Below are 56,306 nucleotides of genomic sequence, written 5' to 3' on the forward strand. Positions count from 1 at the left end.
GGGCACGCCTCCGTCACGACGACGCAGGTCTACACCCTCGTCACCGTGCAGCAGTTGCGCGAGGTCTACGCACAAAGCCATCCGCGTGCGCGCTGATAAGGTCGTCCCGATCAGCGGGACGCTGACCGCCTGCACGCCAGTTCCGGGAGAGAGATGGATTCGTCGAACATCGAGGCCGTGGTGAACCCTGTGTCTGACACCAACACAGCGGATGAGCCCACCCAGACCGCGAGCCCCAACGGACACCTGCCCGGAACCGAGGACGCTGGCCGTGGCCAGATGGGCCCGACCGGGCGCCCGATGCCCGTCTTCCCCGAGCCGCCGCCGCTGGCCAACCATGGGCCGGCGCGGGTCATCGCCATGTGCAACCAGAAGGGTGGCGTCGGCAAGACGACGACCACCATCAACCTCGGGGCGACGCTCGCTGAGTACGGCCGCAAGGTCCTCCTCGTCGACTTCGACCCGCAGGGGGCCCTGTCCGTCGGACTCGGCATCCCGGCCCACCAGCTCGACGTCACCGTCTACAACCTGCTCACCGAGCGCGGTCACGACGTGCGCGACGTCATCGTCAAGACCAAGGTCGAGAACCTCGACGTCATCCCGGCCAACATCGACCTGTCGGCCGCCGAGGTCCAGCTCGTCGGCGAGGTCGCCCGCGAACAGATCCTCGCCCGGGTGCTGCGCCCGATCCTCGACGACTACGACGTCATCCTCATCGACTGCCAGCCCTCGCTCGGCCTGCTCACGGTCAACGCCCTCACGGCGGCCCACGGTGTGCTCATCCCGCTCGAGTGCGAGTTCTTCGCCATGCGCGGTGTGGCGCTGCTCATCGAGACGATCGAGAAGATCTGCGACCGCCTCAACCCGCGTCTCGAGGTCGACGGCATCCTCGCGACGATGTACGACAGCCGCACCCTCCACTCCAAGGAGGTCGTGGCGAGCGTCGTCGAGCACTTCGACGACCGCGTCTTCCACACGGTCATCAGCCGCACGGTGAAGTTCCCCGACGCGTCGCTGGCTGCCGAGCCCATCACGACCTACGACTCCACCCACAAGGGTGCAGGCGCCTACCGCCAGCTGGCCAGAGAGCTCATCGCCCGTGGCGGAGCAGCCTGACACCATGACCGAGGCCCCCGGCGGAGTCATCACCCGACGGGCAGCCACGACGGCCTTCGAGGTTCACCTCGACGTCTTTTCCGGGCCGTTCGACCTCCTCCTCGGTCTCATCTCCAAGCACAAGCTCGACATCACCGAGATCGCGTTGTCCAAGGTCACCGACGAGTTCATCTCGCACATCAAGGCCGAGCAGGCCAAGGGCGGCGACGTCTGGGACCTGTCGCAGGCCTCGGACTTCCTCCTCGTCGCGGCGACCCTGCTCGACATCAAGGCTGCCCGCCTGCTGCCTCAGACCGGACCCGAGGACGAGGAGGACCTCGCGCTCATCGAAGCGCGGGACCTGCTCTTCGCCCGCCTGCTGCAGTACCGCGCCTTCAAGGACATCGCCCGCACCTTCGACGAGCGGATGACGACGGCGGGTCGGATGACGGCGCGCCAGGCCGGCATCGAGCCGCAGTTCGCCAAGCTCCTGCCCGAGCTGATCATGACGATCACTCCGGAAGCCCTCGCCATGATCGCGGCACAGGCCCTGACCCCCAAGATTCCCGACACGGTCGGCCTCGGACACCTGCACGCGCCCGCGGTCAGCGTGCGCGAGCAGGCGAGCATCATCGGTGAACGACTGCGGCGCGAGGGCGTCTCGTCGTTCCGCAGCCTCGTGCGCGACGCCGACAACACGCTCGTCATCGTGGCCCGGTTCCTGGCCCTGCTCGAGCTCTTCCGGGAGTCGTCCATCTCCTTCGAGCAGGCCGAAGCGCTCGGCGAGCTCACGGTCCGCTGGACCGGGCCGATGGAGGGCGACATCGAGGTGGACGACGAGTTCGACGAGAGCGCGACCGACGAATTGCCACCGGTCCAGGGCGCCCTGCCGGAGCTGGCGACGCCCGAGGACGCAGCGCAGACCACCGATCAGCGAGAGGCTGACCATGAGTGACACACCCGTGACCGAGATCGTCGATGGTGTCGACGCCGACAGCGTCGACGCAGACATCGTCGAGACCGACGCCGTCGAAGCCGCCGACGAGGGCATCCTCGAGGAGGCCCCCCAGGATCAGCTGGCGTTCGACGTCAACGACTTCCCCGGCGGCCTCAAGAGCGCCATCGAGGCCGTCCTCATGGTCGTCGACGAACCGGTCACCGAGCTCGACATCGCGTCGGCCCTCGAGATCCCCGTGCCCGACGTCGAGTCGGCCCTCACCGAACTCGAAGCGGAGTATGCCGCGCAGCTGCGCGGTTTCACCCTGCGCCAGGTGGGTGGCGGCTGGCGAATCTACAGCCGGTCCGACTACGCGGCCGTCGTCAGCAAGTTCATTCTTGCCGGACAGCAGGCCAGGCTGACCCAGGCCTCGCTCGAAACCCTCGCCGTCATCGCCTACCGCCAACCTGTGTCACGCTCACGCGTATCAGCGGTGCGCGGCGTCAACGTCGACGGCGTCATCCGCACCCTTCTCACGCGAGGTCTGATCGAGGAGGTGGGCACCGACGAGGAGTCGACCGCCACCTTCTACGGAACGACCTCCTACTTCCTCGAGCGCCTCGGACTGCAGACGCTCGATGACCTACCTGCCCTAGCCCCTTACCTTCCGGAGGTCGACGTGCTCGACGAGATCGCAGAAAGCGGCCGGGCATGACCCCGCCGCAAAGCCGACGCGGCGGACCCGCGAAAAAGCCTGGCAGTGGTGGCCGTGGCCCCGCCTCTGGTGGTCGCCCCGGTGCTGGTGGCAACGCTGGTGCCGGACGTCCCCGTGGGGTCGGCACGACGAAGAAGAGCCAGCCGACGAACCTGCCCGAGCGACCCAAGGTCCCCAAGATCGACGTCCACGACCCGGACGGCATCCGCCTGCAGAAGCTCCTCGCCTCGGCAGGAGTGGGTTCGCGTCGCGTCTGCGAGAACATGATCACGGAGGGACGCGTCGAGGTCGACGGGCAGATCGTCACCGAGCTCGGGGTGCGCATCAACTCCGAGCAGGTCGTCCACGTCGACGGCGTGCGCGTGACCCTGGACGAGACCCGGGTCTACCTCGCGTTCAACAAGCCGCTCAACGTCGTGACGTCGATGAACGACGACCTCGGTCGCATCGACATCGGTGACTACTTCGGTGACCGCAAGGAACGCCTCTTCCACGTGGGCCGTCTCGACTCCGACACCGAGGGTCTGCTGCTCCTCACCAACGACGGCGACCTGGCTCACCGTCTGCAGCACCCGAAGTACGGCGTCCTCAAGACCTACCTCGCCCAGATCCGCGGGCCCGTCCCGCGCGACCTCGGCAAGAAGCTGCGCGAGGGCATCGAGCTCGAGGACGGCCCCGTCAAGGTCGACTCGTTCCGCGTCGTCGACAGCCAGCCGGGCAAGGCGATCGTCGAGGTGATCCTGCACGAGGGTCGCAAGCACATCGTGCGTCGCATGCTCGCCGAGGCCGGACACCCCGTCCTCTCGCTCGTGCGCACGCAGATCGGACCGATCCGCCTCGGCGACACCAAGCCGGGCAAGTTCCGTCGCCTCACCAAGGGTGAGGTCGGAGACCTGCACACCGCGGCGGGGATGTGACGCGGGCGCAGACCGGCCACGACCCTGCACGGGTGCACATCATCGGCACCGGGCTCATCGGGACCAGTCTCGGACTCGCGCTGTCGTCGGCCGGTCGCGCCGTGACGCTCGAGGACATCTCGAGCACCAACGCCGCACTGGCCCGTGACCTCGGTGCGGGGGAGGCGTCCACGGACGTCGACCCCGACCTCGTCGTCGTCGCCACCCCGCCGGACGTGACGGCGTCGTGCGTGGCCGCAGCCCTCGAGCGCTGGCCACGCGCGTTCGTCACCGACGTGGCCTCGGTCAAGGGAGTCGTGATCGACGGATTGCGTTCTCGCGGGGCCGATCTCGCGCGCTTCTGCGGCTCGCACCCCATGGCGGGTCGCGAGCGCAGCGGCGCCGTCGCCGGTCGTCAGGACCTGTTCCATGGCCGCGCCTGGGTGCTCACTCCCACCGAGGAGACGCAGGATGCGGCCCGTCAGGTGGTCGCCGACGTCGCCCGGTCCGTCGGTGCCGAAGTGCTCACCCTCGAGCCGGCCGAGCACGACGCTGCGGTCGCCTCGGTGTCACACGTGCCCCAACTCATGGCGAGCCTGGTCGCTGCTCGCCTCGAGCACCTGGCCGAGTCGTCGGTTGCCCTCTCCGGACAGGGGATTCGTGACGTGACCCGGATCGCCGCCAGCGATCCACACCTCTGGACCCAGATCCTCTCCGGCAACGCGAGCGCTGTCCGTGACGTCCTCGGCTCGCTCGCCACCGACCTCGACGGAGTCATCGCCGCCCTCGACGCGCTGGGCTCCGACGACGACGCACCCGGCGCCCGCGGCACCCTGGCCAAGGCCATCGCCGCAGGCAACGCCGGCCACGCACGGATCCCCGGCAAGCACGGAGCGGCGCCCACGGCATACACGACTGTTCGGGTACTCATCCCGGACGAGCCCGGACAGCTCGGGCGCCTCTTCGCCGACGTCGGCGCGACCGGGACCAACATCGAGGAGTTCCACCTCGACCACGGTCTCGGGCAGGCCTTCGGGCTAGCCGAGATCGACGTCGTCCCCGGCGCAGCCGCAGCTCTCGCCGACGGCCTTGAGGAGCGCGGGTGGCGGCTCCACGGCTGAGGACTGCCGCGGCCTACGGACTGCGTGGGGCCGGCATCGTCTGGGGGCTGCATCGTGAGGCCCAGATCCGCAGGGTTCCGCGCGAGCTGCGCAGCCTCAACCTGCGTCGGCCACTGCCGATGTGGCACGCGTCCCTGGCGCCCGTCATCCGTCACCTCACGGATGTCCCCACCCCGGTCGTGGACGGTGTCGAGGTGCGCGAGGTCATGGCCGGCTCGGTGCGCGTCCTCGTCTACGAACCCGTGGGGCGGCAACGACCCAGCGGTGCTGTCGTGTGGATGCACGGCGGCGGTCTCATGCTCGGTCGAGCCGAGAACGCCCATGAACGGTGCTCGACCCTCGCCCGCGACCTGGGCGTCCTGGCCGTGAGCGTCGACTATCGCGTCGCTCCCGAGGCTGCGTTCCCCGCCGCCATCGACGACTGCATGACGGTCCTGCGCTGGGTGCACGAGCAGGCAGCAGAACTCGGCGTCGACCCGGACCGCATCGCCGTGGGGGGAGACAGTGCCGGCGGTGGGCTGGCGGCCTGCCTGGCCCAACGGGCATTCGACGCGGGGCTTCCCGTCGCTCTGCAGGTGCTCTTCTATCCCATGCTGGACGACCGCACCGGGCTCGGCCGCGACCGGCGCGGCATCCGCGGCCCGCTCACGTGGACGCCGACCTCGAACCGCTCCGGGTGGTCGGCCTACCTCGGACATGCCGCGGGTGAAGACGAACAGCGGGCGTATGCCGTGGCCGCCCGTCGCGCGGACCTCTCCGGTCTCGCTCCGGCCTGGATCGGTGTGGGCGAGTTCGACCTCTTCCACGACGAGGACGTCGAGTACGCCCGGCGGCTCCGGGAGGGCGGCGTGGAGTGCGAGCTCGTCACCGTGCCGGGCATGTATCACGGCGCCGACTCGGTGCAGCCGTCACCGCCGAGCATGGTGGCCTTCCTGGGTTCGGCGTCCGCGGCTCTGGCCCGGGCGATCGGGTCACCCGTCAGCGCCTAGGCTGACCGCCATGTCGCGCGACCAGACCCCCCTCACCATCGCCATCGACGGACCCTCGGGCTCGGGCAAGTCGAGCGTCTCCAAGGCCGTGGCCGGGCGGCTCGGCGTCGGCTACCTCGACACCGGCGCGATGTATCGCGCCCTCACCTGGTGGTGCCTCGACCAGGGTGTCGCGCTCACCGATGAAGCGGCCGTCGTGGTGGCCGCCGAGGCCATCCCGCTCGAGCTGTCGACCGATCCCGAGGACCAGCGGGTCGTCGTCAACGGCACGGACATCACCGCCGACATTCGCACGACGGCCATCAGCGCCGAGGTCTCCAAGGTCGCCACCAACACCGGAGTCCGTCCGATCCTGCAGCAGGCCCAGCGCGACCGGATGGTCGCCATCGCCGACGCCACCGGGGGAGTCGTCGCGGAAGGCCGCGACATCACGACCGTCGTCGCGCCCGAGGCACTGGTCCGCATCCTGCTCACCGCGAGCGAGGACGCGCGCCTGCGCCGTCGTTCTGCCGAGGTGCACGGCTCCGCCGACGAGGAAGCCATCGCCGCGACCCGTGACCAGGTGCTGCGGCGCGACCGCGACGACTCCGCGGTCTCACAGTTCACGGTCGCGGCTGACGGCGTGGTCACGGTGGACACGTCCGACCTGGACTTCGACGAGAGCGTCGAGGCCGTCCTCGCCGTCGTGGCTTCGATTGCGGGGCACGCCCAACCAGATGCGCCGTGACCGGGGCGCCACCACCTGAGTGGCGGGCGACTCTGGGTCGTCACGTCGGCGGTGCGCTGGTGCGTTTCCTGTATGCCGCCGGGGCCCACGGCACTGAGAACGTTCCCGTCTCGGGGCCGGTCATCCTCGCGGCCAACCACACCGGCTACCTCGACGGGGCCGTCGTCTTCGGGCTGGCTCCGCGGCCGGCGCACTTCCTTGTGCTCGCCTCGACGTTCGAGCTCGGGATCGGACCGTTGCTGCACCTCAGCGGCCAGATCCCGCTCGAGCAGGGCACGGGCGACCGTCGCGCGCTGGCGTCGGCGCTGGGGGTGCTGCAGCGTGGGGGAGTCGTGGGCATCTTCCCCGAGGGTGGCCGAGGCCGAGGTGACCTCGAGAAGGCCGAGAAGGGCGTGGCCTGGCTCGCGCTCCAGGGTTCGGCTCCCGTCGTGCCCGTCGCCTGCCTCGGGACCCGGGCCACCGGGGACCTCGCGGCGTCCTGGCCGAGGCTGCGCAGCAGACTCGTGGTCGACTTCGGTGAGCCGGTGTCGGTGACACAGGCGCACGGCATACCCGGCCGGGTTCGTCTGGAGCGGGCAGCGGAGGAGATCCGCGCGGCCTTGGCCGAACACGTCGCAGCCGCGAGTAACCGCCACAGGATCGAGCTGCCCACGGACGTGCCACCGGACCTCTGGGACTGACCCGCGTCGGGTGTCAGGCCCTCGGCGCGCCTGCCGGGATGCCGAGAAGTTCGTCCACCGTGGCGAAGTCGTAGCCGTCCGCCCGCAACGCGTCGATGACGACCCGGACCGCCTCGACGGTGCGACCGCGGAAGCCGCCCCTGCCGTCGAACCCGTCGTGGAAGATGAGGATCTGGCCCGGCGAGGACCTGGCCACCGCGGTTCGGGCAATCCGCGCGGCCGCGGGCTGCATCACCTCCAGGGGGTGACAGAACTGCCCCGAGACCGCCCTGAGCCCGTGCCGGTCGAGCACGGGGAACAGGCCCGGGGTCCGCAGCAGCCACGGCGGTCGATAGAGGCTCGGGGCGGCACCGGTGATGTCGCCCAGGATCTGTTGGGTCTGCGTGATCTCGTCAGCGATGGCCGAGGTCCGCAGACAGGTGCTGAAGGTGTGGGTCAGGCTGTGGTTGCCGATGACGTGACCGTCCGCGACGAGCCTGCGAGTGACATCCGGGGCGCGTGCGGCGGCCATGCCCACCTGGAAGAACGTCGCCCGAACGTCGCGCTCGGCCAGCACATCGGCCAAGGCCGACGTGAAGGGTTCGTTCGGACCATCGTCGAACGTCAGCGCCACTCGTCGGTCCTGCGGGGCTGCACGGTGGGGAAAGGGGCCGAGGAACTGTGACGTCGGGGACATCAGGGCCCGGTATGTCGCGCCCGCGACCGTTGCGCTTCCGGCCGCGGCCAAAGCTGCGCTGCGGGCGTACCTCACGCGGCTGGCTTCCCGACGTCCCGATGGTGGCGCGCTGGGAGGAGCGTGGCAGCGGGCACGCGGACCTCGGCGCCGTGAGGTGTCGTCACGACCTCGCCATCGGCGGTGTCCCTGAACGCCGGTGCCATCCCGAGCACCTGGCGGCGGAAGACGCGATTGAGGACGTAACCCCCGATGTAGTAGTAACCAGCCGTGACGACGAGGTTGTAGCCGAGGCCGGCTCGCAGGCGACGAGACGATGTGAGGGTCCTGTTGTCGGGGTCCCACGCCATCGGCCCCTCGGAGCGCAGACGCCGAAGGAGATCGAGCTCGTCACCGCCCTGGGTCAACGTGGTGTCGTAGCCGTGCCACTTCACCTTGCGGAAGGCGATGTTGGTCGCCGAGGCGTAGACGATATTGCCGGTGATCCGAAAGAGCAGCCCGACGCTGCGAAAGAGCAGGCGCTCATAGGCTCGCCCCCACCACGGCGCGTCGACCCAGTGACAGGGCCCGGCCACGGCGACAAGGGCGGGATCGCTGCGCAGGCGCGCGTCGATCCGGCTCAGCCAGGCGCGGTCGAACACGGTGTCGGCATCAGTGGAGACGACCACGTCACCGACTGCCGCGTCGGCACCAGCCTGTCGCGCCGCACAGACGCCCTGTTCGCCCTCGAAGACGACTCTCGCGCCGTGCGCGCGTGCGACCTCTGCCGTCGAGTCGGTGCTGTTGTTGTCCACGACGACCACCTCGACCGACCCGCTGTAGTCCTGGGAGGCGATCGAGTCCAGGCACGCGCCCAGACACGCCTCCTCATTCCAGGCGGGAACGACCACGCTGAACCGGGTGAGTGGGCCCATGAAGGAACTCCAGGTGCTCGGTGTTCAATTTCCGGATGGCTTGACCGGAGGTTTGGCCAACGTAGATCGGGTGTGCTGAAGGGTTCCTGAGCGCGCATCGGGGGCGGGTGCTGCCGTGTCCGCGTCACCTCTGCGGTAGCGCTCGGTGAGCCGATCACGGACACCGGACCGGACGGCATACCCCATCGGAAGCCTCCGGGACCGAGCATCCGGTGATCTGAGGGAGAATGGACCCCATGAACACCCCCGAGACTGACGAGACCGTGACCGACGACGGGTCGCTGGACGAGTCCGTCACGCATGCCCTGCGTGCTGGCCTGGAAGACTTCGACCTGAGCGACGAGGACCTCGCGCTCGTCGACCGTGGCGATGCGGACATCGACGACAACCCCTTCGAGGGTGCTGTCCCGGTCGTCGCCGTCGTCGGCCGCCCCAACGTGGGCAAGTCGACCCTGGTCAACCGCATCATCGGACGCCGCGAGGCCGTCGTCGAGGACGTGCCGGGTGTGACCCGTGACCGCGTGGCCTACGACGCCGAGTGGACCGGAACCAACTTCACCCTCGTCGACACGGGCGGCTGGTCGGTCGACGCCAAGGGCATTCACCTGCGTGTGGCCGAGCAGGCCGAGATCGCCGTCGAGCTCGCCGACGCCGTCCTCTTCGTCGTCGACGCCGTTGTGGGCGCGACCGACGATGACCAGAACGTCGTCAAGCTGCTCCGCCGCTCGGGCAAGCCCGTCATCCTCGTGGCCAACAAGGTCGATGACCAGCGCACCGAAGCCGATGCTGCCGCCCTGTGGAACCTGGGGCTCGGACAGCCGTGGCCGGTGTCCGCCCTGCACGGTCGCGGCAGCGGTGACGTCCTCGACGCCATCCTCGCCGTCCTGCCGGACAAGTCCGCCGTGAGCGCCTACCAGCGTGGTGGCCCCCGTCGCGTGGCCCTGCTCGGTCGCCCCAACGTGGGCAAGTCGTCGATGCTCAACAAGCTCGCCGGCTCCGAGCGCGTCGTCGTCGATGACGTCGCCGGCACCACCCGCGACCCGGTCGACGAGTTCATCGAGCTCGGCGGCAAGACCTGGCGCTTCGTCGACACCGCGGGCATCCGCCGCCGTGTCCACCAGACCCGCGGCGCCGACTTCTACGCCTCGCTGCGCACGCAGACCGCCCTCGAGAAGGCCGAGGTCGCCGTCGTTCTCGTCGACGCCTCCGAGGCGATCACCGAGCAGGACGTCCGCGTCATCCAGCAGGTCGTCGACTCCGGTCGCGCGCTCGTCATTGCCTACAACAAGTGGGACCTGACCGACGAGGAGCGTCGCCATTACCTCGCTCGTGAGATCGAGCGCGACCTCGTGCAGATCCCGTGGGCCCCTCACGTCAACGTGTCGGCCGCGACCGGTCGCCACATGGACCGCCTCGTGCCCGCCCTCGAGACCTCGCTGGAGTCGTGGGACTACCGCGTCCCCACGGGTCGTCTCAACGCGTTCCTCGGCGAGATCGTCGCCGGCCACCCGCACCCCGTGCGCGGCGGCAAGCAGCCCCGCATCCTCTTCGCGACGCAGGCCTCGACGCGCCCGCCGCGGTTCGTGCTCTTCGCGTCCGGCTTCATCGAGGCCGGCTACCGGCGCTTCGTCGAGCGTCGCCTGCGTGAGGAGTTCGGCTTCGAGGGCACGCCGATCGAGGTCTCGGTCCGCGTGCGCGAGAAGCGCTCTCGCCGCTCCTGACGCACCGAACCCTTCCGGCTTCCTTCTCGGTTTCGGCGTTGTCGAGCGATAACTAGTCAGTGGCTATACGCTGATGACCCATAGAGAGGGGGGTCATGCAGCAATCGACAGTGGTGAACGTGGTCGTGGCCGACGACGATGCCGACATCCGGGACCTGGTGGAACTCAAGCTGAGCCAGTCGGGCTACGCCGTCCGCTCTTGCTCCAACGGCGTGGACGCACTCGCAGAGATCCGTCGGGACCCTCCGGCCCTGGCCGTGCTCGACGTGATGATGCCCGGGCTCTCGGGCATTGACGTCCTTCGCGAGATTCGCGCCGACGACGCCCTGGGGGGCGTGCGTGTCGTCCTGCTGACCGCGCGTTCTCGCGACACCGATGTGGACATGGGCTTCTCGACCGGGGCCGATGACTACCTCATCAAGCCCTTCAGCCCCCGCGAGCTCGTGCACCGCATTGCGGGGCTCATCGCCCGACCCCGGTGATCGATCAGCAGCCAGTGACCCAAGGAGTGCTGGACGAGGTCCTCGTGGCCGTCCTCGCCCTCATCGGCCTTCTTGCCCTGGTCGTCGTCGTGAGTCGTATCAGGATTCGCCGCAACGCGGTGCGGACTCTCGAACGCCTTGCTCCCCTCCGTCCCGACCTGCTTGCCGTCGCGGCGGGGGAGGACGAGCAAGGCGACGCGCGCAGACGTCTGGCCGGCGACAGATCCGCAGGTCCGGCTCTCGACCGAGCTGTCGTCGACCTCTTGACCAAGGTCCGTGGCGCGCCCGCTGACGCCCTGGTGACCGTGCTGCGTGAACGCAACGGAGTGGCCAGGGCACTTGACTCACTGGAGGCGAGGTCCAGCGTGCGACGAGCACGCGCCACCCGAACACTCGGGCTGCTGCGTGATCCCGCGCAGGTCACCGACCTCGTCCGCATGCTCGACGACCGCTCCGGCGAGGTCCGCATCGTGGCTGCCCGAGCAGTGGGCGCCCTGGGACCTCGAGCAGGGGCGTCCGCGGCCAGTGCGGTCCTGAGAGCAGTGCGCAGTCGTCGCTCGGCTCCGGGAGTGCCCGCAACCGTCGCCATGGGGACCCTCACGCAGCTCGGCGTCGAGGCAGAGGCGGCGGTCGCGGTCGGGCTCGAGGACGCTGACCCCGGCGTCCGCAACGTCGCTGCAGCGGTCGCTGGCCACAGCCTGTTCCTGAGCTGCGCGCCCAGACTTGCCATCCTCGCGGCCACCGACCCCGACCGCACGGTGCGCGTCAGCGCCACGGAGGCTCTTGGAACGGTGGGCCGTCCCGGTGATGTGCGGGCGATCGCACGCTTGCTCGCGCCGGACGAGCCTGCGTCCGTGCGTGGTGCCGCTGCTCGAGCTCTCGGTGAGATGGGCGGGATCCACGCCGTCGAGGCCCTCCTCGAGGTTCTGGCCGACGATGACCGCTTCCTCGCGGTCACGGCGGCGAACGCCCTGGCCCAGTCCGGCGATGGACGTGGTGCGCTGGTCCTCGCCGCTGCCGATCCCGACACTCCAGAGTCCGCGAGATCGGCCGTGACAGGAGTCCTTCAGGTGTTGGAGCTGCGTGACGCGACGCGAGGAGCGGGATGAGCCCTGACGAGATCGTCTCCGGGCTTCGCGACGTCGTCATCACCATGTTGGCCCTTGCGCAGTGGCCCGTCCTGGTCTACTTCGTGCTGATCAACACGTCATATCTCATCTTCGTCACCCTGGCGGCCTGGGACTTCGTCCATCACCTGCGCCGGGTCGAACAGACCGGTCGGCAGGAGCGGGTCGCCAGCGAGTTCGTCCCGTCCGTCACCGTCGTCGTCCCGATGTACAACGAGGCCGCCGGGATCGTGCAGTCGATTCAGTCCCTGCTCTCGCTGCGCTACCCCCAACACGACGTCGTGGGGGTCGATGACGGAAGCACGGACGAGACGTTCGCCGTTCTCGAGGCGGCCTTCGACCTGGTCGAGGTCCACCGCGAGATCCCGCGAGACGTCGAGGTGCGTGCCGAGGTGCTGTCGGTCCACGTGCCCCGCAACGGGCGCACACCGCTGACGATCATTCGCAAGACCAACTCGGGTCGGTCCGACGCCGTCAACCTCGGGATCAATGCCGCCCCGGGTGAGCTGGTCGTCTTCGTGGACGCGGACTCCATCCTGGATCCGGACGCCCTGATGACGGTCACGGTCCCCTTCGCCGACGACCCGACACGGATGGTGGCCACCGGCGGCGTCATCCGCGCCGCCAACGGCAGCCGGGTGGTGGCAGGGCGACTGGTCGAACCCCGGATGCCGACCCAGCTGCTGCCTCGCATCCAGGTGGTCGAGTACCTCCGCGCCTTCCTCATCGGACGGGCGGGGTGGTCTCGCCTGGGCGCACTCGTGCTCATCTCCGGGGCCTTCGGAGTCTTCCGGCGAGACGTGCTCGTGGAGGTCGGGGGGCTCGACACCGACAGCATCGGCGAGGACTTCGAGGTCCTCATGAGGGTGCACCAGCACCTGAGGAGGGAGGGGCGCGACTACCGGGTGAAGTTTGTCGGGGAGCCGGTCTGTTGGACCGAGGTCCCGTCCACGATGGCAGTGCTCCAGAAGCAGCGGGCCCGTTGGCACCGCGGACTCTGGGAGACCCTGTGGAAGTACAAGCACATGATGCTCAACCCTCGCTACGGGCGCGTGGGGATGCTGGCCGTGCCGTACTACTGGCTCTTCGAGCTCATCGCCCCCTTGCTCGAGTTCGTCGGTCTCGTGCTCGTCATCCTCGGACTGGCCCTTGACGTCATCAACGTTCCGTTCGCGATCCTGTTCATGTTGGTCGCCTATGGCTACGCCATCCTCGTCACCCTCGCGGCGATGACCCTGGAGGAGCTGACGTTCCACAAGTACGCACGCTGGCGAGATCTCGGCGTCATGTTGGTGGCCGCCGTCGCTGAGAACCTCGGCTACCGCCAGCTCACGGCCTGGTGGAGATTGCAGGGGTGGTGGGCCAGTCTGCGGGGACGCGAGCAGGTCTGGGGCACGATGACGCGGGTGGGCCTCGGCGAGAAGAGCAAGTCATGACGCTGACCCGGGACCTCACCGTCACTGAGAGCCTTCGCCGACTCGTCTTCTTCCTCGTCGGACTCATGGTGGTCGCGCTGCTCGCAGGGACGGTGGCCGTCGTCGGTGCCTCCCAGCAGGTCGACCGGCTCGTCACCCTCCTCGGACCGGCCAACGACGCGAACACCTCCCTCTTGCAGACGCTGACTGACGCCGAAACCGGCCTCCGCGCCTACGACGCGACCTCGAACACCACGCTTTTGGAGCCCTTCAACGGGGCCCAGAAACGTGCGGCGGCACAGCAGGAGGCGCTGCGCACCGCGTTGGGAACCGACCTTCCTCAATGGTCCGGGCGACTCAAGGCCCAGGACGACGCGATCGCCGCCTGGTGGGCCTACGCCAACCAGGCGCGCGCGCGACTGGCGGTCGAAGGCAACCTCGACCTCCTCACCGGCAAGCAGTTGTTCGACGATGTGCGCCGGACCAACGGGCAGGTCGGCAAGGACCTCCAGGCCCAGCGCGTCGAGGCACGTGCGGCCTCGACCGACGAGCTCCGCACCGCCCTGCTCCTGCTCGTCGGCGGGACCCTGCTTGCCTCTGTGCTGGCCCTGTGGGCCGGCTGGCGGATCGCTCGGTCGCTGAGCGCGTCCATCGAGGCTTTGCGACACGTCGTCCACCTGCAGCGGCTCGGAGACCGCGACGTTCGCGCCGACGAGCACGAGGGTCCGCTCGACGTCCGCGGACTCGCCGCCGACTTCAACCACCTCACCGAGACCACACGCATGCTGGAGGAAGACCAGCGTGAAGCCCTCCGTATGGGCGAGGTCACCCTTGGTCTTGCGACCCGGCTGCGCGGTCGAGTGGCGGCTCATGAGGCTCTCGCGCTCACGGCCAGCACATTGGGTGAGGCGACCGGCACGACGGCGGCGATCTTCACGACTCCGATCTCCGACCATGACGGCACCACCTGGCGCCTGGCTGCGTCCTGGCCCGAGGATGCCCTGGACGAGTCCAAGGTGGTCCTGCAGCCACCCGTGTCCCGAGAGAGCATCGCCAAGGGCCTGTGGCTGTCCGGGAGACTGCTCGAGTCCGCCGACGTGGCGAACGACGAGCTGCGTCACCAGCCCCTCATCCGCAGCCTGGCCGACCAACTGCCGATCGGCGCCCTGCTCGGAACCCCGTTCGGTGTGGGTGACGGGGTCATCGGCGCCATGATGCTCATCGCACCGGAGCCTCGCACGTGGACGACGCACGAGCGCACTGCTCTCCAGCAGGTCACGGCCCACACGGCGCGTGCCTTCCTTGCCGAGGAGCGGCAGGCCCAGCAGGTCGAGCACGTGGCTCGGCTGGAGGCGCTGGACCGGCAGAAGGACGAGTTCGTCGGCACCGTCAGCCACGAGCTGCGCACACCGTTGACCTCGATCGCCGGCTACCTGGAGATGCTCGCCGACGGTGACCTCGGCGAACTCTCGCCCGCCCAGCTGAAGGCCATGGCGGTCATCGAACGCAACACCTTCCGACTGCGAGGGCTCATCGAGGATGTCCTCGTCCTCAACCGCATCGAGACTCGGGGTCTGGATCCGAGCTTCGTCCCGGTGGACCTCGCCCAGCTCGTGCGCGACGTGGTGCAGGACCTGCAGCCCCAGGCGCGGGACAACGAGGTGACCCTCGATGTGTCCGACCTGCCCCAGACCTGCGTTGTCGAGGGGGACGCCCTCCAGCTGGGGCGAGCCCTCACGAACGTGGTCGGCAACGCCGTGAAGTTCTCGAAGTCTGGTGGGCTCGTCGTCGTGTCGGTCGTCGTGGAGCTCGACGCCGTCCGGATCCGGTGTCGCGACAGCGGAATCGGCATCCCCGCGGCGGACATGGAGCAGATGTTCTCGCGCTTCTTTCGCGCCAGCAACGCCACGTCAGGTGCGATCCCGGGCACTGGCCTCGGCCTGGCCATCGTCAAGGCCATCATCGAGGCTCACCACGGCGAGCTCGAGCTCCACTCGGTTGAAGGCGAGGGAACGACGGTCTCCCTCACGTTGCCGCTCAGCACCCGCACCTGACCACCCCGGTGAGGGCCGGACCAGATCGGTGGGCCGGAGAGGCAGGGGCTGGCAAGCGGAGAGGGTGCCTCCGGTTTCCCGGGGACACCCTCTGACCTGCATTTTCTTCGGTCGGGCTGACAGGATTTGAACCTGCGACCCCTTGACCCCCAGTCAAGTGCGCTACCAAGCTGCGCCACAGCCCGTGGCTTGCTCACACGTTGCCGGGCGAGCGAACGAAACCATATCCCATGGGTGTAGTCCCGACCGAATCGGTTCCGTGCTGGCGGCCGCCGTGCTCCGGTCCTCACCAACGTGGCTCATTTCCCACCTCTGTGGGGACCGGGATGTGGGTCAGAAGGATCCACCCTTGCGGAGCTTGCGAGGACGCCCGTCCGGGTCGCCGAGCAGCCGCTGCGGGACCTCGAGGGCGCGCTTGGTCCACCGCCCGATCTCGGGCGCCGTGAGCCCCCGCAACCGTCCGGCGGGGCGCGTCCCAGCCTTCCCGCCGTCGTGCCAGGCCTGCAGGTCGGCGGCCGAAGCGGCATACGCCTCGAAGAGGCCACGCCCCGACACGCAGTCGGTCATCGCCTCGTCGTGCGCGGCGCCTGACAGCGGACGGTCGAGGTGCTCGGCAGCCAGCCGCAGGCGCAGTGAACGCGCATAGGGAGAGTGGTCGACCCCGGCTTCGTCGATGACCAGCGCGGCCAGCTCGGAATCGTGCGTCCACGAGCGTCGGTTGATGTTGTCCGAGCCGATCGTGGCGTACCAGTCGTCGACGACGATGACCTTGGCGTGGACATAGACCGGCCAGCCGGAGTGGTTCTCGATCCCGTATGCCGCGAAACGTCCCGGCGCTGCGGCCGCGAGTTGGCGCATGGCCTCGAGGCGTCCCTCGAGCTGCATCTGGGCCCCGATGCCCTCAAGGTCGGGTCGATGGGGGAGCACCGCCACCAGGTGGAGGTCGGGGTTGGCCGACAGCGCGTCGACGAACGCCGCCGTGATGCTCGAGGACCAGAGGTACTGGTCCTCGACATAGATGAAGTTCCGTGCCTGGGCGATGGCCTTGAGGTGGGCTCGGGCGATCGACCGCTCACCGGCCGGCGCGAACGGATAGGCCCGACCCCTGTGCAGGTGTGGATAGGTGCGGAGGAGCTGCACGACATGGGTGCCGCCCTCGATCGCAGGCGGTGGGGAGGCCTGTGGCGGAAGGGGAGTCGCCTCGTCCTTCACCTTGCTGAACTGGTCGCGGATGCGTGAGTGCATCGCTGGGGAGAGCGGGCTCGGGTCCTCCCACCGCTCGCGAAAGACGGTCTCGACGTCGGCGACGGCTGGGCCGGTGATGGCGCAGTGGACGTCGTGCCACCCCGGTCGAGGTCCGAACTCGGGCGCCAGGCCCTGCTGCTGCGGATCGCCGTGATGCGTGGAGTCGTCCCGCCGGGAGTGGGCCACGTCGATGCCACCGACGAACGCCACGTCGCGCGTTGCGTCATCACGGTGCCGGATGACGACGAACTTCTGGTGGTGGGCACCGCCACGGCGCACGCGCATGTCGAGCAGCACCTCCGCGTGCTCGTCGTCCTCGTCGGCTAGCTCCTCGGCCACCTTGCGGTTGTCCTCGGCGGAGAAGTCCATCTGCTCCGTGTGTGAGCGCCAGACGAGAGCGCGCACCTGCACGCGACGGTTCTCGGCGCGGTCGAGGACCTTGATGATCGCGCTGGCGGGGTCGTCCGTGAGCAGCTGGTCGCCGTCGATGCGCCAGCCGGCGTACATGATGACGTCGCCCGCGGTCGTCGCCTCGAGGACTCGGTACAGCTCCGCGAAGTACGTGGCGCCATCCACGAGCGGAGTGACGACGTTGCCCGTCGACCAGGCCGTCTCGCCGGGGTGTGCGTCGTCGATGCGCGTGTGGGCGTTGTCGCGCTCGGTCGAGGTCAGGAGCCAACGGCTCACATCAGGATTCACGCGTTGATCTCACCATGCGCTCGACGGCCTCCGTGACGATCCCCGGAGAAGTCGCGAGGTTGAACCGCACGAACCCGCGCCCCGCGTCGCCGAAGGACAACCCGGGCGAGAGTGCGACCCGGCCCCGCTCCCGCAGGACTGCGGCCGGATCGTCACCCCACCCGAGCGCCCGGCAGTCGAGCCAGGCCAAGTAGGTCGCGGCCGGGGCGGCATACCCGATCTGCGGCAGGTCCTGCGCGAGAAGGCGACCCAGCAGCGCGCGGTTGGCGTCGATCTCCGCAGTGACCCGGGCAAGCCACTCGCGCCCGTCGGTCCACGCCGCCACCGCTGCGATCTGACCGAGGTGGCTGGCGCCGTGAGTGTGGACCTCGTGGAGCGTCAGGTCATCACGGGCCTCGGCACCGGTCACCGTCACGGCCGCCTTGAGGCCAGCGAGGTTCCAGGCCTTCGACGCGGACATGAGACTCACGCCGCGCTCACCGCCGGGCACGGACACGAACGGCGTGAAGGCCCCCTCGTGGACGATCGGGGCGTGGATCTCATCGGCGATCACCACGACCCCGTGTCGGTTGGCGATCTCGGCGAGAGCCTCGAGCTCGGCCGCAGTGTGGACGGTGCCCGTGGGGTTCTGCGGGTTGCACAGCAGGTATGCCGCCCGCTCACCTCCCGCGGTCACCTCACCGAACGTCCGGTCAAGGACCGCGAGGTCCAGGCGGTGTTCCGCGTCCAGGGCAGCGTCCACGACGCGCCGCCCGGTCATGTCGATGAAGTCGAAGAAGGCGTTGTAGACGGGGGGCGAGACCACGACCGGCCCTCCGGGATCGGTGACCAGGCGGACGAGTTCGCTCAGCCCGACCATGACGTCCGTGACGGGAGTGACCCGCGAGGGTTCGATGGTCCACGACCAGGTCTGGGCGGCATACGCAACGGCCGCGTCGACGAAATCGTGACCGAGCGGATAGCCCGTGTCTCCGCGACGCAGCGCTGCGCTCACGGCCTCCACGACGGGTTCGCAAGGTGCAGCGTCCATCTCTGCCACCCACAGCGGAAGGACGTCCGGTGGGTGGTGACCCCACTTCACCCCCGTGCGCTTCGAGCGCCAGCCTGCGGCATCGCCATCGAGGATGCGGGAAGTCATGAACCGACTCTAGACAGGAGCACATAGGCTGCTGCCATGACTGCCGGTGAGAGCGTTCGGGGGACCGACAGCGACCCCGTCGACCGCGTCCTCACGCTGCCCAATGCCCTGTCGGCCCTGCGGCTGGTCGGCGTCCCCGCATTCATCTGGGCGATCGCGACCGAACACGACGCGATCGCGCTCATCCTCCTCGTGCTGTCGGGCATCACCGACTACCTCGACGGCAAGATTGCGCGCCACTACGGCCTGGTGTCGCGCGTCGGCCAGCTGCTCGATCCCATCGCGGATCGCCTCTACATCGTCACGACCCTCGTCGGTCTGGCGTGGCGCGACATCATCCCGTGGTGGCTCGTCATCGTGCTCTTCGCGCGCGAAGCGTTCATGGGTGTCGTCGTGCTCATCGCCAAGCGCCATGGCTGGACGGGTCTGCCGGTCCATTTCATCGGCAAGGCCGCGACCTTCAACCTGCTCTATGCCTTCCCAGCGCTGCTCATGGCCGACGGTGACGGCTGGCTCGCGGCCTTCATGCGGCCCGTGGGCTGGGGCTTTGCGTGGTGGGGCACGGTCCTCTATTGGGTTGCGGGGATCCTGTATGCCGTTCAGCTGCGTCAGCTCATCGCTCGCCGTGGTGCCCCATGAGTCCGCAGGTGACGACACCTCCGCGTCGACCGGACGCCTCGATGACGCTGATCACGTCGATGCTGGAGCGGCCACTCGACCCCGGATACGCGGCAGCAGCGGACCTGCGTGAGAAGGCCGGCCTGCCTCGTGCCACGGGTCTGCGCTCTCCTGCCCTGATCATCTTTGCCCTCATCATCGGCACCCTTGTCGGAATAGCTGCCATCCAGTTGCGCGGGGGAGACACCACCAAGCAGCGCACGAGGACCAGCCTCATCGACCGCATCGAGAAGCAGCAGGAAGTCGCTGACGCACGTGCGGTCCAGGCCAGTGCCCTGCGTGCCCAGATCTCCGGCCTGGACGCCGAGACCCTGCGCGATGTCAGCGAGGAGCTCGCGCAGAGCGTCGAGCGGTTGTCCCTCGTGGCCGGTGCCGTGCCGGTGCGCGGTCCCGGCTTCGTCGTCACCCTGGATGACGCCCCGCGGGCTGACAGCGACGGAAACAACTTCGAACCGCGCGCCAACACCGAGGATGCTGACGGCACGGTCTTCGCCCGCGACCTGCAGATCCTCACCAACAGCCTCTGGGAGGCCGGCGCCGAAGCGGTGTCGGTCAACGGCCAACGTCTGACGTCGACGGCGTCCATCCGGTTTGCCGGCCAGGCGATCCTCGTCGACTACCGGCCGCTCAAGCGTCCCTATGTCGTGACGGCCATCGGAGACCCCGGCAAGATGCCGGCCACCTTTGCCGATGGCAACGGCGGCACCTACCTGTCGACGCTCAAGAGCTCGTTCGGCATCCGGGTCGAAACGGCGGTCCGCAAAGAGGTCACGATTCCGGCCTCGGCAACGCTGGGGACCCGGGTGGCCCAGCCCGCCGATAAGGTCAAGGACGCAGCAACGCCCTCACCCGAAGGAGACTCGTCGTGATCCCCGCACTGGGACTGGTCTTCGGCATCGTCGCCGGTGTCCTCCTGCAGCCCGAGGTTCCCCTGTGGCTGCAGCCCTACCTGCCCATCGCCGTCATCGCGGCACTCGACGCCGTCTTCGGCGCTGTCCGGGCCGTGCTCGACGGGATCTTCAACGACAAGGTCTTCGTGATCTCGTTCCTGTCCAACGTCGTCGTCGCTGCGTTCATCGTCTTCCTCGGTGACCAGCTCGGTGTGGGCAGTCAGCTCTCGACCGGCGTCGTCGTCGTTCTCGGGGTGCGGATCTTCTCCAACGTGGCCTCGATCCGCCGCCACCTCTTCAACGCGTGATCGGCTCGGCATGACGGACCAGGACCCGACAGCGGACGAGACGCAGCCCGTGAAGGCTGTCTCGGACGACAAGGCTGCCTCCACCACCGCTGCGCAGCAGGACGCTTCGCGCAAGGCCTGGCACCGGCTGGGACTGGCGGGCCGACCTCGCCTCACCAAGGCCAATGTCCTGGCCACGGTGCTCGCTCTCGGACTCGGGTTCGCGATCGCCGCCCAGGTGCACCAGACCTCGATCGAGGGTCTCGAGAACCTGCGCGCCGACGAGCTGATCCGCATCCTCGACACCGTCGACCAGGACGGCAACCGCCTGGCCCAGGAGATCCAGACGCTCCAGCTCTCACGCGACCGACTGCAGAGCAGCACCACCAGCCTCACCGAGGCACAGCGGGCCGCCCAGCAGCGACTCGACTCGCTGGCGATCATGGCCGGCACCGCCCCGGCCCGCGGTCCCGGCATCGTCCTCACGATCCGCGACCCTGCCCACGGAGTCACGGCGCCCTTGTTGCTGGACACGTTGCAGGAGCTGCGGGACGCCGGTGCCGAGGCCATCGAGATCAACAACGTGCGCGTCGTGGCCAACACGTACTTCACCGATGGTGAAGGTGGCATCTCGATCTCCGGCACGCCTGTGAGCGCGCCCTACATCGTCACCGCCATCGGTGACGGCTCCACTCTGGCGTCTGCCATGGAGATTCCCGGAGGTGTCACCGAGACGGTTCGCACCGTCAAGGGCGAGGCTGGAGTGGAGACCAAGGACGAGGTCACGGTGTCCGCGTTGCAGTCCGTTTCCGAGCCTCAGTACGCTCGACCCGTACCCAGTCCCAAGACGTCCTGACCGGACCTGAAGGAGCTTTCCCGATGAGCGACCTCGAGTACCCGAGCGACCTGCGCTACACCGCCGAGCACGAGTGGGTGCGCGCATCCGAGGACGGCGCCGTCCGGATCGGCATCACCTCCTTTGCCCAGGACGCCCTCGGTGACGTGGTGTACGTCAGCCTTCCCGCTGTCGGCGACACGGTGGCTGTGGGTGACGCCTGTGGGGAGGTCGAGTCGACCAAGTCGGTCAGCGACCTGTACGCGCCGCTCGCCGGTGAGGTCACGGCTGTGAACGCCGCTCTCGACGCGTCTCCCGAGCTCGTGAACTCCGACCCCTACGGCGAGGGCTGGATGTACGAGCTCAAGCCGAGCGACTCCGCAGCGGTCGAGGGCCTGCTCGATCTCGAGGCCTATCAGCAACAGCTCAGCTGATTCGCAGGTCCGCCCACGGCCAATGTCCTGTTCATCCCTTGAGTGGTCATCTAGGGTGAGTGCTTCAGACGAGAGCCGCGTTGAACGACACCCGCACACGAGGAGCCGCACAGATGAGTGACGACAGTCGCGAGACCCCCGAGCGCGAGCCGGAGGCGACGCCCCCGTCGGTTCCCGAACGTGCACCGGAGTCGTCGACGACGATGCGCTTCCAGGCGGTGGAAGGACTCGAGAAGTCCGACATCGTCCATGAGAGCGAGCATGTCCTCACTCGCGCCGACCAGGCCACCGTCGAGGCGCTTCGCCCCGGCACCGCCCTGCTCGTCGTGCTGCGTGGACCCAACACCGGGGCCAGGTTCCTGCTCGATGACGACGTGGTGTCCTCCGGGCGCCACCCCGACAGCGACATCTTCCTGGACGACGTGACGGTGTCGAGGCAGCACGCGACCTTCGAGCGAGTGCAGGACCAGTTCGTCGTCAAGGACGTCGGCTCGCTCAACGGGACCTACGTCAACCGCGAGCGGATCGACGAGTCGGTGCTCCAGACTGGCGACGAGGTGCAGATCGGTAAGTACCGCCTCGTCTTCTATGCCGCCAAGCAGGCCTGAGCGGCCACTGACCATCGGGAAGGTCCTCGACGCCCTGCGTGAGGAGTTTCCCGAGGTCAGCATCTCCAAGCTCAGGTTCCTCGAGGTCGAGGGCCTGGTCGAGCCCGCCCGGACGGCAGCGGGCTATCGCACGTACTCCTCGTCCGACGTCGAGCGCCTGCGCTACGTCCTGCGCGCCCAACGAGACCGGTTCTGGCCGCTCAAGGTCATCCGCGAGTCGCTCGATGCGCTCGACCGCGGCCTGCAGCCGGCCGCAGACGATGATGCTCGACCGCGTCCGCCCGGTCCCGAGGTTGACCCCGATGTGCCCGATGCCGAGAGCCTGGTGCCGGGGCGAGCGGTTCGGCTGACCCGCGACGAGCTGACGGCCGCCACCGGACTCGATCCGGCGACCATCGCGTCGCTCGAGGGTTTCGGCGTTCTGCGTGCCGATGACGAGGGCCATTTCTCGGGCGCCGACCTGCAGGCCGCGCACGCGGCCGCCGGCCTCGCGGCATACGGAATCGAAGCCCGTCACCTGCGTGCGTTCCGCACCGCGGCCGATCGTGAAGTCGGCCTCGTCGAGCAGGCCATGAGCACCCGACGAAGCGGCGGGCGGGCCCAGGACCAGGCCAATGTGGCGCGACTGTGCCTCCAGTTGCACGCCGCGCTGGTCAAGGGTGGTCTGGCCCGACCCTGACGACGTACGGTGGAACGGTGAAGTCACTGGACGTCCTCGGGGTTCGCGTCGAGATGCCGACGAATCAGCCCATCGTTCTGCTCCGCGAGCGGGACGGTAGTCGCTACCTGCCCATCTGGGTGGGTGCCGCCGAGGCTGCCGCGATCGCCTACGCCCAACAGGGCGTGGTGCCGCCGCGACCGCTCACTCACGACCTCATCAAGAACCTCCTCGACGACCTGGGACACACGCTTGTCCGGGTGCGCATCACGAGCCTCGAGGACGGCGTCTTCCACGCCGAGCTCGACATCGACGGAGGTGCCGACGGGGGAGGGCAGAGCATCGACTCCCGCTCCTCGGACGCCATCGCCCTGGCCCTGCGCTTCGGCGTCGACATCGTCACGACCGAGGATCTCCTCGACCGGGCCGGCGTCGCCATGGCGGAGGAGGAGCAGGAGGAGAACGAGGTCGAGAAGTTCAAGGAGTTCCTTGACCACGTGTCCGCCGACGACTTCGACACCGGAGACCAACCCTCCAGTTGACGGTGAGTGTTACTGATGTTACTCACGACACGCATGAGGTTAGGGTCCAGTGGTAGTTGACCCCGGGTGTTCCGCGCCATACCGTCACCTCAGAGAACGACGTCCATGTAGTTACATCGCACCGTGTTGCAGCAGGAGGTTGGCGTGAACGCCATCGAAGAACACCCCAAGGCTCATGTGCCCGTCGCGGCGCAGGGTCTGCTGTTCACGGACGACCTGCCCGACCTCGACGAGGAGACCGGCTACCGCGGCCCGACCGCGTGCAAGGCCGCCGGCATCACCTACCGCCAGCTCGACTACTGGGCGCGCACGGCGCTTGTCGAGCCCTCCGTGCGCGGCGCCGCTGGCTCGGGTTCGCAGCGCCTCTACGGCTTCCGCGACATCCTCGCCCTCAAGATCGTCAAGCGACTGCTCGACACCGGCGTCTCGCTGCAGCAGATCCGCGGTGCCGTCCAGGTGCTGCGTGACCACGGTGTGGACGACCTCGCCCAGATCACCCTCATGAGCGACGGCGCCTCGGTCTACGAGTGCACCTCGAACGAAGAGGTCATCGACCTCCTCCAGGGCGGCCAGGGCGTGTTCGGCATCGCCGTCGGCAAGGTCTGGCGCGAGGTCGAGGGCGACCTGTCGCACCTGCCCAGTGAGCGTCTGTCCGACGAGACCCCTGCGGCGCACCCCGATGACGAGCTCAGTGCCCGTCGGGCCGCGCGACTCGCCTGACACCCAACCCTTTCGCATGACGGCGCGTGCCCTTCGGGGTGCGCGCCGTTTGTTACGCTGACGGCGCCGCAAACACCGTGCGGGAGAGTCCCCGGTCCGAAGTGGAGCCGGGGCGCCGAAGGGGCAAACTCCCCGGAACCTCTCAGGCGCAAAGGACTGCACGGATCAGGCACCTCTGAGACGGCTCATGCCGCGACAGAAGGGGAGGCCCGTGCCCGCCCGTGTGCCAGGAGCCTCACCTTCATGACCGACACCACGATCCACGCCAGCGACCTGCCCGCCTTCGCCGAGCGCCACATCGGCCCGAGCGAGGCCGAGGTCGCGCAGATGCTCGCCGCGATCGGCCGAGCCAGCCTTGACGAGCTCACCGCGACGGCCGTGCCAGACGCCATCCGCGCGACCCAGGCCATGGACATCGTCCCGGCCGAGTCCGAGCTCGCCGTCGTCAAGGAACTGCGCGGCCTCGCGGCCCGCAACCAGGTGCTCACCTCGATGATCGGCCTGGGTTACTACGGCACCATCACGCCGGCCGTGATTCAGCGCAACGTCCTGGAAAACCCTGCCTGGTACACGGCGTACACGCCCTACCAGCCCGAGATCTCGCAGGGCCGGCTCGAGGCGCTCCTCAACTTCCAGACCGTCGTCGGAGACCTCACCGGGCTGAGCACCGCTGGTGCCTCGCTCCTTGATGAGTCCACGGCTGCCGCCGAAGCCATGACTCTCATGCGCCGCTCGAGCAAGGCCGCTGCCGACTCGGTGCTGCTCGTGGACGAGGCGACGTTCCCGCAGACCCTCGCGGTCATGCGCACTCGCGCCCTCCCGCTCCGTATCGAGATCGTCGTGGCCGACCTGTCGTCGGTCACCACACGCGAAGCCCTCGCCGAGGCCGCCGGTGGCCGCGAGGTCTTCGGGGTCCTCGTGCAGTACCCCGACCTCCATGGTCGTCTGCGCAACCACCATGCCCTTGCCGAGGCAGCACACGCGGCCGGCGCCCTCGTGACCGCCGCCGCCGACCTCATGGCGCTCACTCTGGCCACGGCGCCCGGGGAGTGGGGCGCCGACATCGCGGTGGGAACGACGCAGCGTTTCGGTGTGCCGATGGGCTTCGGTGGCCCGCACGCCGGCTACATGTCCGTGCGCGCCGGACTTGAGCGGACCCTGCCCGGCCGCCTCGTCGGGGTGTCCGTCGACGTCACGGGAGCACCGGCATACCGGCTTGCACTCCAGACGCGTGAGCAGCACATCCGCCGTGAGAAGGCCACGTCCAATATCTGTACGGCGCAGGTGCTCCTTGCCGTGATGGCCAGCATGTATGCCGTTTACCACGGCCCCCGTGGTCTGCGTGCGATCGCGCTCGGCATCCACGCCCACGCGACGACCCTCGCGAAGGCGCTTCGCGCCGGAGGTGTGGAGGTGGACGGCGAGGATGGCTTCGACACGCTGTCGATCCGCGTGCCGGGTCGCGCCGACGAGATCGTCGCAGCGGCACGGGCGGAGGACACCAACCTCTGGCGCCACGACGCCGACACCGTGCTGCTCTCGGTCGATGAGACGACCGGCCTGGACGACCTCGAGAAGGTGTGTCGCGCCTTCGGGGTCGACGCACCGACCAGCGTAGTGATCGCGCAGCCGACGTGGGACGACGCGCTCGTGCGCACGTCCGACTACCTCACGCACCCGGTCTTCACGAGCCACCACAGCGAGACCTCGATGCTGCGCTACCTGCGCCGGCTCTCGGATCGCGACTTTGCTCTCGACCGCGGCATGATCCCGCTCGGCTCCTGCACGATGAAGCTCAACGCGACGACCGAGATGCTCGCCATCACCTGGCCCGAGTTCGCGAGCCTGCACCCCTTCGCTCCGCTCGACCAGACCGAGGGCATCCGCCACCTCATCGACGAGCTGTCGCAGTGGCTGTGCGACATCACCGGCTACGACGCGGTGTCACTCCAGCCCAACGCCGGATCCCAGGGTGAGTTCGCAGGACTCCTTGCCATCGCGGCATACCACCGCTCCCAGGGTCAGGGCGAGCGCACCGTCTGCCTCATCCCCGCCAGCGCCCACGGCACCAACGCGGCCAGTGCCGTCATGGCCGGCATGAAGGTCGTCGTCGTCAAGACCGACGTCATCACGGGCAACGTGGACATGGACGACCTCAAGGTCAAGGTCGAGGAGCACCGCGACGACCTTGCGGCGATCATGGTGACCTACCCGTCCACCCATGGCGTCTTCGAGGACACCATCACCGACCTGTGTGCGATGGTGCACGACGCCGGTGGCCAGGTCTACGTCGACGGGGCCAACCTCAACGCCCTGGTTGGTCTCGCTCAGCCGGGTCGGTTCGGTGCCGACGTGTCGCACCTCAACCTGCACAAGACGTTCTGCATCCCGCACGGTGGCGGCGGCCCGGGCGTCGGCCCGGTCGCGTGCCGTGAGCACCTCGCACCGTTCCTGCCCAACCACCCGCTCGACCCGAAGGCTGGTCCGGAGACCGGCGTCGGCCCGATCTCCGGCGCGCCCTATGGATCGGCGGGCATCCTGCCGATCTCCTGGGCCTACGTTCGCCTCATGGGTGCGGCGGGTCTGAGCCGCGCGACCGAGGTCGCCGTCCTCAACGCCAACTACGTCGCGGCTCGGCTGCGCGATCACTACCCGGTGCTGTACTCCGGCGAGGGCGGTCTCGTGGCCCACGAGTGCATCCTCGACGTGCGTCCGCTCACCAAGGAGACGGGCGTGAGCGTCGACGACATCGCCAAGCGCCTCATCGACTACGGCTTCCACGCGCCGACGATGTCGTTCCCCGTCGCGGGCACGCTCATGGTCGAGCCCACCGAGAGCGAGGACAAGCTCGAGCTCGATCGCTTCTGCGACGCGATGATCGCGATCCGCGAGGAGATTGACGCCGTTGGCGCCGCGGGCAACGCGGCCACGAGTGTTCTGCGCGGCGCACCGCACACCGCGATCTCACTCGCAGGGGACTGGGACGTCGACTACACGCGCCAAGAGGCGGCGTTCCCGCAGGGCGTTGACCCGCTGGCGAAGTACTGGCCGCCCGTGCGTCGCATCGACGGCGCCTACGGCGACCGTCACCTCGTCTGCTCGTGCCCGCCTCCCGAGGCCTTCGAGGACTGATCCCCGACCCATCAGCAGGTCAAGGGGAGAGAACTCGCCGTCGCCGAGGTTCCGGAGACGGCGAGTTCTCTCCCCTCGACTGGCTGGAGCTCGACTGGAGGGTCGTCAGGCTGCGCTCTCTGCGCCCGGGGTGGAGACGTCGACGGTGCTGCCGTTGGCGGTCTTGCGGACGACCAACTGACTGGTGATGCGGCTACGGAGCTCGCCCACGTGCGAGACGACGCCGACCGCGCGACCACCCTCTCGCAGGGAGTCAAGAACCGAGATGACCTGCTCGAGGCTCTCGTCGTCGAGCGTCCCAAAGCCTTCGTCGACGAACAGGGTGCCGAGGTCGAAGCCGCCGGACTCCTCGCGGACGGCATCGGCCAGACCAAGGGCGAGGGCGAGGGAAGCCATGAACGCTTCGCCGCCAGACAGGGTCGAGGTCTCGCGGCTGACACCCGTCCACTGGTCGAGGACTCGCAGCCCCAGCCCCGAGCGCGCCCCACGAGCCGCGAGCCGGTCGGTGTGCTCGAGGGTGTAGCGGCCATCGCCCATGATGCGCAGCCGCTCGTTGGCGAGCCGGGCAACCGTGTCGAGCCGGGCAGCCAGGACGAAGGACGTGAGCCGCATCCGCAGGGTGTTGTTGAGGCCGCCTCCGGTGAAGGTGTCGGCCAGCTCCTTGATCCGGTGGTGGTGCATCAACGCGGGACCCGCCGCGTCGAGCCCGGCGACGAGCCTCGACCGCACGGCGGTGAAGGAGCGTCGGGCGGCACTGGCCTCGGTCTGCGCGGACTGCGCCGTGAGCAGGGCCGAACGAGCCTGCTGCGCGGCCGAGGTCAGCTCTGCGAGATCAGGTGCGGGTGCGGACTCTGCCGCGATGACGTCGGCGTCCCCGAGGACAGCCGTCGCCGAGGCGCGGGCCCGATCGTGGTCGTGCAGGCGGTCGCGAAGCCGATCCAGGGCGGCCGGTGCCACCATGGCGGCCGACGCCTCGTCCAAGGAGGCAAAGCCTGCCTCGACCGCCGCAGCCAGGCCGACCTCAGTCGCCGAGGTGAAGCGGGCCAGGGTCTCGTCGCTGCGTCGAAGGGCCTCGTCCCAGGTCTGCGCCACGGTGGTCAGCCGCTGATGCGCTTGGACGAGGGTGTGGATGGCCGGGACCGCATCGCCCGCAACGGAGGTTCGCGTGTTCGTCGCGGCGCGACCAGCGAGGGTGCCCTCGCTGGCAGACAGGCAGGGGCATTCCGAGTGGGCCTCGAGGAGAGCGTGCGCCGCGGCAGCGTCGGCGGCTTCGGCCTGCTGGGCCTGCTCGGCCATCGTCGTGGCCCTGGCCAGGGCTTGCTGCGCCGTCGTGACCGCGGCATCGAGGCGTTGCACCTCGGTGCGTGCGGTCGCGAGGACCTTCTCGCTCGCAGCACGTTTGTCGGCGCGTGCCCGGACGGTGCTGCGCCGGCGCTCGGCGCTCTCGACCTCGACCGCAAGACCAGCGAGGTCGAGATCTCGTGCAGCGTCGACGTCGAGCACCTTCAGGGCCTCGGTGAGCAGCGCCTGCGCGCTGGCAGCAGCCGCTTCTGACTGCTGGTGGGCTCGGCTCAGGGCGGCGTGCTGCAGGCGTGCGTCGTCGAGCGCGGACGGGCCGACTCGATCGCCTTCCCGGGCGGGAGCCGGGTGCTCGTGAGCTCCGCAGACGGGGCAGGACTGTCCGTCGACCAGGCTCTCGGCGAGCTCTGCGGCCATCTGTGACAGACGCCGAGCCACGATGTCCTGCTCGTGGTCGCGAGCATCCTGGGCGGCACTGCGTGCGTCAGCCGCGTGAGCGACGAGTCGCGTCACGGTGAGTTCGTCCTCGACGACCCGTCGGGCCAGCCGAAGGCGGTCGCAAGCCACCTCCGCTGTGCCCTCCACCCCGTCGCGGGAGGCCTCGGCCTCGAGGGCGTCAGCCAGCGCGACCTCGGCCCCTGAAACTCGGGCAGCAACTGCGGCACGGTCGGCGTCGGCTGTCTCGAGGATCGCCGTTGCGGCAGTGATGGCGTCGAGGTGGCCCCGGGCCAGACTGGCCCGGTCTGCGCGCGACGCCTCGAGTCGGACGAGCTCACGCAACGTGTCGTCGTGGACGCGGAGATCGTCGAGCAGGGTCGTCGGGTCGCAAGCATCAGGAGCCATCGTGCGGGCCCTCGCAGAGGCAGCGCCCACGGCGGCCCTGGCGCGCTCGAGCTCTGAAGCCTCACGGGAGATCGCTGCGACATGGCCGCGCACGGAGGCGGCACGACTGGCCGCGTCGTGGGTGAGGCGGGCAGCCGAGATGTCTTCCTGAACCGCATCGAGGTCAGCGATGGTGGTGCGAGCGACTCTCGCCCGGTCCCGCAGTGCCATGACGCCCCGGGCGCGCTCGGCATCCGTGGCAGCAGCGCTCTCGGCAGCGACCGCGGCGTCGAGCGCCACCATCGCCTCGGACACGTGCGCGTCGAGGTCGATTCCCGTGGCATCGAGGAGGGCGCGGATGGCGTCAGGCGAGGCGGGGTCGAGGGCTGGCCGACCATCGAGGGTCCGCTCGTCGACCGCCGGCGCCTCGCCGTCGTCGAAGGACTCCTGGGCCAGACCGCTTGCGGCGACCACGTCGGCCAGGCGGGCCAGGTCGGTGTCGATGCCGCTGCGCAGGCTGCTGACGGTGGCCTCGCTGGCCCGGCGCTCGTCGACCAGCCACTCCTCGACGTCGGCGAAACGGGTGATGTCGAAGAGCTTCTCGAGGAGCGCGCGACGGTCATCGTCCTTGGCCGTGAGGAACGCGGCGAACTCGCCCTGGGGGAGCATCGCCACCTTGGCGAACTGTTCCTTGCCCATGCCCAGCACGTCGTTGAGGACCTCGGCGGCTTCGTCGTTGCGGGTCGAGACCACGGTCCACGTGCTGCTCCGCAGCTCGGACAGCGTCACCGTGGCCGGCGCCTCGATCGTGCCAGTGCCGCGCTTCTTGGGTCGGGCGTGTGCTGGGGATCGGTGGATCCTGAATCGTCGTGTGCCACAGGTGAACTCGAGCTCCACCGATGGTGTCGCGGTCGGGGCGGCGTGGTCGCTGACGATGCCGCGCTTGTCGCGCAGGCCCGGCACGTCGGCGAAGAGGGCGAAGCAGATCGCATCGAGCAGGCTGGTCTTGCCGGCGCCCGTGGGTCCGTGGATGAGAAAGAGCCCGGCCGCGGTCAGCGCGTCGAAGTCGACTGCGATCTCGTCAGGAAAGGGCCCGAAGGCGGTGGCTGTGAGGTGGTGGATCCTCATGCCGCCCCCGAGCTCCGTCGGCCGGCGAGGCCACCCTCGCCGTCGCCTGCCGATCGACGCAGCCGTGCGCCTTCGACGGCTTTGCCGAGCAGGTCACGCTCGGCCTCGTCGGCACCGTGGCCACCCCGGACATGGGTGAGGAAGTCGCAGCAGACGTCGAGATCGGAGCGCTCGGTGAGCGACGCGGCATACGCACTCATCGTGGTGACCGAACCGGAAGGTGCGAAGCGCAGGTCGAGCGTGTGGGGGAAACGGGCGCGCAAACGCTCCATCGCGCCCAGAGGGCGGATCGGGTCGGTGAGCGTCACCTGACACCACGCCGACTCGGCAGCGGTGTGGGCGCGGTCCTCGAGCAGCTCGTCCAGGGTGCCGCGCAGCAGCATGAGGGGACGCTCGACGGGCGCCTCGACGAACCGCGTGACGGGTTCCTTGCCCCCGAGGTCGACGAGCCACGAACCCTTGGTGTGGCTCGCCTCGCTGAACGACATCGCCACCGGCGAACCCGAGTAGCGCACGGTCTCGGACACCTGCTGACGACCGTGGAGGTGGCCCAGCGCGGCGTAGTCGACCCCGGCGAAGACCTCGGGCGGCACGGCCGCGACTCCACCCACGGAGATGTCGCGTTCGGAGTCGCTCGTGGCGCCACCCGTGACGAACGCGTGAGCCATGACGACCGACCGACTCTGGGCGCCCGCATCGAGTGAGGTCCGGACCCGACCCATGGCAGCGCGCAACGCACCGGCATGCGTGCGTTCGGTCGAGCCCAGAGGACCTGCCGCCAACGATGGCTCGAGGTAGGGGAGTGGGTGGACAGCGACGTCGCCGATGACCACGGGCCGCCCGATGTCCTCGATGCTCGTGCGGATGTGCAGCCCCGAGCGCTCGAGGAGCCGTGAGGCGAAACCCAGCCGGATCGCCGAGTCGTGGTTGCCACTCGACAGCACGACCGTGGCGCCAGCGTCGATGAGACGCTCGACCGTGTCGGACAGCATCGCCACGGTGTCCGGCGCGGGCAGCGCCCGGTCGTAGACGTCGCCCGAGACGAGCACCGCATCGACCGACTCGGAGCGCACGACCTCGACGAGATGATCCAGGAAAGCCGACTGGGCGCCCTGCAGCCCCACCTGGTGGAACGCCCGTCCCAGGTGCCAGTCGGAGGTGTGGATCATGCGCACATCTCGAAGGCTAGGTGGGGGCGCCGACAGCCCTCGTGACCGAAACGCGGATTCGGCCACGTTCCGCTCGCGCGCTGTGCTCGGATGGTGATTGAGTTGGCCCTTCGAGCCGACGTGCGGACAACAGATCGGGAGGTGATGGGCGTGGGTGCTGAGGTCAGCGCACAGAGCTACACACGCGAGGAGCGGCAGCGCTATCGCGAGAAGGTGCGTCAGAACCTCGACGTGTTCGAACGGATGCTCAACCAGCACTCGTTCGAGTTCGACCGACCCCTGACCGGCCTCGAGATCGAGCTCAACCTCGTCAACTCCGACTTCGACCCGCACTTCGCCAACGCCGAGGTGTTGCAGGCCATCGCCGATCCGGGCTACCAGACCGAGCTGGCCAAGTACAACATCGAGCTCAACGTCCTGCCGAGACCGCTCCCGGGCGACTCCGCCATCGAGCTCGAGCACGACCTGCGGGAGTCGCTCAACGCCGCCGACGCCAAGGCACGTGAGGTGGGCTCGAGGCTCGTCGCCATCGGCATCCTTCCGACGATCATGCCGGAGCACTACGAGGGGGAGTGGATCAGCGACAACAACCGCTACACCGCTCTCAACGACTCGATCTTCGTGGCTCGCGGCGAGGACATCTTCCTCGACATCACCGGTCCGCAGGGTGAACGGGTCTCGACGTACTGCGACTCCATCGCGCCGGAGTCCGCCTGCACCAGCGTGCAGCTGCACCTCCAGGTGTCGCCCTCCGACTTCGCCGACCACTGGAACGCCGCCCAGGCGGTCTCACCCGTGCAGGTCGCCCTGGCCGCGAACTCACCGTTCTTCTTCGGCAAGCGGCTGCACGCCGAGACGCGCATCGAGCTGTTCAAGCAGGCCACCGACACCCGGCCCATCGAGCTCAAGAACCAGGGAGTGCGTCCGCGCGTCTTCTTCGGCGAACGCTGGATCACCTCGATCTTCGACCTCTTCGAGGAGAACTCCCGCTACTTCCCCGCACTTCTCGCGGAGACGACCGACGAGGACCCCATGGCCAAGCTCGAGGCCGGTGAGGCACCCGACCTCGCCGAGCTCCGGCTCCACAACGGCACGGTCTATCGCTGGAACCGTCCGATCTACGACATCGTCAAGGGACGCCCACACCTGCGGGTCGAGAACCGCGTCCTGCCGGCCGGCCCGACCATCGCCGACACCTTGGCCAACGCCGCGTTCTACTACGGAGTGGTGCGCAAGCTGGCGTCGACGGAGCGCCCGGTCTGGACCAAGATGAGCTTCGCCGCGTGCGAGGAGAACTTCCACCGCGGTGCCCGTGACGGCATGGAGGCTCGTCTCTACTGGCCCGGATTCGGCGAGGTCGGCGCCGATGAGCTCGTCCTGCGGCACCTGCTCCCACTGGCGCACGAAGGTCTCGAGGAGTGGGGCGTCTCGCAGGCGGTGCGCGATCGCTTCCTCGGCATCATCGAGGCGCGGTGCCAGGCCGGGGTCAACGGAGCGACATGGCAGACCGACGCCGTTCGACGTTTCGAGGAGCGAGGTTCTGACCGTCGCACGGCGCTGCACCAGATGCTCGAGCTCTACACGGAGCACATGAGCACCAACGAGCCCGTGCACACGTGGCCGCTGCCCTGAGGATCAGCCCAGGCTGTTCCAGAGCTTGATGGCGGGCTGCTCGCGTTCGTACTCGAGCACGCTCACCGACCCGGCATCGAGCAACAGCTTGGCCGCGAACCGAGCCTGCTCACGCAGGAACGTCGTCGCGAGAACCCGAAGGGCGTGTCCGTGCCCGAACAGCAGGACGTCCCTCGTCGCCATCACGGGCAGGGCGCGCAGCAGCACTCGCGACATCCGGGCGGCGACTTCCTCGACGGTTTCGCCCGGAGTTGCACCAGGGACGACGCCGTTCTCAAAGACCGTCCAGTCGTAGCCGACCTCGGCCCGGATCTCCTTGGTCGTCCGGCCCTCGTAGGCGCCGTAGTCCCACTCGACGAGGTTGGGATCGATCTCGGGGGAGGGGAATCCGGCGATCTCGGCGGTGCGTCGGGCGCGTTGCATCGGCGACGCAAGGACGAGTCCGAAGTCGAAGCCCGAGAGTCGCTCGGCGAGGGTCGAGGCATCGGCCTCGCCCGCAGCGGTCAGCGGGATGTCGGTGGTGCCGGTGTGCTGACCGGACTCGCTCCACTCGGTCTTGCCGTGACGGACAAGGACGATGCGTCCTTCGGGGACTGCGGGTGCGCCGGTCATGAGCGCCACTCTGGCAGGATCGCCGTATGCCGCGCCACCTGGCTTTCCTTCGTGCCATCAACCTTGGTGCGCACCACAAGGTGCCCATGGCTGAGCTGCGGGAGCGCCTGACCGACGCCGGCTTCACTGACGTCGAGACGCACATCCAGACGGGCAACATCGCCCTCACCTCCACGATGCGCTCGGCCGCGAAGGTCGAGCTCGCGATCGAGGACCTGCTGCGGGAGTGGCGCGGGTTCGAGGTGCCGACGATCGTGCGGTCTCCCGCCGAGGTCCACACCTTGGCGCAGAAGATCGAGGCCATGGCGCCGCTCATCGACAGCAGCGCACGACGCTATGTCGCGTTCGCGAAGGGAGAGGTGAGCAAGGACGCCCAACGCGCGCTCACGGCATACGCCGACACTCCTGAACGTTCCCGTGTCGTGGGCCGAGACGTCCTCCTCGAGATCGACGGCAACTTCCACACCGCCCGACTCGCCGGCGCCAAGCTCGAACGGCTCGCCGGCACGCCCCTCACCGCGCGCGACATCAAGGTCGTGCGCGCCATCGACGAGAAATGGAGCACCACATGACCGAGTCGGCAGCACCGACCACGACCGCGCCAGAGACCGGTGGCACTGGCCCGGGACACCGCTCGGTCACGTTGACGCGCACCAGCCACGGGGAGTTCGACGTGACGAATGCGCGCGGCGGCACCATCCACATCGGGACGGGCGAGTCCGACGACTTCACGCCGGTCGAGCTCCTGCTCACCGCCATCGCCGGGTGCAGCGCCGTTGACGTCGACTTCATCACGGCCAAGCGCGCCGAGCCGACCGAGTTCACCGTCGTGAGTGAAGGCGTGAAGACCAAGAGTGCCGAGAAGGGCAATCACATGGAGGACCTCGAGGTGACCTTCCGGGTGCGCTTCCCCGAGGGCCCCGAGGGCGACAAGGCGCGCGAGATGCTGCCTCGCTCGATTGCCCAGTCGCGTGACCGCCTGTGCACGGTCTCGCGCACCGTGCAGCTCGGCACCCCGATCACGATGGTCGAGGACTGATCGATGGCCCGCTACCTGGACGTCCACCCGGTTGACCCGCAGCCGCGCTCGATCAAGCAGGCCGTCGACACGCTGCGCGAGGGCGGGCTGATCGCCTACCCGACCGACTCCGGCTATGCCCTGGGTGCTGCCCTCGGCAACCAGTCGGCCAAGGACCGCATCCGCGACATCCGCAAGCTGGACGACAAGCACCACTACACGCTGGTGTGCGCCGACTTCGCCCAGCTCGGACACTTCGTCCACGTCGACAACGCCGTGTTCCGTGCGGTCAAGGCGTCCACGCCCGGGCCCTACACGTTCATCCTCCCGGCGACCGGCGAGGTGCCGCGCCGGGTGCTGCACCCCAAGAAGAAGACCGTCGGGGTGCGCATCCCCGAGCACCCCGTCGTCCAGGCGTTGCTCGCCGAGCTGGGTGAGCCGATGCTGACGTCCACCCTGATCCTTCCGGGCGAGACCGAGCCGATGACCGACGGCTGGCAGGTCAAGGAAGAGCTCGACCACGTCGTCGACGTCGTCATCGACTCGGGGGAGTGCGGGACCGAGCCCACCACCGTCATCGACCTGTCCGGCGATGTCGCAGAGGTGCTCCGGGTGGGCGCTGGCGATCCGAGTCGCTTCGAGGGCTGAGTCGCGATGGGGGGACGTGATGCAGGGTCCGAGGCCGTGTTCTCGGACCTGGTCATGCAGTCGATCACGCGACACGGCGTGGCGCCGAGTCGTGGGTACGTCACGCTCGGGCACTACGACGCCCTGATCAGCCACTACCCGCCCGAACCGGAACGCGCCTTCGTCGTGCACTGGACCCGCTCGGAACGGGATGCTGCAGAGCTTTTCGATGAGCTCACGGCATACCTGCGCGAGTCCGGAGCGCGAAGCGCGGAGTGGTGGTTCCGTGACGACTCGACGCCCGACGGGCTCGAGGAGATCGTCCTGGCCAGGGGAGCGACGACGATCGAGGACCAGGTCTGTGTGGCGCGGGCCGTGGACGAGGGGCTTCCGGAGATCGCGCCGGGCGTTCGCGTCACCGTCGTGGACGACGCCGTGGGGCTCGACGCGATGGTCGACATCGGTGTCGAGGTGTTCGGGAGTCCCGTCCCCGCAGATCGCGACGAGCTCCTAGCCGAGGTGGTCGAGGACCTGGCGCGTGCTCGCGCAGCGTGGGTCGTCGGGTGGCTCGATGGTCAACCGGTCGGACGCGCGCGCGTCGGCTTCGAGTCGAACGTGGCGCCCCTCGTCGGGGCCGCGGTGCTGCCGTCGGGTCGGCGTCGCGGTGTGTATGCCGCCATGCTCGCGGCCCGCCTCGACCTCGCCGCGATGGCCCAGTGCCACACCGCTGTGAGCAAGGCGCGACGCACCCAGTCGCTGCCGATCCTGCTGCGCGAAGGATTCGTGCCGATCGGTCACGAGCGTGCCCACCTGCTCGAGATCCCCGGGTGATCGAACCCCGGACGTGCGTCACCCCCACCGCTACATGAGCCCCTGGACCGGTGGGGGTGACGACGGCTCGCTCGGGAGGAACCACGAGCGGGCGGGGCTGCCGGAGCGACGAACTCCCTGATCCTCGCTCCTGCAGCGTGACTGAGCCTAGGAACCCGGTGGTCAACGCAGGGTTCGGCCAGGGTCAAGAGTTGGTATGCCGGGTCAAGAGTTTGTGAGTGCGCGACGCGTTGTCGGGTCGCGAGTCTTGTCCCTGGCCGGGGCATCGCCATGGCTTGGGGATGGTGCTGGTCAAGTACCCGTGGGTGACGCGAGGATGAAGACGCGAACACGTCGCCGCCCAGCGATGCGCGAGCGATAGTTGCCGTAGCCCGGATAGAAGGTCGAGGCTGCGCGGAAGACTTCGTCGGCCTCTTCGGGGGTGGCCGCGCGCGCCACGACGGCTGCTGAGATGCCGCGGTAGGTCAGGGTTGCCCGCGGATTCGCCTCGAGGTTGAGGACCCACGCCGGCGTCAGCTCCTGACCGAAGTTGGTGCCGATGAGGGCCAGGTCGCCTCCGTGGGGCGTCGCGATGAGGTGGCTTGCCCGTGGCGTGCCGGATCGGCGACCCGTCGTCGTCAGGCTGAGGACGGCCAACCCACTGAGCAGGCTCGGCGCGCTGTGTCGGCCATGGGTGAGGCGACCGATGCCGGTATCGAGGTGACGAAGCGTGTGCGAGAACAGCCAGGCCCCGGGTCGAGAGCCGGCGAACCGGCGCACGCCCCGCTGCGCGACGTTGGCCTTGGCGTGGTGGTAGGCCAGATCCTGTGCCAGTCCCATATCGTTGACGATATGGCTGATCTGACCGAACCGTGCCCCAATTGCGGCCAGTTGATGCGCTGGGAGACCTCCCACGAACGGTGCGACGGGTGTGGCTACATCCGTCCGTGCTGCGAGGGCGCGCCTTGCCCGATTCCCTGAGCGGACGCCTGGCCGAACGACTGAGCCCGGCCCAGCGAGAGCGCGTGGGGGAGTGGTTGCCCGGGGCCGTGTTCGTCCGTGACCACAGCTGGGGCCTGACGGGAACGGTCGTTCTCGAAGCCGTCGTCGGCCCGGACAGGGTGATCATCAAGGCTGCCGACGAGAGTGACGGCCACCTCGCGCGAGAGCTGCGGGCACATCGTGAGTGGCTCGGGCCGTGGGTCGCAGCGGGCCGGGCACCGCAGCTGCTCCACGCGGATGGTGACGCGAGGGTGCTCGTCACGCAGTTCATCCCTGGCGAGCTGGTCGAGGGGAAGGCAGCCGAGCGCGAGATCGAGACCTATCGACAGGCGGGAGCGCTCCTGGCTGCACTCCACGGTCAGCTCGAGGTCGCCGACGAGGGCTACTGGAAGCAGGAACAGCTCGGCGCGCTGGGCTGGCTCGACAAGGAGCACCGCATCGACGCCGAGATCGAGACGCGACTGCGGAGCATCGTCGGGTCATGGCCCACACCGGTCAGCGTCCTCGTGCCGACCCACGGGGACTGGCAGCCACGCAACTGGGTGACCCACGAAGGGGTGGTGTCGGCCATCGACTTCGGACGCGCCGCCCTGCGACCGGCATACACCGATCTCTCACGGTTGTCGGCACAGCAGTTTCTCCGCGATCCACGACTGGAGGACGCCTTCCTCGAAGGCTATGGATCGGATCCGCGCGACCCCGAGGGCTGGCAGCGGCAACGGATCCGTGAGGCCATCGGAACGGCAGTGTGGGCTCACCAGGTGGGCGACGCCGACTTCGAGGCCCAGGGGCATCGCATGCTGGCTGCAGCACTCGCCGACGAAGGGAAGCTGGCATGACCATCCGGGGCGACGCCGCAGCAGCCGAACCGGTTGAGGTCAGTGCCTTGGCCATCAACGTCAACGTTCCAGAAGCGTTGCAGTGGAACGACTCTCGACGCGGCGAGGAGTTCATCCTCTCCACCCTCAACATCCGGCTGCTCCCTGACGGGCACGTCGCAGCGAAGGCCTATGGCCGACCCGTGGCCGGGGGAAGAGGTGGCTACACGTCCTTCCGAGTGCCGGACCGCCCCGAGCCGGTGGACCTCATCGACGCGGCGGCCACGCGCGCCAGTGAGCTGTGGGCGACTCACCAGGGGCTGCAGTGACTGCCATGGCGGGGGAGCCCGACCGCTACACCCACGGGCACGAGCGGGCGACTCTTGCCTCTCACGGCAAGCGCACGGCCGAGAACTCCTGTGGCTACCTCTTGCCCGTTCTCGAAGCGGGGATGCGCGTTCTCGATGTCGGTTGTGGTCCGGGCACGATCACCCTCGACCTGGCGGCCATCGTGGCGCCGGGTGAGGTCGTGGGGATCGAACCCGTCGAGGATCCTCTCGATGTCGCTCGCGAAGCGGCCACGCGTCGTGGGGACACCACGACGCGCTTCGAGCTCGCTGATGTGTACGCCCTGCCCCATGACGACGACTCGTTCGATGTCGTGCACGCCCATCAGGTCCTGCAGCACCTCACCGATCCGGTGCGTGCGCTGCACGAGATGGCGAGGGTGTGTCGACCGGGCGGCTGGATCGCTGTCCGGGATGCCGACTACGCCGCGATGTCCTGGTTCCCGGAGGTCCCTGAGCTCGAGGACTGGCGCTCCCTCTATCGGCAGGTGGCCCGAGGCAACGGCGCGGAGCCGGATGCTGCTCGACGCCTGCGCGGATGGGTGCAGGCTGCCGAACTCGACGATGTCCGGCTCACGACCAGTGTCTGGACCTACGCCGACGAACCGACCTGCCGTTGGTGGGGCGAGAGCCAGGCCGAGCGTGTCAGTGGGCCGATCTTTGCGGGGCAAGCTGCCGAACAGGGCGTCGACGCAGGCGAACTCGCTCGAATCGCGGAGGGGTGGCGGGCCTGGGGCTCTGCTCCTGACGCATGGTTCGCGATCCTGCATGGCGAAGTTCTGGCGCATCCGTGACGATCCGCCGGGCCACCATCGATGACCTTGACGCCATGCGCCGGGTCTGCCTGCTCACCGGCGACAGCGGAGCGGATGCGACGGGTCGTTGGTCCGACGACGGCCTCATCCCGGACGTCTACCTCGAGCCGTACCTTCGTTACCCCGATGGGCTCGCGTGGGTGGTGGATGTAGGCGCCGGCCCCATCGGGTACGTCATCGCTGTCGCCGACACCGCCGACTTCGTTGCATGGTGGAACCGCTCGTGGGTCGGTGAGTTCGTGACCCGACACGGTCGCACGACCGATCACGATGACGAGAAGTGGTTGTTCACAGGGGGAGTGCATCCGGACCTGATGCTCGCGTCCGCGGAGAACACGGGGTATGCCGCGCACCTGCACATCGATCTTCTCCCGCAGGCACAGGGCCGCGGCCTCGGCCGAGAGCTCTTGCGCACGCTGGGCAGGGAGCTGGACCATCGCGGCGTTCCCGGCGTCCACCTCAGGGTGGGTGAGGCCAATGTCGGCGCGGCGGCGTTCTATCGGCGGCTGGGGTTCGACTCACCGGAGCCCTACGTGATGACATCGCCGTCGTCGCGGCTTGCACGAGCCTGAACTGGCCGGCAGAGGCTGACTCGCGACCACACGCGGTGCCACGTGGCGCAAGGACTTCGACCTCAACTTCGCCCGGCTGTGACGGACGGTGCGATGGGAAGGTGGACCGTCACGGACAGTCCACCTTCATCCCTGGGGATCAGCGTCAACACCCCGTCGTGGGCTCGCACGATGCTCTGGACAATGGCCAGGCCGAGCCCGACGCCCGCGTGATCGCTGCGGATGCGCTGGCTGCCACGATGGAACGGCTCGACGATGGTGGACACCAGTTGCGGTGAGAGCCTGACGCCGGTGTTGTCCACCGTGAGGACGGCCTGTCCTGCCTCCACCCCGGTCATGACCCTGATGGTCCCTGCCTCAGCCAGGTTGTGGACGATCGCGTTGTGCACGAGGTTCGTCGTCATCTGCAGCAACAGGGCATGGGACCCGAGAGCGGGGGAGTAGATCGCCTCGGTCTCGATGTCGATGCCGCGTGCCTCGGCCATGGGCAGCAGGGTCTCGGTGGCCTCCTCTGCCATGAGGGACAGATCGACCCGTTCGCGTGTGAACGATCTCTGGTCGGCGCGGCTGAGAAGGAGCAGCGCTTCGGTGAGATCGATGGCCCGGGCGTTGACGAAGCGGAGACGCTCGACGAGTTCGCCGGCGTCCCGGTCAGGGTCGGTTCGTGCCACGTCGAGAAGGGTCTGGGTGATGGCCAGGGGAGTGCGCAGCTCATGTGAGGCATTCGCCGCGAATCTCTGCTGTTCGAGGATGTGCTCCTCGAGCCGGGCAAGCATCGTGTCGAAGGCGTCGGCGAGCTCTCGGAATTCGTCCTGACGACCTTCCAACTGGATCCGGTGGGAGAGGGAACCGTCGGCGGCCAGGCGGGTGGCTCGCGTGATGCGAGACAGGGGAGCCAGCATCTGGCCCGCAAGAATCCATCCACCCACGAGGCCCAGCACGAGCAGGGCGGCCATGGCCCACGCGGCTTTCGGCACGAAGGCGCGCTGGAGGTCTCCGCGATTGGGGATGAACCTGCCGGGCCCCGGTCCCAGGCTCGGTCCCGACGTCACGTCGGGCACGTATCGCAGCAGGAAGACCCACACGACAGCAAGGAGCAGGGCGCCCGCGACCATGAGGAAACCGGCGTAGCTGAGCGTGAGCTTGAGGCGAACAGTCATCCCGGGTTCCCTATCCACGGTCTGGCTGCTCCGATCGGGTGTCGGGGGCCGTGTCCATGCGGTAGCCGACACCGGCCACCGTGCTGATGATCCAGGGTTCGCCGAGGCGTTTGCGCAGTGCCGACACCGTGATGCGCACGGCGTTGGTGAAGGGATCAGCGTTCTCGTCCCACGCCCGTTCGAGGAGCTGCTCCGCGCTGACGACGCCGCCGTCGGCCGCGATGAGGACCTCGAGCACGGCGAACTGCTTCCGCGTCAACGCGACGTAGCGCCCGTCCCGAAAGACCTCACGGCGGAACGGGTCCAGACGGACACCGGCGAGCTCACTCACCGGCGGCCGACTGTGCCCGCGCCGACGATCCAGCGCCCTGAGACGGAGGACGAGCTCCTGGAGCTCGAAGGGCTTGGTGAGGTAGTCGTCGGCGCCGAGCTCGAAGCCCGATGTCTTGTCATCAAGGCGGTCAGCGGCCGTGAGCATGAGAATCGGTATGCCGCTTCCCGAGGCGACGATCTGCCTCGCGACGTCATCGCCAGAAGGTCCGGGGATGTCGCGGTCGAGGACCGCGATCTCGTAGGTGTTGATGCCGAGAAGCTCCAGGGCGGCGTCACCGTCGGCGGCGATGTCGGCGGCGATCGCCTCCAACCGGAGACCGTCGCGAATGGCTTCGGCCATGAGGGGCTCGTCCTCGACGATCAGCACACGCATGCCGTCGATGCTAGGGCTGTCGCGATATCGCAGACGTATGGAAAACGGCATACGCGGTGGCAACGACCCGCAACCTTGACTGACGTCGTGACCTACAGCAACGCAGTGCGGACCCTGAACACACGACGTCGGACGGAGTGGATCCAGGGCGGCGCCCTGCTGGCCGTCCTCACGGTGATGGTCGCGGTCGTCGGGCACGAGTGGCTCACGAACTCGTCCTCGACGTCGGCACCGCCACTGACTGTGTCAATTTCGGGGACCTCCGTGTCGGCGCCCAGCCCGCTCGCCTCACAGAGGGTGCAGCAGCCCGCAGGTCTTGGAGCCACAGGTGAAGTGCCCGAAGGCGTGACGGTCTTCACCGACGGGGTTCCGGCGGTGACCAACCTCGATCCCGAGCTGCTGGCTGCCCTGCGTCGAGCGGCGACCGCAGGCAAGGCCCACGGACATGAGTTCGTCGTCAACAGCGGCTGGCGCTCGCCGGACCACCAGGCACAGCTCCTGCGAGAGGCGATCTCGAAGTACGGCTCGGAGAGGGAGGCCGCTCGGTGGGTGGCCACGCCCGAGACCTCGGCCCACGTGGCGGGGGAGGCGGTGGACCTCGGGCCCGCCGCGTCGGCGGGGTGGCTGGCCAGAAACGGTGCTCGCCACGGGCTCTGCCAGATCTACCGGACCGAGCCGTGGCACTTCGAGCTGCGTCCGGACGCCGTCGATGACGGGTGTCCCAGGATGTATGCCGATCCGACGAAGGATCCGAGGATGCGGGGGTGAGTCACGGGCGCGTGTCGATGCCCGGCTAGCGGGTGTGCCTCCTCCAGACTTGCCTGCACATCGAACTTTCTCGGAGGGAATCATGCGGGCCGTTGGGCTGAGCGGGGCCTTGGCCATGGCCTTCGCCCTCCTGGGGACCCGCGTCGCGATCGGGTGGTTCACCAAACACGGTTTTGGCCAGCCGATCCGGGTCGATGGCCCCACGACCCACCACGTCAAGCGTGGGACGCCCACCATGGGCGGCGTCGTGATCGTCGTCGGTGCGACCGCGGCATACCTGATCGCGACGTTCCTGACGGGGGGTCGCCCGAGTGCCAGTGCGTGGCTGTTGCTGCTGTTGTTTGCCGGGTGCGCAGTCATCGGCTTCCTGGACGACTTCATCAAGGTGTATCGGCAGCACAACCAAGGGCTGCGCAGTGGCGCCAAGATGGCTGGCCAGACTTTCGTCGCGCTTGCGTTCGGGGTCCTGGCGACCCAGTTCTTCGCCGACGAGAGGGGAGTGACCCCGGCGTCCCAGTACATCTCCACGACGCACGACTGGGGGGTCAAGCTGCCCTTGGTCGTGGTCCTGCTCGTGATCTGGTTCGTCGTCACCGCGACCTCCAACGGCGCCAACCTCACGGACGGTGCTGACGGGCTGCTCACGGGCATCAGTGCCATGATCTTTGGCGCCTACGCACTCGTGAACATCTGGCAGAGCAACCAGTTGTGCGGGTCTTCTCGACCCTCGCTGGTGGAGGCTCAGTGCTACGAGGTGCGCGACCCCCTGGACCTTGCGGTCTTCGCGATCGCGATCTCCGGGGCGTGTGCAGGATTCCTGTGGTGGAACGCCAAGCCGGCGCGAATCATCATGGGCGACGTCGGTTCCCTGGCCATCGGGGGAGCCCTCGCTGGCTTCGCGATCATGTCCCGCACCGAGCTGCTCATGGCGGTGATCGCCGGCGTCTTCGTCCTCGAGACGATGTCCGTGATGATTCAGGTCGGCTACTTCAAGGTGACCAAGCGGCTCACCGGCGAAGGACGCCGAGTCTTCCGGATCGCTCCCATTCATCATCACTTCGAACATCTCGGTTGGGACGAGGTCAACGTCGTCATCCGCTTCTGGGTGATCGCCGGCGTCTTCGTCCTCGCAGGGCTGGGCCTGTTCTACACGGCCTGGCTCATCTGAGGTGCTCGTTCGTGCAACGTGCAGGGGGGGGCGTTCCTGGGCCCCAGCTCCACCCCTTCTTTGCCTCTACTTGACATAATGTTGATTATCGGCGTTACACGAAGGCGTTGGAGACACCCGCCCTGCTGCGGAGCGCTTCGGACCACGTACTAGCTTTTGCGCCCTTCCCTGGCAGGGTTATGGTGTTGGGGATTGATGTCAACGGGGGCACAGAGATGAGACAACTGACAGATCGACAGCGCGTGGTCCACCTCGCGCGCGCCAAGAAGCGCCTGCGGGATGCCCGGGCGATCCTCGCTCGGCTCGCAGAGGAAGACGCTGGAGACGAGGCGGGCGATGCGCGCTTGCTGCTCAAGCCGTTGGAACGGATGGACCTGAGTGCAGGCTCTGACGAGGTCAGGGTGGCGACGAGCATCGAGTTGTGACTGCGACCACTCCCTGTTTGCCTGCTCATGGCCCATGCAGCGTGGGACCATCCAAATTCCGTTGCGCCCGCGTTGGCCCGCTCCGTACCGTGAGTGAATGACCGCTCTGCTGCACGCTGTCCGGATCGACGCCCATGACGCACAGCGAGTCGCTCGGTTCTGGGGTGGCTTGCTCGGCTGGGACGTGATCGACGAGCCGGACGGTTCCGCCACGGTCAGCCCACAGGACGGCGCGACCTATCGCCTCACCGTTCAGCGGGCCGAGACCCCCAAGCCGGACCAGAACCGGATCCACTTCGACCTCACCAGCACATCGCAGGCGGCCATGGACGCCACCGTCGCTCGAGCCCTCGAACTGGGTGGCCAACACATCGACATCGGACAGACGCCTGACGACGGCCATGTCGTCCTCGCGGATCCCGAGGGCAACGAGCTCTGCGTCATCGAGCCCGGCAACAACTTCCTTGCCGACACCGGGGTCATCGGGGCGATCAACTGCGACGGGTCGCAGGCCGTCGGCTACTTCTGGAGCAAGGCGCTGGACTGGCCACTGGTGTGGGACCAGGACGAAGAAACAGCGATCCAGTCACCTGACGGCGGCTCCAAGATCACATGGAGCGGGCCACCGCTCATGCCCCGCAACGGTCGGGACCGACTGCACCTCGACCTGTCCGTCGCGAGCGGGACGGAGCTTGAGGCGGAGGCCCAACGGCTCGCCGCCCTGGGCGCCAGCCGCACCGACGACTCCACCGGAACACCGGGGTCAATGACCTTGGTCGACCCTGACGGCAATGAGTTCCAGCTGCTGGTTCGCGCCTGACTCCCCTGGGTACAAAAAGAGGAAGGCGCGCCTCACGCGTCCTTCCACTCCCAAGCTATAACGCACAGGGGGCCTTGCCGCAAGCGGCAGTTCGTGTCCAGAATTGACGGTCGTGGCCGGATGTTCTGGCCGATCGGAGCACTGAGTGAAGACCACGACCCCCCGCTTCTTCGACCTCCCCGAACGACTCTCCCCCAAGGCCGGTCCAGCGCTGATCGCCGCTGATGAGAGCCATTTTGGCGCCATCGCGTTCAGCCTGGAACAGACCATTCGCGAACTCTCGGAGCGGCTGACAGCTGCCCGCAAGGCGCCCGGCGGCAAGGGTCAGGCCGCGATGGATCGCGACCTGGAGATCCACCGCCTCACCGGTCGATTGCGCACCCTGAGCCGCTATGGCGTCGACCTCTGTCTGGGCCACATCGTTGCTGACGATGACTTCGAGCCCATCTACATCGGGCGCCTGGGCCTCACCGACGCCGAGGGTTCCCGGCTCCTCGTCGACTGGCGCTCCCCCGCCGGTGAAGCCTTCTTCGGCGCGACCCACGCGAACCCCATGGGCCTTGCCAGTCGGCGCCGCTACCGCTGGCAGAACGGTCGGGTCACGGACTACTGGGACGAGGTGTTCACGGCCCACGGCCTCGAGTCCAACGCCGCGCTCGATGACCAGTCGGCGTTCATTGCCAGCCTGGGCAACAACCGCTCCGAACGGATGCGCGACGTGCTCGGCACGATCCAGGCCGACCAGGACGCCATCGTGCGTGCGGGGTCCAAGGGGGCCCTCGTCGTCGACGGAGGTCCAGGCACGGGCAAGACGGTCGTCGCACTGCACCGGACGGCATACCTGCTGTATTCAGATCCGCGACTCGGCCACCGCAAGGGCGGGGTCCTCTTCGTTGGACCGCATCAGCCCTATCTGGCCTATGTCTCTGACGTCCTGCCCAGCCTCGGCGAGGAGGGAGTCCTGACGTGCACCATCCGTGACCTCGTACCCGAGGGCGTCAGTGCACCGATCGAGGCTGATGGCACCGTTGCTCGGCTGAAGTCGACGGCCGCCATGGTCTCGGCGATCGAGCCCGCAGTCACGCTCTATGAAGAGCCCCCTCGCGACGGCATGACGGTTGAAACGCACTGGGCGGAGGTCTGGCTCAGCCCCGAGGACTGGGCCCTGGCCTTCGACGCCGCCGCCCCCGGAACCCCGCACAACGAGGCGCGCGACGAGATCTGGGAGGAGCTCGTCGCAATCATCGTCGAGAAGCACGATGACGAGGAGGCCGGTGCCCCGCACGAGTTGCTGCGCAAGACCCTGCGGCAGAACGAGGACCTCCTCGAGACCTTCCACAGGGCCTGGCCGCTCATCGAGGCCACGCACCTCGTGAGCGACCTGTGGTCGGTTCCGGCCTACCTGCACCGATGTGCTCCGTGGCTCAGTCTTGAGCAGATCCGTTGCCTCCAGCGCGACGATGCACAGGCCTGGACGCTCTCGGACCTCCCCCTGCTCGATGCGGCACGACAACGCCTCGGTGACCCCGAGGCCTCACGACGCAGGCGCCGACAGGAGGCCGCAGCAGAAGCAGAGCGAGAGCGGGTGGCCACCGTCATCGACGACCTCATCGCTGCCGATGACGACGGCGAAGGGCTGGTGACGATGCTGCGGCACCCCGACATCCGGACGAACCTCGTCGACTCCGAGATCGTCCCGTCCGCCGCAGTCGACCAACTGGCCGGCAGGTTTGCGCACATCGTCGTCGATGAGGCTCAGGAGCTCACTGACGCAGAGTGGCAGATGCTCTTGTTGCGTTGCCCCTCACGCAGTTTCACGATCGTCGGCGACCGCGCGCAGGCACGCCACGGGTTCACCGAGTCCTGGGAGGAGCGCCTGGCTCGCGTCGGCCTCGACCGCGTGATCATGGCGTCGTTGAGCATCAACTACCGAACGCCCGAAGAGGTCATGGCAGAGGCCGCTCCAGTGATTCGGGCAGCGATCCCGGACGCCAACGTCCCGACGTCCATCCGCAGCACGGGAGTTCCGGTCACCCATGCCTCGGTGTCAGACCGCGACACGATCCTCGGTGCGTGGCTGGCCGAACACGACGAGGGTGTCGCCTGCGTCATCGGCGATCCGAGCTTCGAGGCGACGGCGCGGGTGCACGCTCTCACGCCGGAGCTCTCCAAGGGCCTTGAGTTCGACCTCGTCGTCCTCGTCGACCCCGAGACGTTCGGTGCCGGGATCGAGGGAGCGGTCGACCGCTACGTCGCGATGACCAGGGCGACCCAGCGGCTCGTCATCCTCACGAGCCGCTGAGTCGCTCAGCCATTGGGCAGCTGGATCGCACATCCGGCAGGATCCGCGAGTTCAGGAAGCCTGGTTGATGCGGACGTGGTTGCCAGCGGGGTCACGGAACGCGCAGTCACGCACTCCCCACGGCTGGTCGGTGGGCTCCTGCGTCACCTCGGCCCCGCTGGCCTGAACCGCGTCGAAGGTCTCGCCGAGGTGTGGCGTCGTCAGCACGATCGTGGCGTAGGTCCCCTTGGCCATCATCTCGGCGATGGTGCTGCGTTCCTCCTCGGTGATGCCCGGGTCGGCCGCCGGCGGGCTGAGCACGATCGAGGGAGCCGTGGTTCCGGCCGGTGCGACGGTGATCCAGCGCATCGTGCCCTGGCCCACGTCGGTCAGGACGTCGAAACCCAGGACGTCGCGATAGAACGCGAGCGACGCCTCTGGGTCGGTGTGCGGAAGGAACGTGTGGTGAATGGTGATGTCCATGCCGCAGACGCTAGTTGGGCGGCGCCGACGGTGCTTCTCGATTCCTGATCGGTCTCGTGACAGCCCTGGTGACGCAGGAGGGCAACTCGCCGGCGGACTCCTGCGCCATGGCCCGATAGGTGCTGGGCGGCATACCCACGAGCTCGGTGAACCTGGTGCTGAACGTTCCCAGGGAGGAGAACCCCACGGTGAAACAGACATCGGTGACGCTGAGGTCCCCTCGTCGAAAGAGCGCCATGGCCCGCTCGATCCGACGGGTCATCAGGTAGCTGTAGGGCGACTCGCCGTAGGCCGCCCTGAAGGATCGACTGAGGTGCCCGGACGACATGTGTACGTCCTGCGCGAGGGCGTCGACGTTGAGCGGCAGCGCGAACTCCCGGTCCATCCGATCGCGAACGCGCCGGAGCAGCACGAGGTCGCGCAACCTGTCCTCGGACGCCGAATTCCCGCTCACACCGGCGATCCTGCTACGGACCACTCCTTTGGCGCACCCACTCCCCCATGGCCAGTGCCCCACGAGGGCGCTAGCCTCAGTGAATGGGAACGAGCTTCTCAGCCTCCACCAACGACGAATTCCGTTGTGCGGCAGACCTGTTGGTGGACTTCAACACGGAGTATGGCGACCCGTCACCCGAACCAAAGTGGCTCGCAGGTCACCTCTCCGAACTGGTGGACAACGGCGACACGAGCGTCCTGCTCACGGGCGAGCCGGCCATCGGCCTGGCGATCCTGAGATTCCGCACCGCGACGTGGGCGGCCGAGAAGGAGGCCTATCTCGCAGAGTTCTACGTCGCTCCCGACCACAGGGGCCACGGCATCGGACGCCAGTTCCTCACCGAGGTCCTCGAGCACGCCCGTGAACGCGGAGCCACCTATGTCGACCTCAACACCTCGGAGGACGACGAAGCCGCGCGCCACCTCTACGAGGACTTCGGCTTCAACTGCCATGAGGGACGCGCCGACGGCCCGCTGGCCATCTACTACGAACTGGATCTGTGACGCCCGTCCTGCACGAACTTGCCCGCCACTCCCTCGTGTGAGACCTTCGGGTCAGAGCCTGGGACCAGGCTTCCGGACGAGGGGCGCCGTACCCGGCACGCGACAAGACGGCCCGCAGGAGTGTCTCGTCATGTCGTGGATCGTTCTCCTTCTCTCCGGTGTCCTGGAAGCCGTGTGGGCCACCGCGCTCGGTCGCTCCGAAGGTCTCAGCCGCCTGTGGCCCAGCGTCACCTTCGGCACGGCCCTCGCCCTGAGCATGGTCGGCCTCGCCTTCGCGATGCGCGACCTTCCGGTCGGGACGGCGTATGCCGTGTGGGTCGGCATTGGTGCCGTCCTCACCGTCGGCTACGCGATGGTCACGGGCCAGGAGCCGACTTCAGCGCTGCGTCTGGTGCTCGTCGGGATGATCGTCGCGGGCGTCGTGGGCCTCAAGCTGACGCACTGACCCGACGACGCGACAGCTTCGTCACCTCGACCTCGTAGCGGCTCGCCGCACCACCCGGAGTGCGGAAGAAGCGACGCCGCAGGGCCCCAGTGACATGCACCTGGTCACCATCGGCCAGCCGCCCGGCCGACCGGCGCGCGGCCGCCGACCAGCAAGCCAGGTCGATGGTGTCCACCGGCCCTCCCGTCGGCCGCGCCACGACGAGTCGCAGCGTCACCAGCTGATCGCCGCTGGGCAGCTCGCGCAGCTCGGGCTCGCCGCTGACTCGCCCGGACAGTTCGACAGTGTTGACCGACGTCTCCGTCGCGTCAGCGGCCTTGCTCGCCATGTTGGACTCCCTCTTCACGCCGCACGCGGCACCAATGTCTGGTGCCAGCGTGCGTGGGCGCCCTCGCGGGCCGCCAGTCCCGGCGGGTGATCTGTGGACAACGATCCACCCGATCACCCGCCTGTGGACAACAGCCACCGACTCACTGCAGCGTCAGCGCGTACACCTCGAAACGGGGGTCGTTCGGCAGGGTGATCGACTGCAGCTGCTTGCCGCCGTCGGTCGCGCCGTTGGCGGCGAACAGCTGCACCGGTGGCCCGTCGACGCCTGATCCGCCCTTGATGCGATGGTCCATGGCGATCGCCACCGTGTTGCCGTTGTGGCCACTGCCAGCGGCCCAGTCCGTGAGCGAGACGGGCACATTCGCCACCGATCCATCCGTGTACGTCATCCGCAGTGCCGTCGTCACGTCGCCGTTGTGGGTCGCACCGATGAGGCGCACCTGTGACCGCGCCCCTGCCGGGACCAGCAACGTCTGACCCCGAGCTTCGACAAAGTTGGGCGTTGTCCCGAGAGCCGACGGAACGGCATACGCCACTCCCTCGTGAACCCACGAGCCGGCGGTCGGCAGCAGCGCTCCGTCGAACGCCCAGCCGCTCCCGTCGAAGTTGCCCTCGGTGCTCGCCGCGACCGTCGCCGTCCCGTCGTGGTTGCGTTCGGCGCCCAGGTCGACCGCGCACGGCGCCGCAGCACCGGCGCACGTCAGCGGCTCCTTGAGGGTCACCGTCAGGGTGCGAACGACATCGGGCACGCCCGGCGCCGAGGCAGTGACGACGACCTGGTGGTCGCCTGCAGCCGCCCCAGCGGGCAGACCCAGGGTCACCGGCACCGAGGCGGACGCAGGGACACCGTTGCTCTTGAGGACGACGTCGGTGCTGGCCTTCGTCGCCGTCCAACCCTCCGGCACGGCCACGGTCACCCGCGCCGGCAGACTCTTCTGTGCCTGCCCGACAAGGTCGACGACGAACTTGCCCGATGTCGCATCGGTCCCGAGGACAAGGGGATTGGGCCTGGCCGTCATGCTGAGACTCACCTGCGACGAACCCTTCGAGGTCGACACGGTCGGCGGCACATCGGACGGACGGGTGCCCCACGAGCTGGGCGTGTCCCCCACGACGTGCTGGAGTGAACCACCCGATCGCAGTGCGTCCCAACCGATCCAGCTCTTCGTCGAACGCGAGCCGTTGACCGTCAAGGACTGCACGTAGCGACGGTCGTCAGAGACTCCCGGAGCAGTGATCGTGAGGTGTCCACCTTGCCGAGCGGTGCCCGTCTCCGGTCGCGCCACCGTGATGTCGGTGCGCTCGAACTGCGGCGTGGAGACGACGAAGTAGTTCGCTCCACTCATCGGCGGGTGGAGGCCCCACGAGGACATGACGTACCAGGCCGACATCGTGCCGAGGTCGTCGTTGCCGGTCATCCCGTCCGGTCCGGGGTTGAACAGGGTGTATGCCGCCCGCGTCACCGTCGCGGTCTTGGCCGGCTCCCGCACCCATGCGTACATGTAGGGCGCCAGCAGGTCCGGCTCGTTGTTCGGGTTGTAGGTCGGCTTGGAGTAGTAGGCGTAGGTCGCCTCGATCCAGTCGTTGCGCACCGTCCCCGCGGGGTCGGTCAGCAGCTTGTCGTAGGCGAAGAAGTCGTCGAGTCGCTGCGAGGCCCTGGCCTGGCCGCCCAGGAGCTTGACGAGGTCGGCCGGGTCCTGCGGCACGAGCCACTGGTACTGGTAGGCCCCACCCTCGTGGAAGGCGTGCGACGCCTCCACCGGGTCATAGGGGTCGAGCCAGGTGCCGTCCTCGAGCCGGGGCCGGAACGTGCCCGTGGTTGCGTCGAAGAGGTTGCGGTAGTTGCGACCTCGCTCGTCGAACATCGACGCGTCAGCGGTCTTGCCGAGTCCCTTGGCCATCTGCGCCAGCGACGCGTCGGCAGCGGCATACTCCAGGGTTGCTGATGCCGGGTGGACGCAGTCGTTGTCACCGCCGTGGTGGACGCAGTCCGTGCCGAGCTCGAGCCCGAACGGGATGTAGCCGAGCTCCTCGTAGTAGTGCTGACCGCTGCGTCCGTTGAACTGGCTGTCCACCGGCGGTCGCTCCGTGGCGTTCTGCCTGAGCAACGCGTAGGCCTCGGCCTCGTGCCCGGCAAGGAAACCCTTGGACCAGCCCTCGACCAGGAACGGTGTCACGGGATCACCGGTCATGATGTTGGTCTCGCTGTTGGCCAGCGCCCAGCGGGGCAGCCACCCTCCCTCACGCCCGATGGCGAGGATCGACAGGTAGGAGTCGCGCGCGACGTCGGGCTCGAGGATCTCGAGCAGCTGGTTCTGCGGTCGGTAGGTGTCCCACAGGGAGAAGTTCTGACGTGCGGTCCATCCGTCGCTCGTGTGCACCTTGCCGTCCCAGCCGAAGTACTTGCCGTCGACGTCCTCGGCGAGGTTCGGGTGGAGCAACGCGTGGTACAGCGCGGAGTAGTAGGCCGTGCGTCGAGCCGTCGTCCCGCCCGTGATCCGCGCCTTGCCCAGCTGGGTCTCCCACCGCTGCGTCAGAGCCGTGCGGGTCGCGTCGAAGTCGAAGGACGTCCCGGTCTCGGCGGCGAGGTTGGCGCGGGCGCCCGGAACCCCGGTGTAGCTCAGTCCGACCTTGAGGGTGCTGCTCGTGGTGCCTGCGGGGAAGGTCACCCAGGCACCGTTGCCACCGCGCTCGGTCGAGGCGTCGCGAGCGCCCGGAGTGCGCGTCGACCCGGTCCACGTCCCGAAGCCCTCGAACGGCGCATCGAACTGGGCCGAGAAGTAGATCGTGTGCTCGTCCTTGCCGGCACAGAAGTTGCCGTTGTGGATGCGTCCCTCGATCGTGCGGTCACCGACGACATGGATCTCGGAGTCGAAGACGGTGCTGTTGGCCTTGGCCGTGTTGAACAGGACGTTGGCCTGCTGACCCGCCGGGAAGGTGTAGCGCTGCCAGCCCGTGCGGTCGGTCGCCGTCACCTCGGCGTCGATGTCGTACTTCGTGAGCCCCACCCGGTAGTACCCCGGCGTCGCCTGTTCGTCGTCGTGGGTGAAACCGCTTCGGTATGCCGTGGTGTCGGTCGACGTGACCGCTCCCGTTGTCGGCATGACCGGGAGTTCCCCGACCACGGGACATCCGACACCCGACAGGTGCGTCTGGCTGAAGCCGTGGATGAAGGACTGCGAATAGTCGTAGCCGCCCTCTCCCCCGGTGTCGGGACTCACCTGGACCATTCCGAACGGCGCGCTGGCGCCGGGGAACGTGTTGCCGTTGTCCTGGGTGCCGATGAAGGGGTTCACCTCTGACGTCAGCGGTGTGGCCGCCTGCGCTGCGGGCAGGCCTCCGGATCCGCCACCCGGCGCGGCGATGCCGAGTGCAAGGACGAGGCTGCCGACGAGAGTGGCGGCAGGCCGGGACAGGATGCGGCGCATTGGATGCTCCTTGTGGGGCGACGGTGATCCACGAGCGGGTGAGGTTTCACCATCTCGGCCGACCAGGGGCGGGTCAAACGGAAGGTCCGCCCTTGTCCACTCAGGTCTGGCGACCGGACAGGTCGGGACGTCCGCGGCTGGTCGCGGGTCTCGTGGAACACTGCTGGACATGAATGACCGTCTCGAGAACGGTGCACTCGCAGCCCTTCTCGTCCTCACCCTGATCCTCGTGGGCTTCTCGTTGCGCAGTCGGACACCCGAGGCATCCGCGCCCGCGGGTCCGGCGACCTCGGCGTCGCCGACGGCCACGGCGACGCCTTCACCGTCGACACCGTCCACGTCCGAGTCGGTGGTCTTCCTGGGTGACTCCGTGGCGGAGGGCAAGAGCGCGACAGCTCCGGCGAAGCGTTGGACGTCCATCGTCGCGGCCGGGCTGGGCCTCAAGGAGGTCAACCTCGGTCATGCCCGCACCGGCTACCTCCGGAAGGGGCCCGAGGGTTCCTGCGGACAGACGGCGTGCCCCAACTTCGAAGGCGTCGCGGCAGAGGTGGCCAAGGCCAACCCGAAGACGATCGTCGTGACCGGTGGCGGCAACGACTCGGGACTTCCGGTCGCTGAGTTCGCCCAAGCCGTGAGCGCCACGCTCGCGGATCTCAGGAAGGCAGCGCCCGGGGCCACGATCTACGTGGTCAACCCGTGGTGGGACCTGCGGCCCGTGCCGGCATCGCTGACTGCTCAGACGTCCGAGGTCGAGACCGCCGCCAAGAAGGCCGAGGTGGTCTACCTCGACACCAGACAACCGCTCGTCGACAAGCCGGATCTCATGGTGGCTGGTGGCACCAACCCCAACGACGCTGGCCACGCTGCTCTTGCCAAGGCGGTCGCCGACGCCATCGCGCAGTCCGGCTGACAGGTACGACGCCACCATCTACTGTTGATGGGGAAGACCGCCGGGTGCTGCCCGGTCAAGCGCAGGGGGCGCGGTTGACGCGCCCGGAGAGTGAACCTGGACCATGCAACGCAGACGACTGTCGCGAGCGGCGACAGGGTTGGCCGCCACTGCGGTCGCCGTTGCGCTGTCCCTGGGGGTTGCATCGGCCGAGCCCGTGACACCGACGGAGACCCCTGCGGTTCCGGTCGAGACGACACCGCCTCCACCGCCGGAGACGACGACACCGCCCCCGCCCCCTGAGACGACGACTCCCCCGGCGACGACTCCGCCCCCTCCTGCCACGACCACCCCACCTCCGGTGACGACACCCCCGCCTGGGACCACACCGCCCCCAGTGCCCAGGCCGACGCCGACTCCGACACCACGACTGCCGTGGCAGCCGCCGAGCCCGGGTGAGTCCGATGACGGTCCCCGCTCGTTCGACCCCGACACACTGCTGACCACGGCCGACCTGGCCAAGCAGATCGCCGCCGCCGACCAGATCTGGGCCCAGATCACCGCCTCCAACACCGTGCTGTCCGTCGCCCTCAAGGAGTTGCAGGGTCTCGCGACCCAGTCCAACGCGCTGTTGGAGTCGTTGACGGAGGCCAGGACGGCTGAGCAGGCGGCCACCACATCGGCGGACCAGGCCAAGATCGAGCTCGGAGTCCTCCAGGGACGCCTCATCCGAGCGCGCACCATCGTGCGCGAGTGGGCCTTCCAGGCCTATGCCGAGGGCGGCACCGGTGGCGAGATGCTCTCGATGCTCGACGCCATGCGCGCAGAGGAAGCCGAGGTGGGCGACCCGCTGGGCGACCTGTCCTACCTCACCGATCAGCGGGTTCGTGCCGTCGACGAGGTCCGAACGTTGACCGCCCGCGCGAATCAGCTGACGTCCAGTCGTGCCGCGGCGCAGAAGGCCGCGACCGATGCTGCCGCCAGGATCGTGACCGAGAAGGCCGCACTCGACGCCCTCGTCAAGACCCAGCAGGACAAGCTGGCGCTCCTGCAGAAGACGCAGGCTGCCGACGTGGCCAAGGCCGGCCCCATCGCCGCCTACCTCGTGGGCATCCAGACTCCGGAGGCCAAGGCCGCCTACGAGAAGCTGCAGAAGGTCCTTGGTTCCTCGTTGGCCACGACAGGCGTCGGCAAGCCGTGCAGCACGGCGTCCAGCTCCTACCCCAACGGTCTGTTCCCGGCCTCTGCCCTGTGCCCGTTGTGGCAGGCACCCGGCGAGATGCTCTCCCCCCGCGCTGCGGCGGCCTTCAATGCGATGAGCCAGGCCTATGCCAAGCAGACCGGCAGCCCGATCTGCGTCACCGACTCCTACCGCTCACTGAGCCAGCAATACATCACCAAGGCCAAGCGGGGACGCTTCGCCGCTCGACCCGGCACGAGCCGTCACGGCCTCGGCATGGCTCTCGACCTCTGCGGCGGCATTCAGAACTTCGGCGCCCCGGCCCACCTCTGGATGAAGCAGAACGCCCCGCTCTACGGCTGGTTCCACCCGAGCTGGGCCGGGCCGATGCAGGCCACACCTGAACCATGGCACTGGGAGTTCGCAGGCTGAGTAGACATACTCGCCCCACACCCCGGGTGGGTGTGCGAAAGTTCGGCACATGACGACGCAGTCGGCCTTGGCCGCGACCGGGGACCACGCATGAGCGCACCAACCGCGACCGCCGACGTGGCCTCGCTCGACCGACGCCAGCAGCAGAACGCCTGGAACTGGTACGACTGGGCGAACTCGGCGTTCTACACCACCGTCCTCTCGGTGATGTTCGCGCCGTACTTGAGCACCATTGCGGGCAACGCCGCCGGTTGCCTCGATGAGGAGGATCCCTGCAGCCGGACGGTGTCTGTTCTCGGCCTGCACCTGTCGGCCGGTTCGTTGCCGTTCTATCTCACGAGCTTCGCCACCATCGCGAGCGCGTTCATCCTGCCGATCGTGGGCGCCTTCGTCGACCGCTCGAGCCGCAAGAAGTACAACATGGCCGGCTTCGCGTTCGCTGGCGCGTTCTTCTGTGCCCTCCTCTTCTTCGTCGAGGGCGACAACTGGCAGATCGGCGCCATTGCCGTGGTGCTCAGCAGCATCCTTGCCGGCTGTTCGTTGATCGCCTATTACGCGATCCTGGTCGACATCTCGACCGTGGAGGAGCGTGACGGTGCCTCCAGCCGCGGCTGGGCCTGGGGCTACCTCGGTGGCGGCTTGCTGTTGGCGGTCAACCTGGGGATGTTCCTCGGCCATGACGCCATCGGGCTGAGTGAAGGCATGGCGG

The 56,306-nt window shown here is 68.4% G+C and carries 57 protein-coding genes, 1 tRNA gene and 2 riboswitches (2 of these 60 only partly in view); of the genes, 43 read left to right on the forward strand and 15 right to left on the reverse strand.

The annotated features are described in order from the left end of the window. The 9 genes in view from xerD to JNB_RS02510 are tightly spaced (at most 57 nt apart) and all read left to right on the forward strand, a layout consistent with a single transcriptional unit that may run on beyond the window. Positions 1-96 carry the final stretch of a site-specific tyrosine recombinase XerD gene (xerD, locus tag JNB_RS02470; RefSeq protein ID WP_009774817.1) on the forward strand. 804 nt of this gene lie to the left of the window's left edge, so only the last 96 of its 900 coding nucleotides appear in the window; its start codon lies off the left edge, out of view; its stop codon occupies positions 94-96. 57 nt (positions 97-153) lie between these two features. Continuing rightward, on the forward strand, positions 154-1,116 hold the full coding sequence (locus JNB_RS02475; RefSeq protein ID WP_009774818.1) for a ParA family protein: 963 nt from the start codon (positions 154-156) through the stop codon (positions 1,114-1,116). Between the two features lie 4 nt (positions 1,117-1,120). After that, positions 1,121-2,050: a ScpA family protein gene (locus JNB_RS02480; RefSeq protein ID WP_083784346.1), complete on the forward strand. Its 930-nt coding sequence runs from the start codon at positions 1,121-1,123 to the stop codon at positions 2,048-2,050. Next, the gene (gene scpB / locus JNB_RS02485) at positions 2,043-2,747 is read left to right on the forward strand and encodes an SMC-Scp complex subunit ScpB (protein ID WP_009774820.1); all 705 of its coding nucleotides are present in this window, start codon (positions 2,043-2,045) and stop codon (positions 2,745-2,747) included. Before JNB_RS02480 ends, scpB begins: the two co-directional genes overlap by 8 nt. Further along, positions 2,744-3,664, forward strand: coding sequence for a pseudouridine synthase (locus JNB_RS02490; RefSeq protein WP_009774821.1), 921 nt, complete (start codon positions 2,744-2,746; stop codon positions 3,662-3,664). The genes scpB and JNB_RS02490 overlap by 4 nt, the downstream gene beginning before the upstream one ends. 32 nt (positions 3,665-3,696) lie before the next feature. After that, positions 3,697-4,764: a prephenate dehydrogenase gene (locus JNB_RS02495; protein ID WP_040884117.1), complete on the forward strand. Its 1,068-nt coding sequence runs from the start codon at positions 3,697-3,699 to the stop codon at positions 4,762-4,764. Beyond that, positions 4,746-5,753 (forward strand): alpha/beta hydrolase, encoded by a 1,008-nt coding sequence (locus tag JNB_RS02500; protein ID WP_009774823.1) that lies wholly within the window; start codon positions 4,746-4,748, stop codon positions 5,751-5,753. Before JNB_RS02495 ends, JNB_RS02500 begins: the two co-directional genes overlap by 19 nt. Positions 5,754-5,763: 10 nt before the next feature. Then, positions 5,764-6,480, forward strand: a complete 717-nt coding sequence (gene cmk / locus JNB_RS02505; protein ID WP_009774824.1) for a (d)CMP kinase — start codon at positions 5,764-5,766, stop codon at positions 6,478-6,480. Continuing rightward, positions 6,477-7,160, forward strand: coding sequence for a 1-acyl-sn-glycerol-3-phosphate acyltransferase (locus tag JNB_RS02510; protein ID WP_009774825.1), 684 nt, complete (start codon positions 6,477-6,479; stop codon positions 7,158-7,160). The genes cmk and JNB_RS02510 overlap by 4 nt, the downstream gene beginning before the upstream one ends. Positions 7,161-7,173: 13 nt before the next feature. Here JNB_RS02510 and JNB_RS02515 read toward each other — a convergent pair whose 3' ends face one another. Further along, positions 7,174-7,836: a polysaccharide deacetylase family protein gene (locus JNB_RS02515; RefSeq protein WP_009774826.1), complete on the reverse strand. Its 663-nt coding sequence runs from the start codon at positions 7,834-7,836 to the stop codon at positions 7,174-7,176. Between the two features lie 71 nt (positions 7,837-7,907). Further along, entirely contained in the window at positions 7,908-8,747 is an 840-nt protein-coding gene (locus tag JNB_RS02520; protein ID WP_009774827.1) for a glycosyltransferase family 2 protein, read from the reverse strand. A gap of 227 nt (positions 8,748-8,974) precedes the next feature. Here JNB_RS02520 and der point away from each other — a divergent pair, with 227 nt between their 5' ends. The 5 genes from der (at position 8,975) to JNB_RS20230 (ending at position 15,546) form a co-directional block, all read left to right on the forward strand. Further along, positions 8,975-10,468, forward strand: a complete 1,494-nt coding sequence (gene der, locus JNB_RS02525) for a ribosome biogenesis GTPase Der (RefSeq protein WP_009774828.1) — start codon at positions 8,975-8,977, stop codon at positions 10,466-10,468. Positions 10,469-10,563: 95 nt separating this feature from the next. Further along, positions 10,564-10,950: a response regulator transcription factor gene (locus tag JNB_RS02530; RefSeq protein ID WP_040883519.1), complete on the forward strand. Its 387-nt coding sequence runs from the start codon at positions 10,564-10,566 to the stop codon at positions 10,948-10,950. Positions 10,951-10,964: 14 nt separating this feature from the next. Next, positions 10,965-12,059 carry a HEAT repeat domain-containing protein gene (locus tag JNB_RS20225; protein ID WP_237700594.1) on the forward strand — a complete coding sequence of 365 codons (1,095 nt, stop codon included), beginning with the start codon at positions 10,965-10,967 and terminating at the stop codon, positions 12,057-12,059. Continuing rightward, positions 12,056-13,513 carry a glycosyltransferase gene (locus JNB_RS02540; protein WP_009774831.1) on the forward strand — a complete coding sequence of 486 codons (1,458 nt, stop codon included), beginning with the start codon at positions 12,056-12,058 and terminating at the stop codon, positions 13,511-13,513. The genes JNB_RS20225 and JNB_RS02540 overlap by 4 nt, the downstream gene beginning before the upstream one ends. Beyond that, positions 13,510-15,546, forward strand: coding sequence for an ATP-binding protein (locus JNB_RS20230; RefSeq protein WP_009774832.1), 2,037 nt, complete (start codon positions 13,510-13,512; stop codon positions 15,544-15,546). Before JNB_RS02540 ends, JNB_RS20230 begins: the two co-directional genes overlap by 4 nt. A gap of 111 nt (positions 15,547-15,657) precedes the next feature. Here JNB_RS20230 and JNB_RS02550 read toward each other — a convergent pair. From JNB_RS02550 to JNB_RS02560, 3 genes are all read right to left on the reverse strand, one after another. Beyond that, positions 15,658-15,731: transfer RNA gene (locus tag JNB_RS02550), tRNA-Pro, on the reverse strand. Between the two features lie 148 nt (positions 15,732-15,879). Beyond that, entirely contained in the window at positions 15,880-17,478 is a 1,599-nt protein-coding gene (locus JNB_RS02555) for a phospholipase D family protein (RefSeq protein ID WP_009774833.1), read from the reverse strand. A 1-nt stretch (position 17,479) separates the two neighbouring features. After that, a complete protein-coding gene (locus JNB_RS02560; protein WP_009774834.1) occupies positions 17,480-18,628 on the reverse strand; it encodes a MalY/PatB family protein in 1,149 nt (382 codons plus the stop codon). Between the two features lie 36 nt (positions 18,629-18,664). Here JNB_RS02560 and JNB_RS02565 point away from each other — a divergent pair, with 36 nt between their 5' ends. The 10 genes from JNB_RS02565 (at position 18,665) to gcvP (ending at position 27,412) form a co-directional block, all read left to right on the forward strand. Next, a complete protein-coding gene (locus tag JNB_RS02565; protein ID WP_009774835.1) occupies positions 18,665-19,267 on the forward strand; it encodes a CDP-alcohol phosphatidyltransferase family protein in 603 nt (200 codons plus the stop codon). A gap of 8 nt (positions 19,268-19,275) precedes the next feature. Next, positions 19,276-20,175 (forward strand): DUF881 domain-containing protein, encoded by a 900-nt coding sequence (locus JNB_RS02570; protein ID WP_158306116.1) that lies wholly within the window; start codon positions 19,276-19,278, stop codon positions 20,173-20,175. Continuing rightward, on the forward strand, positions 20,172-20,504 hold the full coding sequence (locus JNB_RS02575; RefSeq protein WP_009774837.1) for a small basic family protein: 333 nt from the start codon (positions 20,172-20,174) through the stop codon (positions 20,502-20,504). Before JNB_RS02570 ends, JNB_RS02575 begins: the two co-directional genes overlap by 4 nt. Positions 20,505-20,514: 10 nt before the next feature. Continuing rightward, the gene (locus JNB_RS02580; protein WP_009774838.1) at positions 20,515-21,339 is read left to right on the forward strand and encodes a DUF881 domain-containing protein; all 825 of its coding nucleotides are present in this window, start codon (positions 20,515-20,517) and stop codon (positions 21,337-21,339) included. A 23-nt stretch (positions 21,340-21,362) separates the two neighbouring features. Further along, complete coding sequence (gcvH, locus tag JNB_RS02585; protein ID WP_009774839.1) at positions 21,363-21,752, forward strand: glycine cleavage system protein GcvH; 390 nt, start codon at positions 21,363-21,365, stop codon at positions 21,750-21,752. Positions 21,753-21,865: 113 nt separating this feature from the next. Beyond that, a complete protein-coding gene (locus JNB_RS02590; RefSeq protein ID WP_009774840.1) occupies positions 21,866-22,360 on the forward strand; it encodes an FHA domain-containing protein in 495 nt (164 codons plus the stop codon). Continuing rightward, positions 22,341-23,039 carry a MerR family transcriptional regulator gene (locus JNB_RS02595; RefSeq protein ID WP_009774841.1) on the forward strand — a complete coding sequence of 233 codons (699 nt, stop codon included), beginning with the start codon at positions 22,341-22,343 and terminating at the stop codon, positions 23,037-23,039. The genes JNB_RS02590 and JNB_RS02595 overlap by 20 nt, the downstream gene beginning before the upstream one ends. Before the next feature lie 17 nt (positions 23,040-23,056). Further along, positions 23,057-23,560: a bifunctional nuclease family protein gene (locus JNB_RS02600; protein ID WP_009774842.1), complete on the forward strand. Its 504-nt coding sequence runs from the start codon at positions 23,057-23,059 to the stop codon at positions 23,558-23,560. A 144-nt stretch (positions 23,561-23,704) separates the two neighbouring features. Continuing rightward, the gene (locus JNB_RS02605) at positions 23,705-24,280 is read left to right on the forward strand and encodes a MerR family transcriptional regulator (RefSeq protein ID WP_040883523.1); all 576 of its coding nucleotides are present in this window, start codon (positions 23,705-23,707) and stop codon (positions 24,278-24,280) included. A gap of 70 nt (positions 24,281-24,350) precedes the next feature. After that, positions 24,351-24,449: riboswitch (glycine riboswitch) on the forward strand. A 74-nt stretch (positions 24,450-24,523) separates the two neighbouring features. Next, positions 24,524-27,412 carry an aminomethyl-transferring glycine dehydrogenase gene (gene gcvP, locus JNB_RS02610; protein ID WP_009774844.1) on the forward strand — a complete coding sequence of 963 codons (2,889 nt, stop codon included), beginning with the start codon at positions 24,524-24,526 and terminating at the stop codon, positions 27,410-27,412. Positions 27,413-27,517: 105 nt separating this feature from the next. Here gcvP and JNB_RS02615 read toward each other — a convergent pair whose 3' ends face one another. Beyond that, positions 27,518-30,661: an AAA family ATPase gene (locus JNB_RS02615; RefSeq protein WP_009774845.1), complete on the reverse strand. Its 3,144-nt coding sequence runs from the start codon at positions 30,659-30,661 to the stop codon at positions 27,518-27,520. Continuing rightward, the gene (locus tag JNB_RS02620; protein ID WP_009774846.1) at positions 30,658-31,830 is read right to left on the reverse strand and encodes an exonuclease SbcCD subunit D; all 1,173 of its coding nucleotides are present in this window, start codon (positions 31,828-31,830) and stop codon (positions 30,658-30,660) included. The genes JNB_RS02615 and JNB_RS02620 overlap by 4 nt, the downstream gene beginning before the upstream one ends. A gap of 144 nt (positions 31,831-31,974) precedes the next feature. Between JNB_RS02620 and JNB_RS02625 the strand changes: the two genes are divergently transcribed. Beyond that, complete coding sequence (locus JNB_RS02625; RefSeq protein ID WP_009774847.1) at positions 31,975-33,462, forward strand: glutamate-cysteine ligase family protein; 1,488 nt, start codon at positions 31,975-31,977, stop codon at positions 33,460-33,462. A gap of 3 nt (positions 33,463-33,465) precedes the next feature. Here the strand turns inward: JNB_RS02625 and JNB_RS02630 are convergent, their stop codons facing one another. Further along, on the reverse strand, positions 33,466-34,074 hold the full coding sequence (locus JNB_RS02630; RefSeq protein WP_040884121.1) for a histidine phosphatase family protein: 609 nt from the start codon (positions 34,072-34,074) through the stop codon (positions 33,466-33,468). 26 nt (positions 34,075-34,100) lie between these two features. On the opposite strand from JNB_RS02630, the gene JNB_RS20235 reads away from it, so the two are divergent. Genes JNB_RS20235 through JNB_RS02650 form a run of 4 tightly spaced genes read left to right on the forward strand, consistent with a single transcriptional unit; the run spans position 34,101 to position 36,550 of the window. Then, on the forward strand, positions 34,101-34,646 hold the full coding sequence (locus tag JNB_RS20235) for a DUF1697 domain-containing protein (RefSeq protein ID WP_009774849.1): 546 nt from the start codon (positions 34,101-34,103) through the stop codon (positions 34,644-34,646). Then, complete coding sequence (locus JNB_RS02640) at positions 34,643-35,113, forward strand: OsmC family protein (RefSeq protein WP_148232292.1); 471 nt, start codon at positions 34,643-34,645, stop codon at positions 35,111-35,113. The genes JNB_RS20235 and JNB_RS02640 overlap by 4 nt, the downstream gene beginning before the upstream one ends. A gap of 3 nt (positions 35,114-35,116) precedes the next feature. Next, entirely contained in the window at positions 35,117-35,740 is a 624-nt protein-coding gene (locus tag JNB_RS02645; RefSeq protein ID WP_009774851.1) for an L-threonylcarbamoyladenylate synthase, read from the forward strand. Positions 35,741-35,776: 36 nt separating this feature from the next. After that, positions 35,777-36,550 carry a hypothetical protein gene (locus tag JNB_RS02650; protein ID WP_148232293.1) on the forward strand — a complete coding sequence of 258 codons (774 nt, stop codon included), beginning with the start codon at positions 35,777-35,779 and terminating at the stop codon, positions 36,548-36,550. 291 nt (positions 36,551-36,841) lie between these two features. On the opposite strand, the gene JNB_RS02655 is transcribed toward JNB_RS02650, so the two are convergent. Beyond that, positions 36,842-37,369: a nitroreductase family deazaflavin-dependent oxidoreductase gene (locus JNB_RS02655; RefSeq protein WP_009774853.1), complete on the reverse strand. Its 528-nt coding sequence runs from the start codon at positions 37,367-37,369 to the stop codon at positions 36,842-36,844. Positions 37,370-37,494: 125 nt separating this feature from the next. On the opposite strand from JNB_RS02655, the gene JNB_RS02660 reads away from it, so the two are divergent. From JNB_RS02660 to JNB_RS02675, 4 genes are read left to right on the forward strand one after another with little or no spacing between them, the layout of a single operon-like run. Continuing rightward, positions 37,495-38,370, forward strand: coding sequence for an aminoglycoside phosphotransferase (locus JNB_RS02660; protein ID WP_040884126.1), 876 nt, complete (start codon positions 37,495-37,497; stop codon positions 38,368-38,370). Further along, positions 38,367-38,678 (forward strand): hypothetical protein, encoded by a 312-nt coding sequence (locus JNB_RS02665; protein WP_009774855.1) that lies wholly within the window; start codon positions 38,367-38,369, stop codon positions 38,676-38,678. Before JNB_RS02660 ends, JNB_RS02665 begins: the two co-directional genes overlap by 4 nt. A gap of 5 nt (positions 38,679-38,683) precedes the next feature. Further along, positions 38,684-39,490, forward strand: coding sequence for a methyltransferase domain-containing protein (locus JNB_RS02670; protein ID WP_009774856.1), 807 nt, complete (start codon positions 38,684-38,686; stop codon positions 39,488-39,490). Continuing rightward, a complete protein-coding gene (locus tag JNB_RS02675) occupies positions 39,487-40,083 on the forward strand; it encodes a GNAT family N-acetyltransferase (RefSeq protein ID WP_009774857.1) in 597 nt (198 codons plus the stop codon). The genes JNB_RS02670 and JNB_RS02675 overlap by 4 nt, the downstream gene beginning before the upstream one ends. 62 nt (positions 40,084-40,145) lie before the next feature. Here the strand turns inward: JNB_RS02675 and JNB_RS02680 are convergent, their stop codons facing one another. Next, entirely contained in the window at positions 40,146-41,243 is a 1,098-nt protein-coding gene (locus JNB_RS02680) for a HAMP domain-containing sensor histidine kinase (protein WP_009774858.1), read from the reverse strand. Positions 41,244-41,253: 10 nt separating this feature from the next. Beyond that, positions 41,254-41,949, reverse strand: a complete 696-nt coding sequence (locus tag JNB_RS02685; RefSeq protein WP_009774859.1) for a response regulator transcription factor — start codon at positions 41,947-41,949, stop codon at positions 41,254-41,256. A gap of 87 nt (positions 41,950-42,036) precedes the next feature. Here JNB_RS02685 and JNB_RS02690 point away from each other — a divergent pair, with 87 nt between their 5' ends. The 5 genes from JNB_RS02690 (at position 42,037) to helR (ending at position 47,432) form a co-directional block, all read left to right on the forward strand. Further along, a complete protein-coding gene (locus JNB_RS02690; protein ID WP_009774860.1) occupies positions 42,037-42,717 on the forward strand; it encodes a M15 family metallopeptidase in 681 nt (226 codons plus the stop codon). Between the two features lie 82 nt (positions 42,718-42,799). Further along, on the forward strand, positions 42,800-43,885 hold the full coding sequence (mraY, locus tag JNB_RS02695; protein WP_040883529.1) for a phospho-N-acetylmuramoyl-pentapeptide-transferase: 1,086 nt from the start codon (positions 42,800-42,802) through the stop codon (positions 43,883-43,885). Positions 43,886-44,100: 215 nt separating this feature from the next. Beyond that, a complete protein-coding gene (locus JNB_RS02700; RefSeq protein WP_148232294.1) occupies positions 44,101-44,310 on the forward strand; it encodes a hypothetical protein in 210 nt (69 codons plus the stop codon). 97 nt (positions 44,311-44,407) lie between these two features. Continuing rightward, complete coding sequence (locus tag JNB_RS02705) at positions 44,408-45,130, forward strand: VOC family protein (protein WP_009774863.1); 723 nt, start codon at positions 44,408-44,410, stop codon at positions 45,128-45,130. A gap of 145 nt (positions 45,131-45,275) precedes the next feature. After that, positions 45,276-47,432 carry an RNA polymerase recycling motor ATPase HelR gene (gene helR, locus JNB_RS02710; RefSeq protein WP_009774864.1) on the forward strand — a complete coding sequence of 719 codons (2,157 nt, stop codon included), beginning with the start codon at positions 45,276-45,278 and terminating at the stop codon, positions 47,430-47,432. 51 nt (positions 47,433-47,483) lie between these two features. On the opposite strand, the gene JNB_RS02715 is transcribed toward helR, so the two are convergent. Together JNB_RS02715 and JNB_RS02720 are read right to left on the reverse strand one after the other, a co-directional pair. Further along, entirely contained in the window at positions 47,484-47,894 is a 411-nt protein-coding gene (locus JNB_RS02715; protein ID WP_009774865.1) for a VOC family protein, read from the reverse strand. Between the two features lie 10 nt (positions 47,895-47,904). Further along, entirely contained in the window at positions 47,905-48,348 is a 444-nt protein-coding gene (locus tag JNB_RS02720; protein ID WP_040883530.1) for a helix-turn-helix transcriptional regulator, read from the reverse strand. An 83-nt stretch (positions 48,349-48,431) separates the two neighbouring features. Here JNB_RS02720 and JNB_RS02725 point away from each other — a divergent pair, with 83 nt between their 5' ends. Both JNB_RS02725 and JNB_RS02730 read left to right on the forward strand, forming a co-directional pair. Then, positions 48,432-48,893 carry an N-acetyltransferase gene (locus JNB_RS02725; protein WP_009774867.1) on the forward strand — a complete coding sequence of 154 codons (462 nt, stop codon included), beginning with the start codon at positions 48,432-48,434 and terminating at the stop codon, positions 48,891-48,893. A gap of 51 nt (positions 48,894-48,944) precedes the next feature. Further along, positions 48,945-49,010: riboswitch (guanidine-III (ykkC-III) riboswitch) on the forward strand. Positions 49,011-49,023: 13 nt separating this feature from the next. Beyond that, positions 49,024-49,338 carry a multidrug efflux SMR transporter gene (locus JNB_RS02730; RefSeq protein WP_009774868.1) on the forward strand — a complete coding sequence of 105 codons (315 nt, stop codon included), beginning with the start codon at positions 49,024-49,026 and terminating at the stop codon, positions 49,336-49,338. Here JNB_RS02730 and JNB_RS02735 read toward each other — a convergent pair. Both JNB_RS02735 and JNB_RS02740 read right to left on the reverse strand, forming a co-directional pair. After that, a complete protein-coding gene (locus JNB_RS02735) occupies positions 49,322-49,666 on the reverse strand; it encodes a single-stranded DNA-binding protein (RefSeq protein ID WP_009774869.1) in 345 nt (114 codons plus the stop codon). The two genes, JNB_RS02730 and JNB_RS02735, sit on opposite strands and share 17 nt — an antisense overlap. A 142-nt stretch (positions 49,667-49,808) precedes the next feature. After that, positions 49,809-53,096 carry a GH92 family glycosyl hydrolase gene (locus tag JNB_RS02740; protein WP_009774870.1) on the reverse strand — a complete coding sequence of 1,096 codons (3,288 nt, stop codon included), beginning with the start codon at positions 53,094-53,096 and terminating at the stop codon, positions 49,809-49,811. Positions 53,097-53,265: 169 nt separating this feature from the next. Here JNB_RS02740 and JNB_RS02745 point away from each other — a divergent pair, with 169 nt between their 5' ends. The 3 genes from JNB_RS02745 to JNB_RS02755 all read left to right on the forward strand — a co-directional run. After that, positions 53,266-54,006 carry an SGNH/GDSL hydrolase family protein gene (locus JNB_RS02745; protein ID WP_009774871.1) on the forward strand — a complete coding sequence of 247 codons (741 nt, stop codon included), beginning with the start codon at positions 53,266-53,268 and terminating at the stop codon, positions 54,004-54,006. A 376-nt stretch (positions 54,007-54,382) separates the two neighbouring features. Continuing rightward, a complete protein-coding gene (locus tag JNB_RS20240) occupies positions 54,383-55,597 on the forward strand; it encodes a M15 family metallopeptidase (RefSeq protein ID WP_009774872.1) in 1,215 nt (404 codons plus the stop codon). A 90-nt stretch (positions 55,598-55,687) separates the two neighbouring features. After that, positions 55,688-56,306: the beginning of an MFS transporter gene (locus JNB_RS02755; protein ID WP_009774873.1), read on the forward strand. Its footprint extends 764 nt past the window's final position; only the first 619 of its 1,383 coding nucleotides appear in the window; it begins with the start codon at positions 55,688-55,690; the stop codon falls past the right edge of the window.

It is taken from the genome of Janibacter sp. HTCC2649 (assembly GCF_000152705.1).
In the GTDB taxonomy this organism is placed as follows: domain Bacteria; phylum Actinomycetota; class Actinomycetes; order Actinomycetales; family Dermatophilaceae; genus Knoellia.

Bases quoted from the DNA above. Each gene is read 5' to 3' on its own strand.
- JNB_RS02475 (WP_009774818.1), top strand. From the start codon at position 154: ATGGATTCGTCGAACATCGAGGCCGTGGTGAACCCTGTGTCTGACACC.
- JNB_RS02595 (WP_009774841.1), top strand. From the start codon at position 22,341: ATGCCGCCAAGCAGGCCTGAGCGGCCACTGACCATCGGGAAGGTCCTC.
- JNB_RS02590 (WP_009774840.1), top strand. From the start codon at position 21,866: ATGAGTGACGACAGTCGCGAGACCCCCGAGCGCGAGCCGGAGGCGACG.
- der (WP_009774828.1), top strand. From the start codon at position 8,975: ATGGACCCCATGAACACCCCCGAGACTGACGAGACCGTGACCGACGAC.
- JNB_RS02640 (WP_148232292.1), top strand. From the start codon at position 34,643: ATGACCGAGTCGGCAGCACCGACCACGACCGCGCCAGAGACCGGTGGC.
- JNB_RS02615 (WP_009774845.1), bottom strand. From the start codon at position 30,661: ATGAGGATCCACCACCTCACAGCCACCGCCTTCGGGCCCTTTCCTGAC.
- JNB_RS02680 (WP_009774858.1), bottom strand. From the start codon at position 41,243: ATGACTGTTCGCCTCAAGCTCACGCTCAGCTACGCCGGTTTCCTCATG.
- JNB_RS02520 (WP_009774827.1), bottom strand. From the start codon at position 8,747: ATGGGCCCACTCACCCGGTTCAGCGTGGTCGTTCCCGCCTGGAATGAG.
- JNB_RS02565 (WP_009774835.1), top strand. From the start codon at position 18,665: ATGACTGCCGGTGAGAGCGTTCGGGGGACCGACAGCGACCCCGTCGAC.
- JNB_RS20235 (WP_009774849.1), top strand. From the start codon at position 34,101: ATGCCGCGCCACCTGGCTTTCCTTCGTGCCATCAACCTTGGTGCGCAC.
- JNB_RS02480 (WP_083784346.1), top strand. From the start codon at position 1,121: ATGACCGAGGCCCCCGGCGGAGTCATCACCCGACGGGCAGCCACGACG.
- JNB_RS02745 (WP_009774871.1), top strand. From the start codon at position 53,266: ATGAATGACCGTCTCGAGAACGGTGCACTCGCAGCCCTTCTCGTCCTC.
- scpB (WP_009774820.1), top strand. From the start codon at position 2,043: ATGAGTGACACACCCGTGACCGAGATCGTCGATGGTGTCGACGCCGAC.
- JNB_RS02665 (WP_009774855.1), top strand. From the start codon at position 38,367: ATGACCATCCGGGGCGACGCCGCAGCAGCCGAACCGGTTGAGGTCAGT.
- JNB_RS02540 (WP_009774831.1), top strand. From the start codon at position 12,056: ATGAGCCCTGACGAGATCGTCTCCGGGCTTCGCGACGTCGTCATCACC.
- JNB_RS02620 (WP_009774846.1), bottom strand. From the start codon at position 31,830: ATGATCCACACCTCCGACTGGCACCTGGGACGGGCGTTCCACCAGGTG.
- JNB_RS02705 (WP_009774863.1), top strand. From the start codon at position 44,408: ATGACCGCTCTGCTGCACGCTGTCCGGATCGACGCCCATGACGCACAG.
- JNB_RS02700 (WP_148232294.1), top strand. From the start codon at position 44,101: ATGAGACAACTGACAGATCGACAGCGCGTGGTCCACCTCGCGCGCGCC.
- gcvP (WP_009774844.1), top strand. From the start codon at position 24,524: ATGACCGACACCACGATCCACGCCAGCGACCTGCCCGCCTTCGCCGAG.
- JNB_RS02580 (WP_009774838.1), top strand. From the start codon at position 20,515: ATGACGGACCAGGACCCGACAGCGGACGAGACGCAGCCCGTGAAGGCT.
- JNB_RS02655 (WP_009774853.1), bottom strand. From the start codon at position 37,369: ATGGGACTGGCACAGGATCTGGCCTACCACCACGCCAAGGCCAACGTC.
- JNB_RS02530 (WP_040883519.1), top strand. From the start codon at position 10,564: ATGCAGCAATCGACAGTGGTGAACGTGGTCGTGGCCGACGACGATGCC.
- JNB_RS02490 (WP_009774821.1), top strand. From the start codon at position 2,744: ATGACCCCGCCGCAAAGCCGACGCGGCGGACCCGCGAAAAAGCCTGGC.
- JNB_RS02515 (WP_009774826.1), bottom strand. From the start codon at position 7,836: ATGTCCCCGACGTCACAGTTCCTCGGCCCCTTTCCCCACCGTGCAGCC.
- JNB_RS02685 (WP_009774859.1), bottom strand. From the start codon at position 41,949: ATGCGTGTGCTGATCGTCGAGGACGAGCCCCTCATGGCCGAAGCCATT.
- JNB_RS02730 (WP_009774868.1), top strand. From the start codon at position 49,024: ATGTCGTGGATCGTTCTCCTTCTCTCCGGTGTCCTGGAAGCCGTGTGG.
- JNB_RS02645 (WP_009774851.1), top strand. From the start codon at position 35,117: ATGGCCCGCTACCTGGACGTCCACCCGGTTGACCCGCAGCCGCGCTCG.
- JNB_RS02735 (WP_009774869.1), bottom strand. From the start codon at position 49,666: ATGGCGAGCAAGGCCGCTGACGCGACGGAGACGTCGGTCAACACTGTC.
- cmk (WP_009774824.1), top strand. From the start codon at position 5,764: ATGTCGCGCGACCAGACCCCCCTCACCATCGCCATCGACGGACCCTCG.
- mraY (WP_040883529.1), top strand. From the start codon at position 42,800: ATGCGGGCCGTTGGGCTGAGCGGGGCCTTGGCCATGGCCTTCGCCCTC.
- gcvH (WP_009774839.1), top strand. From the start codon at position 21,363: ATGAGCGACCTCGAGTACCCGAGCGACCTGCGCTACACCGCCGAGCAC.
- JNB_RS02725 (WP_009774867.1), top strand. From the start codon at position 48,432: ATGGGAACGAGCTTCTCAGCCTCCACCAACGACGAATTCCGTTGTGCG.
- JNB_RS02715 (WP_009774865.1), bottom strand. From the start codon at position 47,894: ATGGACATCACCATTCACCACACGTTCCTTCCGCACACCGACCCAGAG.
- JNB_RS02740 (WP_009774870.1), bottom strand. From the start codon at position 53,096: ATGCGCCGCATCCTGTCCCGGCCTGCCGCCACTCTCGTCGGCAGCCTC.
- JNB_RS20230 (WP_009774832.1), top strand. From the start codon at position 13,510: ATGACGCTGACCCGGGACCTCACCGTCACTGAGAGCCTTCGCCGACTC.
- JNB_RS02560 (WP_009774834.1), bottom strand. From the start codon at position 18,628: ATGACTTCCCGCATCCTCGATGGCGATGCCGCAGGCTGGCGCTCGAAG.
- JNB_RS02625 (WP_009774847.1), top strand. From the start codon at position 31,975: ATGGGCGTGGGTGCTGAGGTCAGCGCACAGAGCTACACACGCGAGGAG.
- JNB_RS02630 (WP_040884121.1), bottom strand. From the start codon at position 34,074: ATGACCGGCGCACCCGCAGTCCCCGAAGGACGCATCGTCCTTGTCCGT.
- JNB_RS02670 (WP_009774856.1), top strand. From the start codon at position 38,684: ATGGCGGGGGAGCCCGACCGCTACACCCACGGGCACGAGCGGGCGACT.